The sequence below is a fragment of the Streptomyces sp. NPDC058665 genome, from assembly GCF_042714995.1.
GTDB lineage: Bacteria > Actinomycetota > Actinomycetes > Streptomycetales > Streptomycetaceae > Streptomyces.
Genome location: NZ_JBHXRX010000056.1, coordinates 1 through 53760, shown reverse-complemented (window position 1 = coordinate 53760; position 53760 = coordinate 1). Strand labels below are relative to the sequence as shown.

Here is a 53760-nt window from a genome sequence, read left to right as displayed (position 1 = left end):
CGTGACGGCCGTGGCGGCCCCGGGGCCCCGGTTAATTATGCCCCCGCGCCGGCGCGGCTCAGCGCCGCGCCCCCGGGCCCGCGTGGGGGGCCGCCGCCCGCCTTCGGCCGTCGCCCCCTCCCCTCTGACTAGCCCGTCACGGCTTGGGCGTGGCGTGCGGTGCGCACGTCACGTCGCGGCTGTCGAGTTTGCCGCTGAGCAGATACGACTCGACCCGGTCGTTCAGGCACGGGTTCGCCAGATTGGTGATGCCGTGCGAACCGGCGTCCCGCTCGGTGATCAGGCGTGAGCCCTTGAACCGCTTGTGCAGTTCGACCGCGCCCCCGTACGGGGTGGCGGCGTCGCGCGTGGACTGCGCGATCAGTACGGGCGGCAGCCCCCGGCCCGTGCGGACCTCGACCGGTGTCTGCTGCTCCACGCCCCAGGTGGCGCAGGGCAGGTTCATCCAGGCGTTGGCCCAGGTGAGGAACGGGTGGTCGCGGTGGAGCCGGGTGTTGTCCCGGTCCCAGGTGCGCCAGTCGGTGGGCCACTTGGCGTCGGCGCACTCGACGGCGGTGTAGACCGCGTTGCTGTTCTCCGCAGCCGCGTTGCCCACCGTGTCCGACAGGTCGGGCGCGACGGCGTCGACGAGCGCCTGGGTGTCTCCGGCCAGGTACTTGCTCCAGATGTCGGCGACCGGCACCCAGCTGGAGTCGTAGTACGGGGCGCTCTGGAAGAGGCCGATGAGTTCGGCCGGTCCTACGATGCCGCCGATCGGCTCCTTCTTGGCGGTGGCGCGAAGCTTCTCCCACTGCTTCTCGACCTTCGCGACGGTGTCGCCGATGTGGAACGCCGCGTCGTTCTCGGCGACCCACTTCTTCCAGTCGTCGAAGCGCATCTCGAAGGCGACGTCCTGGTCCAGGTTGGCCTGGTACCAGATCTTCTGCTTTGACGGGTTCACCACGCTGTCCAGCACCATGCGCCGTACATGGGACGGGAAGAGCGTGCCGTACACGGCGCCCAGGTAGGTGCCGTACGAGACGCCCACGTAGTTGAGCTTCCTGTCGCCGAGCGCGGCCCGCAGGACGTCCAGGTCACGCGCGGTGTTGGGCGTCGTCATGTGCGGCAGCATCCAGCCGCTGCGCTCCTTGCAGCCGTCCGCGTACTCGGCCGCGAGCTTGCGCTGGGCGCGCTTGTCGGCCTCGCTGCCGGGGACGGGGTCTGCCTTGGGAGCCTTGACGAACTCCTGCGGGTCGACGCACGAGATGGGCGTCGAGCGCCCGACCCCGCGCGGGTCGAAGCCGACGAAGTCGTACGCCTTCGCGGCATCCGCCCAGATCGCGTTCTTGGTCACGACGCGGCGCGGGAACGCCATGCCGGAACCGCCGGGGCCACCGGGGTTGTAGACGAGCGAGCCCTGACGCTCGCTCGCCGTGCCGGTGTTGCCGATCCGGTCGACGGCTATCCTGATCTGTTTGCCGTTCGGGCGGGCGTAGTCGAGCGGGACGCTCACGTAGCCGCACTGGATCGGCTTCTCCAGGGACCATTCGGCCGGGCAGTCCGCCCAGTCGATCCCCTTCTTCGCCGCGCGTGCGGCGGCCACCTCGGCACCGGCCGCCTGGGCGCTGCGTACCTTCTGTTCCTTGCTCTGCGCGGCCCTGCCACTGTCGGCACGGCCGTCGGCGCTCGCCGATGTGGCGGCGAGCGTGGTCGCTATGAGCGTGCCCGCGAGCAGAGTGCCGGCCGAGCCGAGCACCGCTGTGCGTCTCAAGTGGTACCTCCCCCTGTGTGACGCGCCGCACGCCGCGACGCTGTTCGTAGGGTTACCGAGGGGGATCCTTTCGTCTGTGGGGCAGTTGAGAACAGGCCAAACCGGCAATTCTTTGCCGAACCGATAGCCGGTGCCCCCAGTTCCGCTCAGCGGTACAGCTCCGCCAGTGCCTCGTCCAGGACCTGACGCAGGACCCGGGCGTCCGGGGCGAGCGCGGTCACGAGCGCTCCGGGACCGGCGAGCGGGGTGAGTACGGCGGTGTCGCCGAACAGTCGCGGGGCCACTGGCTTCTCCTCGAACTCCGGTCTCACCAGAAGGAGTTGGCCGACCGCCCGGTGGCCGCCGATGACCGCTCCGCCGTCCCAGCCGCCGGGTGCGCCGGGGCCGAGCGCGAGGTGCTGGTCCAGCAGCGGGCGGCCGGCGCGGTGCACGGTGAGCCGGGTGGTGACGGTGCCGGGCGCCTCGCCGTGCCGGCCGAGGATCAGTTCCTCGCGCAGTACCAGCCGGGCGGTGGGGGCGAGTTCGACGCGCGTGTGTGTCCGCAGGTCGCTGCCGGTGACCGAGATGAGCTGTTCGGGCAGCCAGTGCAGTACGGCGCCCTCGCCGACGGTGAGTCGTATGCCGTAGCCCGCGTGGTCGGCGGACCCGTCGCCGGTGCGGTGACCGGGCAGCGCGATCATGGCTGCCGCCGCGTCGACGGTGAGCGCGGCCCCGTCCCGTACGACCGCTTCGAGGGCGAGCCGGTCGCCGCCGAGCGGTGCGCTCATCGCGCCGACGACGGTGACGCGGGCGTGCTCGTGCGTGGCGACGGCCGCGCGCGTACGGCGCAGGGCGAGCGGTCCGTCGCTCTCCAGCACCGGCAGAGCGGTTCCGCCGCGGCCGTCGGGCGCGGCGGCGATCCGGGCGGTGGCCTGGACGCTCATGCGGTCCAGGCGGCGAAGCGCGCGCGCACCCACTCGGCGACCGGTGCCACCCCGTCGGGGCCGGTGAGCGAGGTGAACAGGACGGGAAGTTCTCCTCGTTGCTCCTTGGCGTCGGACGCCATGCGCCCGAGGTCGGAGCCGACGTACGGTGCGAGATCGGTCTTGTTGATCACCAGCAGGTCGGAGGTGGTGACGCCGGGGCCGCCCTTGCGCGGGATGTCGTCGCCGCCGGCGACGTCGATGACGAAGATCTGCGCGTCGACGAGCCCCTTGGAGAAGGTGGCGGTGAGATTGTCGCCGCCGGACTCGACCAGGATCAGATCGAGCGGTCCGACGGAGTCCTCCAGGTCCTCGACGGCTTCGAGGTTGGCTGAGATGTCGTCGCGGATCGCGGTGTGCGGGCAGGCGCCGGTCTCGACGGCCTGGATGCGCTCGGTCGGCAGCACGGCGTTGCGCAGCAGGAACGCCGCGTCCTCCCGGGTGTAGATGTCGTTGGTGACGACGGCGATGGACATCCGGTCGCGCAGCGCCCGGCAGAGGGCCGCGACGGTCGCGGTCTTGCCGGAGCCGACGGGCCCGCCGAGGCCGATACGCAGGGCGCGCCGGGAGCCGTCGGCGCGCACCGCCCCCGCTCCGTGGCTGTGCGGGTCGCGATACGGGTCGGTGTACGGGTCGGCGTGGTCGAGGTGCACGGTGCGGCTCCTTCGTGGTCCTGCGGCGGGGCACGGTGGCGTGTGCCGGTGGGGTGGTCGGGCGTTACGACGCGAAGAGACGCACCGGCCAGGCCGCGTGCGCCTCGGCGGTGATGTCCAGCAGCGGCGCTGAGGCTGCGGGCAGGGCGCCGGGCCCCTTCCGTACGGCGCGGTGCGCGGTGGCCACGGCGCGCCGCGCGGTCTCGTCGATGTCGGGTGCCAGCCGGGCGAGGACGGCGGTCGCGTCGAAGGGGTCCAGGCTCAGCAGCCGTACGGCTGCGGTGGCGGGGCCGCTGACCGTCTCGTACAGGACGCAGTGCGCGGCGTCCTCGGGTCCGAGGCCGGCCGACCGCGCGGCGAGCCCGAGGACGACCGGCTGGTGGGCGCCGCGCGGGCGGGCCGCGGCGAGGGCGTCGAGCTCCGGTCCCGGCCAGGTGGCGCGGGCGGCGCGCATCATCTGCCGGCCGAGCTTGCGGGCGGTGGCGCGCAGGGCGGGCGAGGGGGTGCGGGCGTCGGCGGCCTCGTCCAGGGCGAGGGGGTCGACGCCGAGTACGGCCGCTGCCGCCAGCGCGGCGGAGGTGAGTCCGGTGGTGTGCAGCCGGCCCCGGCAGAAGGCCGCCAGGTCGCGGGCGTCGGTGAGCCGAACCGCGCGGACGGCCGCCTCGGCGCCGCCCGAGTGGGCGTGGCCACCGGCCGGAAACCGTCCGTCGGCGAGGACGAGCAGCGCGGCGCGGCTCATCAGAAGAGGAAGTAGCGCTGGGCCATGGGCAGTTCGGCGGCGGGCGCGGGTTCGACCGCATCGCCGTCGATCGTCACCGTGAAGGTGTCGGGGTCGACCCGGACATCGGGCAGGGCGTCGTTCTGCCGCATGTCGGCCTTGCCGACGGAGCGGGTGTTCTCGATCGGCACGAACCGCTTGCCGAGACCGAGCCGTTCGGGAAGCGCGTCCTCGATCGCCGCCTGCGCGACGAAGTTGACGGAGTTGGACGCGGGGGCGGTGCCTGTCGCGCCGAACATGGGCCGGGGCAGGACGGGGCCGGGGGTGGGGATGGACGCGTTGGCGTCGCCCATCTGCGCGTACGCGATCTGCCCGCCCTTGATGACGAGTTGGGGCTTCACGCCGAAGAACGCGGGGTCCCACAGGACGAGGTCGGCGAGCTTCCCGGTCTCGACGGAGCCGATCTCGTGGCCGATTCCCTGGGCGAGCGCCGGGTTGACGGTGTACTTGGCGACGTACCGGCGGACCCGCTGGTTGTCGGCCCGGCCGTCGCCGGGCAGCGCGCCCCGGCGCTTCTTCATGACGTGCGCGGTCTGCCAGGTCCGCAGGATCACCTCGCCGATCCGGCCCATGGCCTGCGAGTCGGAGGAGATGATCGAGATCGCCCCGAGGTCGTGCAGGATGTCCTCGGCCGCGATGGTGGTGGGCCTGATCCGCGACTCGGCGAAGGCGAGGTCCTCGGGGACCGCCGGGTTGAGATGGTGGCAGACCATCAGCATGTCGAGGTGTTCGTCGATGGTGTTGACGGTGTGCGGGCGCGTCGGGTTGGTCGAGCTGGGCAGCACGTACGGCTCCGACACCACCGTGATGATGTCCGGCGCGTGGCCGCCGCCGGCGCCCTCGGAGTGGTACGCGTGCAGGGTCCGCCCGGCGACGGCGGCGAGGGTGTCGGCGACGAATCCGGCCTCGTTGAGCGTGTCGGTGTGGATGGCGAGCTGAACGCCCGTCTCCTCGCAGACACCGAGACAGGCGTCGATGACGGCCGGGGTCGCACCCCAGTCCTCGTGGATCTTGAACCCGAGTGCGCCGCCGCGCAGTTGGGAGCGCATGGCGTCGCGGGACATCGTGTTGCCCTTGCCGAGCAGTCCGATGTTGACGGGGTACGACTCCAGGGCGGCGAACATCCGCGCCAGGTGCCAGGGTCCCGGGGTGACGGTGGTGGCCTTCGTCCCCTCGGCGGGTCCGGTGCCGCCGCCGACGAGGGTGGTGATGCCGGAGGACAGCGCCTGGTCGATGAGGGTCGGCGAGATGAAGTGGACGTGGGCGTCGACGGCTCCGGCGGTGAGGATCTTGCCGTTGCCCGCGATGATCTCGGTCTCGGGTCCGATGACGAGGTCCGGGTGGACCCCGTCCATGGTGTCCGGGTTGCCCGCCTTGCCGATGCCGGTGATCCTGCCGTCCCGGATGCCGACGTCCGCCTTGACGACGCCCCAGTGGTCGATGATCACGGCGCCGGTGATCACGGTGTCCGGCGCGCCTTCGGCCCGGGTCGTACGCGACTGGCCCATCGACTCGCGGATCACCTTGCCGCCGCCGAACACGGCCTCGTCGCCCGCGAGTCCGGGGCCGCCCGAGCGGTCCTCCTCGATCTCGACGAGGAGATCGGTGTCGGCGAGCCGGATCCGGTCGCCGGTGGTGGGGCCGAAGAGGTCGGCGTAGACGGCTCTGCTCAGCTCAGGCATCGAGGGGTCCTCCTGCCTCGCCACGGAGGCCCGGTACGACACGCAGTCCGGCGATCGGGACGAGTTCGACGTCGACGGGGATGCCGGGTTCGAACCGTACGGACGTACCCGCGGCCACGTTCAGGCGCAGGCCGCGCGCCGCCGCGCGGTCGAACCGCAGGCCGGGGTTGGCCTCGGCGAAGTGGTAGTGGGAGCCGATCTGGACGGGCCGGTCGGCTGCGTTGAGCACGGTGAGGCGGGTGACGGGGCGGCCCTCGTTGAGGGGCACGGTGCCGTCCGCGTACAGGATCTCGCCGGGAATCATCGGCCGCGCTCCCCCGTCAGACGATCGGGTCGTGGACGGTGACGAGCTTCGTGCCGTCCGGGAAGGTGGCCTCCACCTGGACGTCGTGGAGCATCTCGGGGATGCCCTCCATGACGTCGTCGCGGGTGAGCACCTTGCGTCCGGACGCCATGAGTTCGGCGACGGTACGGCCGTCCCTGGCACCTTCGAGCAGGTGCGAGGTGATCAGGGCGACCGCCTCCGGATGGTTGAGACGCAGCCCGCGCGCCAGCCTCTTGGCGGCCACGTCGGCGGCCACATGGATGAGCAGCCGTTCCTGCTCGTGCGGGGTCAACTGCACGTTTCCACCTCACTGTCGCGGCCCGGTCCGGCGTGGAGCCTGGTGTCCGCCCGCACCGATTCAACACTCCGTTGAACACGGACAGGGGCCGCACAGCCGGACATCGCACGGTACGGCGGAAGTTTTTCCGGCAGGTTAACCGGGCTTTTGCCCGCCCATGGACATCAACCCGCGCAGGCCGTTCTGCAGGACCTCCACCGGGACCTCGCCGAACAGCGCCTGCTGGGCGGCGAATCCCTGCGCCGTGGCGATCATCGTCCGCGCGACATGCTCCGCCGGCACGTCGTCGCGCATCAGTCCCGCCGCCTGATACGCCTCGACGACCTTGACCCAGGCGGCGCGCACCGTGTCGTAGCCGGTCCGCAGCAGCGCCGCGAGCGACTCGTTGCGCAGGGTCTCCGTCCACACCTGGACGAGCAGACGGGGCGCCTGGACACCGGCGGCGGTGCCCAGGCTGAACTCCCCGCGCAGCACGCGGCCCATCACCTGGCCGACCAGTACGTCGGGCGGGTCGGGCGGACTCTGGCTCGCGGCCTCCTCGAACGCCTCCCTGACGGTGTCGAGCACCTCGGTGACGATGGCCCCGATCAGCTCCTCCTTGCTGCTGAAGTAGCGGTAGACGGCGCCGGCGGAGAGGTCGGCCTCGCGCAGCACGTCCTGCATCGACGTGGCGTGGAAGCCGTTGCGCGCGAAACAGCGCGCGGCGGCGTCGAGGATCTGACGCCTGCGGGCGTCCAGGTGCTGCTGCGATACACGGGCCATGCGATCAACGTAAAACGAACATTCCTTCTTGACAAGCTCCGGGCTCGCCGGTAACAGTGACAGGCATCCCCAAAACGAACGATCCTTCTTTTTAAATCCGTGGACCGATAGCGAGGACACCATGTCCGCCACTCCCACGCGCCGCATGATCGGCGTTGTGCTCCTGATCCCGCTGATCGCCGCACTGGCGCTCACGGCCTTCGCCTGGCCCGCCGCCCGCGTCGCGCCGCACGAGGTGCCGGTCGGTGTCGCTGGACCGGCCTCCGCGACCGAGCGGCTCCAGCAGGGGTTCGAGCGTGAGCCGGACGCCTTCGACGTGCACCGGTACGACGACGAGGCCGCGGCGCGTTCGGCGATCGAGAACCGGGACGTCTACGGAGCGGTGGTCGCCACCGAGCGGGGGCCCCATCTGCTGACGGCGTCGGCGGGGAGCCCGGTGATCGCCCAGCTGCTGCGGGAAGCCGTGACCGCGCGGGCGCCCGAGGGCACCGACGTACAGGTGACCGATGTCGTGGCCACCCCCGCCGGGGACCCGCGCGGCAGCGCGCTGGGAGCGAGCATGCTCCCGCTCGCCCTCGCGGGCGTCGCGACCGGCGCCCTGGTGAGCCTGCTCGCGCTGCGCGGCATCCGCGCGGTGGGCGCGCTCTTCGGCGCGGCGGCCCTGGCGGGCCTCACCGCCACCGTCCTGGCCCACAACTGGCTGGAGGTGATCGCCGGCAACTGGTGGGCGGAGGCAGGGGTGTTCGCCCTCGCCGTACTGGCCGTCGGCGGTGCGGTGGCGGGCCTCGCGGCGCTGCTCGGCCGGCCGGGCATCGGAGTCGGCGCGATGCTGATGGTGCTGGTCGGAAACCCGCTGTCCGGGGTGTCGAGCGCGCCCGAACTCCTGCCCGAGTCGGTCGGCGCGCTCGGCCAGTGGCTGCCGCCGGGCGCGAGCGGTTCACTGCTCCGCTCGGTCGCCTACTTCGACGGCAACGCGGCCTTCGCCCCGGCACTCACGCTCGCGATCTGGGCGGTACTGGGCCTGGCGGCGGTGGCGGTGGGAGCACGCCGGTCGGACGCGGCGCCCGGAAAGCCGGAGGCCCCGGCCCGCACGAAGGAGCCCGCCCCCGTCGGATGACCGTCCGCGCCGGCCAGCGGTCGGTCCCGCCCTGAGCCACACTCCGTACCGTTCCTGACCGTTCTTGTGGGTCGAACGACCGGCACACCCGGCGCCCGGTCCGGGCTAGCGTGCCTGTCGTACGGGACTGTGGCTTTTCAGTGCTGATTCTTCGCCACCGGAAGATGTCCGCATCTTTGTCCCATATCCACGAACAAGAGGGACGGAATGCAGCACACGAGGCGTAAGAGGATCGCGGCCGCGACGGCGATGGGCGCACTGACGGTGCTTCTCGCCACCGGATGCTCCTTCAGCATCGGTGAAACGGAGAAGAAGGACGAACCGACGGCCGGCTCGGGAGCGACCCCCGGCGAGGAGGACTCGGCCGAGGAGGAGACACCGGCCGAGGAGACGCCGGCCGGCGACGCCCCCGCGGCGCCCGGGAACACGGGCGTCAGCGAGGACGGGGCCGTCCACAAGGCCCGAGTCGCGCAGACGATCTCCGACAAGCTCACCGAGAACGCCGGCAAGCGCCCCGACAAGGTCACCTGCCCCGAGCACCTCCCGGCCCGGGTCGGCGCCACGATCCGCTGCGAGCTCAACGCCGGCAGCGACACACTCGGTGTCACCGTCACCGCCATCTCGGTCAACGGCAACCAGGTCAACTACACCTTCAAGGTCGACAACAGCGTCGAGTGAACCCGGTCCCTGTGCGCGGCGCCGCGCAGGGACCGATGCTCGGCAATCCCCCCCCCGCACCATCAGCACACCCTCCACGCAGCGCAGTTGACCGGACTCCCCCGGCTTCTCGCGATCACGCAGAAGGCGCGGCCCCATCGGGGCCGCGCCTTTTTGCCGCCGCTCACCGCACCGCCCGCGTCAGCCCGGCGGCTCGTGCTTCGCCACGATGCCGAAGTCCGCGCGTTCGCCCGGAGCGGACGTCACCGAGCGGATCGTGCTCACCGAGGCGATCACGCGCTCCTCCGCCGCCACGGCGTCGTCGAGCTTCAGGCTCTCCAGTCGTTCCAGGTCAGCGGCCGAAACGAGGGCGACGAGCGGCTTGCCGTGGCGCGTCACGACCACGCGCTCCTCGCCGTAGACGACCCGGTTGATCAGGTCGGCGAGTTCTGCCCGCGCTTGCGTCACCGGAATTTCGTAGGCCATGGTTGCCATCTTACGGCCTGTACGTCCTGTACATTTTTTACCGAGGCCACCGACGGACGAGAGCCGCGTCCGGCACGCGAGGAGAGGCACACCATGGACCGTCCTTCCGCCCGCTACGTCCTGCCGGAGTTCACCGAGCGGACCTCCGCCGGGACCCGCTCCCTCGATCCGTACTCCAAGCTCTTCGAAGGACGGATCATCTTCCTCGGCACCGCCCTGGACGACACCGCCGCGAACGATGTGATCGCCCAGCTGCTGCAACTCGAATACGCCGCGCCCGGCCAGGACATCGCGCTCTACATCAACTCCCCCGGAGGCTCGCTGAGCTCGATGTCCGCCGTCTACGACACGATGCAGGTCGTCGGCTGCGACGTGGCGACGACCTGTCTCGGCCAGGCGGCGTCCACCGCCGCGGTCCTGCTCGCCGCCGGAGCGCCGGGCAAGCGGATGGCGCTGCCCGGCGCGCGCGTCGTTCTCCAGCAGCCGGGGATCGAGGAGCCCGTACGCGGCCAGCCGTCCGATCTCGCCATCCACGCCGAGGAGTTGCTGCGGCTGCGCACCCTGATGGCCGAGACGCTGGTGCGGCACACCGGACAGAGCGCCGAGCGGATCGACACCGACATCGACCGGGACACGATCTTCGACGCGACGGGCGCCAAGGAGTACGGCCTGGTGGACCAGGTGACACAGGACCGCAGGTCGTCCCTGAGCTTCAACGCCCCCCGGTGAACCGCCGATGCTGCCACCGGAACTGCCGCCGCTGCCCGCGCTGACCCGCGCCGAGGGCGACTTCGTCGACAGCTACCTCCGGGTCGTCGACCTGGTCGGCCGGATCAACCCCTCGCGCGCCGACGACACGTACAGCGCGCTGCGCGCCGCACAGGCCCTGGTCTCCGGGGCCGCCGAACTGCGCGACGCGCTGACGCTGATGCACGCGAGAGGTGAGACGGAACTGCACACGCCGACCCTGGACCGTACGCTCCGGGTGCTCGACGGGGAGCGCAGGGCCGGACGGGTCACCATGCCGCCCGGCCCGGTGACTTGATACCGGCCCGCACCCCGCACCCCCGCCCCGCGACGGACTTCGGCCGCCGGCCTGCCCGTTCGGACGCGTCCGTACGGGATTTGGCCGCACGTTCGGCGTATCGGCCCGCCCGCGGCGATCGGACCGGCGACTTGCGACGGACGATCGGCCGTCCGGTCGTAACGCCTCGCTGCGCCGCAGGTACAGCGCGTGAGCTGTCATATGAGCCGTTCACCGAATCGGCCGTACCGACCCAAATGGTCCATAAGTGACGAGAGTCACATCCGGCCGTTTCAACGCGGATTCGCGCTGAGGCCGCGTCAAGATCCCTGGGACGACAAGCCCCCGCCACCTCGGCGGGGCGGTCCGGGTGGACGCCGAGTCCTGCCGCCGCTCCGGACGACTGGTCGACACGAGTGGATCGGCAGGAGTGGAGGACCCGAGCAGTTCGGGGCGGTCCGACCATGGACAGCTCCTCGGGGTGAAGCCGCACAGCGGCCGGACATCTTCGCCTGTCCGAACCCGACAGGTCATCCTTCACAGGCGGCTGACGAAGGGTTGCGCATGACCGCGCAGACGCATGTCCCGTCGCTGCTCTCCCGGGCCGGTACCGCATCGGTCCTCCTCGCCGCCGTCGGCGGCACGATGCTGGCGCCCGGCGCCGTGTCGGAAGCACACGCCCTGCCCGCCGCCGCGAAGGCGCTGGATGTGGCGGCCTCCAAGAAAGGCGCCCCGTACTCGTACGGGGCGACAGGTCCGCACCGGTTCGACTGCTCGGGGCTGACGCTCTTCTCGTACAAGAAGGCCGGCAAAGCGCTTCCCCGCACCGCGCAGCAGCAGTACAACCGCACGCACCACATCTCCGCCGCCGGGCGCAGACAGGGCGATCTGGTCTTCTTCCATTCAGGAGGGAGCGTCTACCACGTCGGGATCTACGCCGGCCACGGCAAGATCTGGCATTCGCCCAAGAGCGGTCAGGTGGTGCGGCTGGAGCGCATCTGGTCCAGGAGCGTCCTGTACGGCCGGGTCCGCTGACCCCCGGCGCACCGGGGACACCGCGGCCCGCTCAGCCCCGGGCGCGAACCGTCCACGGCAGGGCGATCCAGACCGTCTTGCCGCCGTCCGCGGTGGGTGTGACGGCCAGTCGGCCGCCGTGCTCGGCGGTCAGCGCCCGGATGATGACCATGCCGCGGCCGTTGTCCTGCTGGACCGCGGCGGGGAGCCGCTGCGGCCAGCGCGGGTGGCTGTCCGTGACGCCGACGCGCAGTTCCTCCTCGCGCCGCAGGGTGACGTCGATCGTGAAGGTCGGTGAGGTGCCGAGGGTGTGCTGCACGGCGTTGGTGGCCAGTTCCGAGATGATCAGGCGAACCGTTTCGGCGGTACCGGCATCGCTCGGCAGCCCCCACTCGGTGAGCACACGCGCGACGTATCTGCGTGCCTCGGACACCGAGGCCGGATCGCTCGGCAGGGTGACGGATGCTTCCTGATGGTCTGCCATGGCGACGCTGTCCCTTTCCCACCGGGACGCAGACCGACCTATGGCTGATGCCCGCGAGTACGTCCCCGGATTGCGCTGCGCGCCACACTGCCATCAACGCAACCCGGTGCACGGGCGATCCGCCGGGATACGCCCCTGTCTGTCGCTCTAAGCGGTGAACCCTGCTACGCGAAACCGTATTTACGCGCGCTCAAGTTCGGGGGCCCGGCGACCGACAGACGACGGGTGCTCGCCCAGACGAGTGCTCAGCCCGGACCGGTGCTCAGCCCGTCGGCGCCACGGCCCCGGCGGGCGCCGTCGCGATGATCGTCGCCAGGGCGCCGTCGACCTGAGCGTCCGTCAGGTCGGCGCGGGCCGTGAGCCTGATCCGGGAGATCCCGTCCGGCACGGACGGCGGCCGGAAGCAGCCCACCACCAGCCCTGCTGTGCGGCAGTCGGCGGCCCACCGGACGGCCGCGTCCGGAGACGGCGCACGGACGGAGACGACGGCCGCGTCCGGTCGTACGGCGGTGAGTCCCGCCCCCGTCAGCCCGCGGTGCAGCGCGTTCGCCACCGCGCGCGCCCGGACCGCCAGCGAGGGGTCCTCGCGCAGCAGCCGCAGGCTCGCGAGCGCGGCGCCCGCGGCGGCCGGGGCGAGACCGGTGTCGAAGATGAACGACCGTGCCGTGTTGACGAGTTGGCCGATCACCCGGGCCGGCCCGAGGACCGCGCCGCCCTGGCTGCCCAGCGACTTGGAGAGCGTGAGGGTGACGACCGTCCCCGGGTCGCCCGCCAGACCCGCCGCGTGGACGGCGCCACGGCCGCCGTCGCCGAGGACGCCGAGACCGTGCGCGTCGTCCACGAGGAGTGCGGCTCCCCGCGTACGGCAGACGTCGGCCAGCCGCGCGAGCGGCGCCGCGTCACCGTCCACCGAGAAGACCGAGTCGCTGACGGCCAGGGCCCGGGAGCCTTCGTACGTTTCGAGCGTCTTGGCCACCGCCTTGGGATCGGCGTGCGGTACGACGACGGTCTCGGCGCGAGAGAGACGGCAACCGTCCACGATCGAGGCGTGGTTGGCGGCGTCGGAGACGATGAGCGAGCCGCGCGCGGTCAGCGCGGTGAGGGCGGCGAGGTTCGCGGCGTATCCGGACGACAGGACGAGCGCGGCCTCGAAACCGCAGAAGTCGGCGAGCTCACGCTCCAGTTCGGCGTGCAGCGCGGTGCTTCCGGTGACCAGCCGCGAGCCGGTGGCGCCCGCGCCCCAGCGGCGCGCCGCGTCGGCCGCCGCGCCCGTCGTCACCGGGTGGTGGGTGAGCCCCAGGTAGTCGTTGCTCGCGAGATCCAGCAGGGCGGAGTCGGCGGGGCGGGGGCGCAGGGTACGGACCAGACCCGCCCGCTCACGGCGGCGCGCCTCGTCGTCGATCCAGCCGAACGGGTCCGACGGTGGCGTGGACAGCGTGCTCGGCATGCTCGGCGCGGGTGGCTCGGCTGGCACGGCGGGGGTCCTTTTGTAGGCAGCCCACAGACCCTAACCGTCGATCGCTCCGCTTCGGGTGTGGTCATACACACACCTGAATGCACCTGTCTTGTGGGATTCATCCTTGGCCCGGAGGCCCGCCGTAGGCCAGGATCGGCGCCATGGACCTGCTGAACACACTGGTGGAGAAGGGCCTTCGGCGAGAGCTGCCGTCGCGCGAAGAAGCGCTCGCCGTGCTGGCGACCTCCGACGACGAACTGCTCGAAGTGGTGGCCGCGGCCGGGAAGGTGCGCCGCCAGTGGTTCGGGCGGCGGGTCAAGCTCAACTATCTCGTCAACCTCAAGTCCGGGCTCTGTCCCGAGGACTGCTCGTACTGCTCGCAGCGGCTCGGGTCCAAGGCCGAGATCCTCAAGTACACCTGGCTGAAGCCCGACGAGGCGTCCAGGGCCGCCGCGGCGGGAGTGGCCGGCGGCGCGAAGCGGGTCTGTCTGGTGGCGAGCGGCCGGGGGCCGACGGACCGGGACGTCGACCGTGTCTCGCAGACCATCAGCGCGATCAAGGAAGAGAACGCCGACGTCGAGATCTGCGCCTGTCTCGGGCTGCTCTCGGACGGTCAGGCGGAGCGGCTGAAGGCGGCGGGCGCCGACGCGTACAACCACAACCTCAACACCTCCGAGTCGACGTACGGCGACATCACCACCACCCACACCTACGCGGACCGGGTGGAGACCGTGCGGCACGCGCAGGGCGCGGGCCTGTCGGCCTGTTCCGGGCTGATCGCGGGCATGGGCGAGAGCGACGCCGACCTGGTGGACGTGGTCTTCGGGCTGCGCGAGCTGGACCCCGACTCGGTCCCGGTCAACTTCCTCATCCCCGTCAAGGGCACACCGCTGGCCGGGGAGTGGAACCTGACCCCGCAGCGGGCGCTGCGCATTCTGGCGATGGTGCGGTTCGTCTGCCCCGACGTGGAGGTCCGGCTCGCGGGCGGGCGTGAGGTGCACCTGCGCACGATGCAGCCGCTCGCGCTGCACCTGGTCAACTCGATCTTCCTCGGCGACTACCTCACCACCGAGGGCCAGGAGGGCAAGGCGGACCTCGACATGATCGCGGACGCCGGGTTCGAGGTGGAGGGCACGGACACGACGACGCTGCCGGAACACCGCGGCGGCGGGTGCGCGAGCGCGTGCGGTCCGTCCGCGGACAAGGGTGACCCCGTGGCCGAGCCGGTCGGGGCGGGTGCCGGCTCGGCCCGTACGGACCTGGTGACCGTACGGCGGCGCGGTGCCGGTACCGATCTGGCGCCCAATGCCTGACACGCCCGCCCCGCCCGCGACGGCTCCGGGCGACCTCCTGGCGCTGGACCGGGCGCATGTCTGGCATCCGTACGGCCCGATGCCCGGCCGTACGGACCCGCTGGTCGTGGAGTCCGCCTCGGGCGTCCGGCTCCGGCTCGCCGAACCGGCGTACGGGCAGCGCGAGTTGGTCGACGGCATGTCGTCCTGGTGGTCGGCGATCCATGGCTACAACCACCCGGTCCTCAACGAGGCGGCGCACGGCCAGCTCGGCCGGATGAGCCATGTCATGTTCGGCGGGCTCACCCATGAGCCCGCCGTCCGGCTGGCGGCGCGACTGGTGGAGATCACCCCGGAACCGCTCCAGCACGTCTTCCTCGCCGACTCGGGATCCGTCTCGGTCGAGGTCGCCGTCAAGATGTGCCTCCAGTACTGGCGTTCGCTGGGCCGCCCGGCGAAGCGGCGACTGCTGACCTGGCGGGGCGGCTACCACGGCGACACCTGGCAGCCGATGTCGGTGTGCGACCCCGAGGGCGGAATGCACGGCCTCTGGTCGGGAGTGCTGCCGCGCCAGATCTTCGCCGACGCGCCGCCCGCCGGCTCCGGGGCGTACGACGACTCCGGGGCGTACGACGAGACGTACGCGGACCAGCTGCGCGCTCTCGTCGCGCGCCACGCCGACGAGCTGGCCGCCGTGATCGTGGAGCCGGTGGTGCAGGGCGCGGGCGGCATGCGCTTCCACTCCCCCGCGTACGTCCGGGTGCTGCGCGAGGCCTGTGACGAGTACGGCGTGCTGCTGATCCTCGACGAGATCGCGACGGGCTTCGGCCGAACCGGCGCTCTGTTCGCGGCGGAGCACGCGGGCGTCAGCCCCGATGTGATGTGTGTGGGCAAGGCGCTGACCGGCGGTTATCTCACCATGGCCGCGACGCTGTGCACGTCGGCGGTGGCGGACGGGATCTCGCGCGGCGAGGTGCCCGTCCTCGCGCACGGCCCCACGTTCATGGGCAATCCGCTGGCCTCGGCCGTGGCGTCCGCCTCGATCGACCTGCTGCTCGGCCAGGACTGGCAGGGCGAGGTCAAGCGGATCGAGGCGGGGCTGCGCGACGGCCTCGCCGAGGCGACGTCGCAGCCCGGGGTGAAGGATGTGCGGGTCCTCGGCGCGATCGGCGTCGTACAGCTGGACCACGAGGTGGACATGGCGGCGGCGACACGGGCGGCGGTACGTGAGGGTGTGTGGCTGCGGCCGTTCCGCGACCTCGTCTACACGATGCCGCCGTATGTGACGGACGACGACGACATCGTGCGGATCTGCCGCGCGGTGACGGCGGCGGCTCGGGAGGCCTGAGAGATGCCCGTACTGATCGTCTCGGGGACCGGGACGGAGATCGGCAAGACCGTCGTCACGGCGGCCGTCGCCGCCGTGGCCCTCGCCCAGGGGCGTACGGTCGCGGTGCTGAAGCCCGCGCAGACCGGTGTCGCACCCGGTGAGCCGGGTGACGTGGACGAGGTGATCCGCCTTGCGGGCGGCGTCACCACGGTCGAACTGGCCCGTTTCCCCGAGCCGTTGGCGCCCGCGACGGCGGCCAGACGCGCGGGCGCGCCACCCGTACGGCCCGAGGAGATCGCCGAGACCGCCGGGAAGCTGGCGACCGAACACGACTTGGTGCTGGTCGAGGGCGCGGGCGGGCTGCTCGTACGGTTCGACGACGAGGGCGGCACACTCGCGGACGCCGCCCGGCTGCTGGCCGCCCCGGTGCTGGTGGTGGCGCCCGCCGGGCTCGGCACGCTGAACATGACCGCGCTGACGGCCGAGGCGCTGGACGCTCGCGGGCTCATGGCGCTGGGTGTGGTGATCGGCAGCTGGCCGGCCGTGCCGGACCTGGCGGCGCGATGCAATCCGGCGGAGCTGCCGGGTGTCGCCGGTGCCCCTCTGCTCGGGGCGCTGCCGGACGGCGCGGGCGGGCTGGCGGCACGGCGGTTCCGCGCGAGCGCCGCCGGCTGGCTGGCTCCGGCGCTGGGCGGGGGCTGGGACGCGGCGCGGTTCGCGGCGGACGCGGCGGACGCGGCGGACGCGGCGCTTCCGGGCACCGGGGCCGCACGGTAACGAGTTGCGTCCCGTGAGCTGCTGAGCGGAGCCGTACAGGGAAGAATCATGGTGACGCCCTGTACGCCGGAGGAGATCCGCCCCATGCACCTACGCAACCGCAAGGCCCCCAAGGACTCCGTCCACCATCCGCTCTTCGCGCGCTTCTACGCGCGGGTGAGCGTCGCCGCCGAGACCAAGGGCCATATCGCCGCCCACCGCGCGGAACTGCTGAGCGGTCTGTCGGGACGGGTCGTGGAGGTCGGCGCGGGCAACGGGCTGAACTTCGCGCACTATCCGGACACGGTCTCGGAGGTCGTGGCGGTCGAACCGGAACGCAGCCTGCGGCAATTGGCGGTACGGGCCGCGATGCGGGCCAAGGTCTCGGTGGACGTACGGCCGGGCACGGCGGAGGCGCTGCCCGTCGAGGAGGAGGGTTTCGACGCGGCCGTCGCCTCGCTGGTGCTGTGCACCGTACGTGACGTACCGCAGGCGCTCGCCGAGATCCGCCGCGTCCTGCGCCCCGGCGGCGAGCTGCGGTTCTTCGAGCACGGGCTGGCCCGCGAGCGTGGTCTGGCGGTGGTGCAGCGGGTCCTGGACAGGACGGTGTGGCCGAGGCTCTTCGGCGGGTGCCACACGGCGCGCGACACCCTGGCGGCGATCCGCGACGCGGGTTTCGAGTTCGGCGCGCACCGCTCGCTGCGGGTGCCGGATCCCGGGCCGCGGACGCCGACGTCGCCGTGTGTGCTCGGTGTGGCGTACCGGCCGAGGGCGGACCTGGTCTGACGGCCTCGGGATCGGCTCCTTCAGAGGCTCCAGCCGCGCAGTTCCTCGGCGATGCGCCGTACGTCCGCCGTGCCGTCCTTGACCAGCCTGGCCAGATCCCTGACCTGCTCGGGCGAGGTGACGACCTTCAGGCCGCTCGCGACGAGATAGCCGTACGCGACGGCCGATGCGTACATGGCGTTGGACCGCTCCAGCGCGGGCACATGGAGCAGGCTCTGGAGGAGCGCCGCCGCGCGGGTGTGCGGATCGGTGTAGACGGGGGTGCCGAATATCTCCGCCTCGTGCCGGCTGACGGCGGCCACGAGGGCGCCCCAGTCGCTGACTTGGGGATCGCCGGGCATCTTGTGCTCGGCGACCATCAGCAGCCACGAGAGATCGATCCGCAGCGTCGGGTCGGCGTGCGACGGCAGTTCGGGGGAATCGGCGTTTTCCATTGAGGGCAGCTGTCTCGGTAGTGGGGCGGGCGTGGGGAGTTCCCGATGATCAGTATCCCCGACGTGGCTGAGGGGTGCGGATGAGCAGTGCGGTGATGTTGTCCTGCCCGCCCGCGTCCATGGCGTACCCGATCAGCGCCCGCGCGTCCTCAAGGAGGCTGAGATCGGCCGGTGTTGAGCGCCGGTGGCGGGTGAGCACGGCCCGCAGCCCGCCCGCGTCGGGCTGATGACGCGTCAGCCCGTCGGTGCACAACAGCAGCCGGCCCGGTCCTCCCGGCCGGTAGCTCCGTACCTGGGCGCCCGGTTCACCCGCGTCGGCCCCCAACCACGCCGTGAGGGCGTCGCGTTGGTCCGAGTCGTCCTCGGTCATCGCCAGGCACGTCCCCTCGTCGGGCAGCCAGTACGCACGGCTGTCGCCGATCCAGGCGCACCAGATGCCCTCGGGGCCGATGATGCCCGCGACGTACGTACAGGCCGGGGCCGCGTCCACGGAGGCGGCCAGCGCGCCGACGGCCCGGCCCGCACGGGCGGCGGACTCCGCCAGGACGGTCTCGGGCAGAGTCCCCTCGCGCAACCCCTTCGTCAGGTGCGCCGCGCCGACGGTGACGGCGACCTGTGCGGCGCGCTCCGCGCGGGGTGACATGGAGACGCCGTCGCACACGACGCCGATCGTCCACTCGCCGCTCCCGGTGACGGCCATCGCGTCCTGGTTGAGGCCACGCCTGCCGCGGTCGCTGACGCCGGCGGCGCCCGTACCGAGAGTGGTTTCGAGGTGGGCGCGGAAGGAGGGCTGGAGCTCACCGCAGTCCCAGCAGAAGCCGTCGGGCGCGACGGTCCCACCGCACGCGACGCAGTCCGGCGGCCCGGCCGGGCCGGTCATCGACCTCCGGCCGTGTCCGTGCCGAGCTCTTCCGTGAACACCGACTCGTACTGCTTCATGAAGTCGGCGGCGGACTCGACGAAGGTCTTCCCGACCTCGCCCATGTCCTGCCTGACGAGTTCCTCGATGTAGCGGTTCACGCTCATGCCGCGCCGTCCCGCCTGCCGCCGGGCGGCCTCCGCGGTGGTCTCGTCCACGCGTACGTTCAGCTGGGTCTTCGCCACCCCAACAAGCTAGCGCGCCAACGCTAGCGTCGGCAAGTGTGCCGATTTCCCGGGGCCGCGAGCCGATTACGCCATTAGGGTCACGACCGTACGCACGGTTACCCGTTCGATGTCGCACGCCCTTACGAGGAGACCTCATGACCAGGCCCTTCCGTTTCGGAGTGAACATGGTGACGCCCGCGTCGGGCGCCGACTGGAGCAAGCGCTGCGAGCGGGCCGAGGAGCTCGGGTACGACGTCATCCTGGTGCCCGACCATCTCGGCATGGTCGCCCCCTTCCCCGCCCTGGTGGCGGCGGCCGAGGCGACGGAGCGGCCCCGGCTCGGCACCTTCGTCCTCAACACCGGCTTCTGGAAACCGGCGCTGCTCGCCCGCGAGATCGCCACGACCGACGCACTCACCGATGGCCGGCTGGAGGTCGGACTCGGTGCCGGTTACGTCGCGGAGGAGCACGAGCGGGCCGGGCTCCCGTTCCCGTCACCCGGCGAACGGGTCGGCCATCTCGCCCGTACGGTCGAGGTGTTGGCGGACCTGCTGGGCGACGAGAGCCATGTGCCCCGGTCCACCCAGCGGCCCCGGCCGCCGCTGCTCATCGGCGGCAACGGTGACCGGGTCCTGCGGCTGGCCGCGGAGCACGCGGACATCGTCGCCTTCACCGGGGCGAAGGCGGAGACGGGCGCGATGACCGCGCTCTCGGCCGATGAGCTGGACGGACGCGTCGCCGCCTACCACGGTTTCGCCGCTGGCCGCGAGACCCCGGCCGAGCTGAACGTGCTGCTCCAGCTCGTGGCCGTGACGACGGACCGCGCGGCGGCGGTACGGCCCCTGCTGCCGTATCTGCCGGGCGCGACGGAGGAGGAACTGCTGAAGGTGCCGCTACTGGCCGTCGGCACGACGCGCGAGATCGCGGACCAGCTGCGGCACCAGCGCGAGCGGTACGGCTTCTCGTACCTCACGGTCCTCGACCCGTACATGGAGGCGCTCGGCCCGGTGATCGAGGAGCTGCGGGGCACCTGACGGCGCGCGGGGGCGGGGGCCGGCCGGCGGACTAGCATGGGCCGTTCGCTCAGGACATGATCATGGGACGGAGGTGACCCGATGACCGAAGTGCTCCTGCTTCTCGTGGCGGTGCTGCTCGCGCTCACCTGTGGGGCCTTCGTCGCCGCCGAGTTCTCCCTCACCACGGTCGAGCGCAGCGAACTCGAACAGGCGGTCGAGAACGGCGAGCGTGGCGCCGCGAGCGCGATGAAGGCCGTGCGCAGCCTCACCTTCCAGCTCTCCGGCGCCCAGCTGGGCATCACGGTGACCAATCTGGTCGTCGGTATGCTCGCCGAGCCGTCCGTGGCGAAGCTGATCCGCGGCCCCGTCGAGGCGATCGGCTTCTCGTCGTCCGTGGCGTCGTCGCTGGCCCTGGTCATCGGTACGGCCCTGTCGACCGTCGTCCTGATGGTCGTCGGCGAGCTCGTCCCCAAGAACTGGGCCATCTCCACACCGCTCGCGGTGGCCAAGGTGGTCGCCACGCCGCAACGGTTCTTCACCGCCGCCTTCCGCCCCTTCATCAGCCATCTCAACAACACCGCGAACCGCCTGGTGCGGCTGCTGGGCCTGGAGCCCACCGAGGAGCTGGCCTCCGCCCGGAGCCCGAAGGAACTGGTCGCCCTCGCGCGGCACTCCGCCAAGGAGGGCGCGCTGGAGGCGGACACCGCGGAGCTGTTCGTACGGACCCTCAATCTCGCCGAGCTGACCGCGGAGAACGTGATGACACCGCGCGTACAGGTCACCGCGCTCGACGTGCTCGCCACCGCCGAGGACGTCGCCAACGCCACCCGCGCCACGGGACTCTCCCGCTTCCCCGTCTACCGCGACAGCCTCGACACCGTCGTGGGGGTCGCCCACATCAAGGACGTGCTCAGGATCCCCGACGGGCGCCGCGCCCGTACGAGGGTGTCCCAGGTGCTGCGTGAGCCGCTGCTCGTACCGGAGTCGCTCACCGTGGACCGGCTGCTGGACCGGCTCTCGGGCAACCGCACCATGGCGGTCGTCATCGACGAGTACGGCGGCACCGCCGGTGTGGTGACCCTGGAGGACATCGTCGAGGAGGTCGTCGGCGAGGTGCGCGACGAGCACGACCCGCACGAGACGTCGGACCTGGCCCGCGCCGGGGAGGACGCCGACGGCCGCGAACTGTGGTCGGCCGACGGCGCCGCGCGCTTCGACCAGCTGTGGGACATCGGGCTGCGGGTGCCCGAAGGGCCGTACGAGACGCTGGCCGGGCTCGTCGCGACCGAACTCGGACGGATTCCCGTCGAGGGCGACCGCGTGGAGCTCGGCGGCTGGCGCATCGACGTGGTCGACGCGTCGGGGCGGCGCGCCGCCCGCGTCCTGCTGCACGCGCCGCTCCACCGGCCCGGCGACGACGACGAAGGGACCGAGGACCACGGCGGGAGGGCGGGACGGTGACCGCGATCCAGTTGCTCGTCGGCCTGCTGACCCTGGTCGTCAACGCCTTCTTCGTCGGGGCCGAGTTCGCCCTCATCTCCGTACGCCGCAGCCAGATCGAGCCGGTGGCCGAGGAGGGCGACCGGCGCGCGCGCAGTGTCCTGTGGGGCCTGCGGCACGTGTCGGCGATGCTCGCCGCCGCGCAGCTCGGCATCACCCTGTGCACGCTGGTGCTGGGCATCGTCGCCGAGCCGGCCATCGCGCATCTGCTGGAGCCCGTCTTCAACGCCGTGGGCGTGCCCGACGGGGTGGTGCACCCGATCTCGTTCGTCATCGCGCTCGCGCTGGCGACGTATCTGCACATGCTGCTCGGCGAGATGGTGCCCAAGAACATCGCCCTGGCCGAACCGGTGCGTACGGCGCTGGTCCTCGGCCCGGCGCTGGTGTGGCTGTCCCGCGTACTGCGTCCGGTGATCTTCACGGTCAACGCGTTCGCCAACGGGCTGCTGAGACTCCTGCGGGTGGAGACCAGGGACGAGGTGTCGGCGACGTTCTCCGACGACGAACTGGCCCGGATGGTCACCGACTCCGGCGACGCGGGACTCCTCGACGACCGCGCCGCCGAGCGGCTGCACGACGCGCTGGAGCTGGGACGCAGGCCGGTGCGGGACGTGGTCATGCCGCTGGAGCGGGTGGTGACGGCGGAGATGGGGACCACCCCCGTGGAGCTGGAGGAGCTCGCGGCCGAGACCAGATTCTCGCGTTTCCCGGTGGTGGACGACTCCCGGCGGATCCTCGGCTATCTGCATGTGAAGGACGCCCTGGACGCGATGCCGCGCGACGAACCGTTCCCGGTCTCCGGGCTGCGGGCGATCGCCCAGGTGCGCGCGGACACCCCGATGGACGACGTCCTGACGGCGATGCGCCGCAGCCGTACGCATCTGGCCGCCGTGCAGGACGAGGAGGGCCGGCTGGAGGGGCTGGTGACGATGGAGGACGTCCTGCGGGAGCTGGTCGGACGGCACAACCAGGGGAGCTGACGCCCGTACGGCGGCGCCCGGGGCGCGCGATACGATCGGCCGCGCCATGGAGAAGAACACCACGCACACCAGTTTCGTCGCCCTCGGGGACTCGTTCACCGAGGGCATGTCCGACCTCCAGCCGGACGGCTCGTACCGCGGCTGGGCCGATCTGCTGGCCGCCCGGCTCGCCGCCCGTACGCCAGGCTTCCGGTACGCGAACCTCGCCGTACGCGGCAAGCTCATCGGCCAGATCCTCGACGAGCAGGTGGACACGGCCGTCGCGATGCGCGCGGACATGGTGACGCTGGTCGGCGGGCTGAACGACACCCTGCGGCCCAAGTACGACGCGGGGCTGGTCCTCGGCCGGCTGGAGGAGGCGGTGGAGCGTCTGACGCCGGCCTGCGGACAGCTCGTGCTGATGCGCAGCCCCGCCCGCCGGGGCCCGGTGATGGAACGGTTCCGGCCCCGGTGGGAGAAGCTCTTCGACTTCATCGACGAACTGGGCGCGCGGCACGGCGCGCTGGTGGTCGACCTGTACGGGGCGCCGGTGCTCGGCGAGCAGCGCATGTGGGACGTGGACCGGCTGCATCTGACCGCCGACGGCCACCGCAGGGTCGCCGAGGCCGTGTGGCAGGCGCTGGGCGGCGAGGCGGCGGACGACTGGCGCGCGGAGTTGGCGCCCGCACTGCCCGAAGGCTGGCTGACGCGGCGCACGGGGGACGCGCGGTTCGCGCGGCAGTATCTGGGACCGTGGATCGGCCGGCGGCTGACGGGCCGGTCGTCGGGGGACGGCAGACCGCCGAAGCGACCGGAGCTGCTGCCGTACGAGCCGCTGCCCGGCGACGCGGGCGTACGGCACGAGCAGGCGTAGGGTCCCTCGCCCGGGGACGCGGCTCGGACCTGCGCAGACCGCAAAGTAGACTCCGTCCACGTGACTGCTGCGTCTGTGAAGCCCCGTATCCCCAATGTCCTCGCCGGCCGCTACGCCTCGGCGGAGCTCGCCGTGCTCTGGTCCCCCGAGCAGAAGGTGAGGCTGGAGCGGCAGCTGTGGCTGGCCGTGCTCCGGGCCCAGCGGGATCTCGGCGTCGAGGTGCCCGGGTCCGCTCTCGCCGACTACGAGCGGGTGATCGACCAGGTCGATCTGGCGTCGATCGCCGAGCGCGAGAAGGTCACCCGCCACGACGTGAAGGCGCGGATCGAGGAGTTCAACGCGCTCGCCGGTCATGAGCAGGTCCACAAGGGCATGACGTCGCGGGATCTGACGGAGAACGTCGAGCAGTTGCAGGTCCGGCTCTCGCTGGAGCTGATGCGCGACCGTACGGTCGCCGTGCTCGCGCGCCTGGGGAAGCTCGCCGGGGAGTACGCGGAACTGGTGATGGCGGGCCGCTCGCACAATGTCGCCGCCCAGGCGACCACTCTCGGCAAGCGCTTCGCGACGGCCGCCGACGAGCTGCTCGTCGCGTACGGCCGTCTTGAGGACCTGCTCGCCCGCTACCCGCTGCGCGGTATCAAGGGCCCGGTCGGCACGGCGCAGGACATGCTCGACCTGCTCGGCGGTGACACGGCGAAGCTCGCTGACCTGGAGGGCCGGATCGCGCGGCATCTGGGCTTCGGCCACGCCTTCACCTCGGTCGGCCAGGTGTACCCGCGCTCGCTGGACTACGACGTGGTGACCGCGCTGGTGCAACTGGCCGCCGGCCCCTCGTCGGTGGCGAAGACGATCCGGCTGATGGCCGGGCACGAGCTGGTCACCGAGGGCTTCAAGCCGGGCCAGGTCGGCTCGTCGGCGATGCCGCACAAGATGAACACCCGCTCCTGCGAGCGCGTCAACGGGCTGATGGTGATCCTGCGCGGCTACGCGTCGATGACGGGCGAGCTGGCGGGCGACCAGTGGAACGAGGGCGACGTGTCGTGCTCCGTCGTACGCCGGGTGGCACTGCCGGACGCGTTCTTCGCGTTCGACGGGCTGCTGGAGACGTTCCTGACGGTCCTCGACGAGTTCGGCGCGTTCCCGGCCGTCGTCGCCCGTGAGCTGGACCGCTATCTGCCGTTCCTCGCGACGACGAAGGTGCTGATGGCCGCCGTACGCGCGGGGGTGGGCCGGGAGGCCGCGCACGAGGTCATCAAGGAGCACGCCGTCGCATCGGCGCTGGCGATGCGCGAGCGGGGCGCGGAGCGCAACGAACTGCTGGACAAGCTCGCGGCCGACGAGCGGATCCCGCTGGACCGGGGGCAGTTGGACGCGCTGATGGCCGACAAGCTCTCGTTCACCGGTGCGGCAGGCGACCAGGTCGCCGCAGTGGCCGCGCGGATCGAGGAGATCGTGAAGCGCCACCCGGACGCCGCCGGATACACGCCCGGGTCGATCCTCTGAAGCCGGAAGAGCTGGCTGCCGCCCGCGACCGCGTCATCCCCGACGTGGCCGCGGCCGGTCTGGGCGTGCTCTTCTGCGGTATCAACCCCGGCCTGATGTCGGCGGCGACGGGCCACCACTTCGCCCGTCCCGGCAACCGCTTCTGGCCGGTACTGCACCTGTCGGGCTTCACCCCGCGTCGGCTGGCACCGTCCGAGCAGGACGAGCTGCTCGACTACGGCCTCGGCATCACCAACGTGGTGGCACGGGCGACGGCGCGGGCGGACGAGCTGACCGACGACGAGTTCCGCGAGGGCGGCCGGCGCCTGGTGGCGAAGACGGAGCGGCTGCGCCCCCGCTGGCTGGCGGTCGTCGGCATCACCGCGTACCGCACGGCCTTCGGTGACCGTCGCGCGGTGATCGGCCCGCAGACACGGACGATAGGCACGACCCGTATCTGGGCCCTGCCCAACCCGAGCGGCCTGAACGCGCACTGGACGGCGGAGACGATGGCTCGGGAGTTCAGCAGACTGCGCGTCGCGGCGGAGCTGCCTGACCGGGCGGGCGGGACCGGGCCGTCCGGCGGCTGAGGGCCCCTCGTAGAGCAGCCCGGTGGAACCTCGCGATACGCGCCAGGACGGCCTGTTTCGCGTCCGCGAAAGCCGCGTTCCGGCATGGTCCGGATGCCTTTCAGTCGTTCGTTAGCCGCCTCGGCGACCACCGAGTACCATCCGGCAGACACGCGCACGAGCTGGGAGGACATACCGTGGGGCGGCTGACCGGCGGGGACCCCTCCTTGTTGCGGCGGATCAACTCCGCCGTGGTCCTGCACGCCCTGCGAGGGGCCGACTTTCCCACCTTCACCGATCTCACCCGGATCACCGGTCTGTCGCGTCCGACGGTGGAAGGTGTCGTCGAAGGGCTGATGGAACTCGGTCTGGTCGTGGAGTCGGCGCCCGGCGAGGGTGAGGCCCGCAGACAGGGCCGGCCGGCGCGCAGGTTCCGGTTCCGGGCCGAGGCCGGGCATCTGCTGGGCATAGAGATCGGGCCCCACCGGGTCGCCGCGCTGCTGTCGGGTCTCGACGGCCGGATCATCGGCGCCAGTTCGCGCGAGGCCACCGAGACCGCGTCGGCGGACGAGCGGCTGGACCGGGTGCGGGTCGTCGTCGCGGATGTGCTGCGCCGCGCGGGGGTGGCGCGCAGTTCGCTGCGGGCCGTCGGGGTCGGCTCCCCCGGGATCGTGGAGGCCGACGGGACGGTACGGCTCGGGACGGCGCTGCCCGAGTGGACGGGCCTGGCGCTCGGCGAGCGGCTTCGGCGTTCGTTCCGCTGTCCGGTGCTGGTGGAGAACGACGCCAACGCGGCGGCCGTGGCCGAGCACTGGAAGGGCGCGGCCACCGAGTCGGACGACATCGTGTTCGTCCTGGCGGGTCTCAGCCCGGGGGCCGGCTCGCTGATCGGCGGCCGGCTGCACCGCGGCTTCGGTGGCGCGGCCGGTGAGATCGGGGCGCTGCATCTGCTTGGCCGCGACGTGACGCCGGAGAAGCTGCTGTCGACGACCGACGAGCCGCTGCATCCGCTCGACGAGCGGGCGGTGGCCCGGGTGTTCGCCCTGGCGAAGCAGGGGGACACCGGGGCGGAGCAGGCGATGGAGCGGTTCATCCAGCGGCTGGTGCACGACGTGGCCGCGCTGGTGCTGGCGCTCGACCCCGAGTTGGTGGTCATCGGCGGCTGGGCGGCCGGGCTCGACGGCGTACTCGACCCGCTGCGCGACGAGTTGTCCCGGTACTGTCTGCGCCCGCCGAAGGTGACCCTGTCGTTGCTCGGCGAGGCCGCGGTGGCAACCGGCGCGCTGCGCCTGGCACTTGACCATGCCGAGGAGGAACTCTTCGCCGTCGAGGGGACGGTGACGGCCCGCCGCTGAGACACGCGACGGGCCGTGGGTGGGGAGGAGCGCCCGGGTCAGGAGGCCTTGCGCTCGTCGGTGTGGTGGCTTATCTCCACGTCGCCGGTGTCCCCGAAGGTGAGCCGGCAGGTGTCCGCGCGGTAGGTCGCGACCGAGACCGCGGCGGTACGCCCTCCGGCGAGATAGCGGGTGGTCACGACGAGGACGGGCGCGCCGGGCAGCCGGTCGAGCTCCTTGGCGTCGTCCACCCGGGCCGAGCCCAGTTCCACGGCGCGGTCCTGGCCCTCCATGCCGAGCCGCTGAAGCTCACGCAGCACGCTGCGCGCGCGGGCGGGGCCCGAGGGAATGTCTATGGCGGGCAGTTCGGGCACCGACGCCGACGGCACGTACAACAGCTCCGCCGCCACGGTCTGTCCGCGCGTCACGCGCGTCCTGCGGACCGTGTGGACCTCGTCGGCCGTGTCCGACCCGAGCATCTTGGCCACGGCGGCGGGCGGTACGGCGGAGACCGAGTCGACGGGCTGCCACGCGTCCGGGTCGGCGCCCGGCCACTCCTGCTGGGTGGTCGACACGTCGACACCCATACGCGGCGGCGCGACGGTCGTGCCCACGCCGCGGCGGCGCTGCAACCGGCCTTCGAGTTCGAGCTGTTCGAGTGCCTGACGGAGCGTGGCGCGCGCGACGCCGAAGCGCGCGGCGAGATCACGCTCGTTGGGCAGGACCTCCCCGACCGAGAAGTCGGTGTCAAGCGCCTCGCCCAGCACGGTCTTGAGGTGCCAGTACTTCGGTTCCGGCACCGTTTCGAGCTGCGTGGTCCCCACCGTGATCCTCCGCAATCGCCGTGTCCCCGGCGGCTTTTCCATGCACTTGTTTATTAAAGGTTCCTGCACTAACTCTCCGAGAGTAGGACGGCCGACCGTCTTGGTCAAGACCAATCCTGCGGCCACTGCCCGACAGGATCGCACTGTGCCACAGATCGTTCACGCAGAGTTCGCAGCTTTGGCGTAAACCGACGGCATCAGCGGTCGCGAGGGCCGGGCGGGTTGTTCACCCGGGGTTCGTGTACCGGCCGTCGCCGGGCGCTACGTATGGCACGTCGCACCAGCAGCCCGCACCGACTCCGCCGCAGGAGGCACATCGATGACGAACAGCCCCCGGAATTCCGCCACGGACCGCCGCACCGTACTGCGCGGATCCCTCGGCGCCTCCGCCGCACTCGCCCTTCCGACGACTGCCGCCGCCGCCATGGCCGGGACCGTCGCGGGCGCCGCACCCGCCCAGGCGCTCTCCGGCCGGCCGAGCGCCGACTGGGGAGTCCAGGTGGGCGACGTCACCTCGTCCTCCGGTCTGGTGTGGGTCCGTTCCGACCGGCCGGCGCGGATGGTGGTGGAGACCTCGGCGACCGGGTCCTTCCGCAACGCCCGCACCTGGCACGGCCCGGTCATCGGAGCCGGCAGCGACTTCACGGGGACGACGCCGCTGCGCGGGCTGCCCGCCGGTGAGCAGGTGCACTACCGGGTGACGCTCGCCGACCCCGACAACCCGCGGCGTACGGGCGAGCCGGTGTACGGCACGTTCCGTACGGCTCCGGCGCGGCGCCGGCAGGGTGTGCGCTTCCTGTGGTCGGGCGACATCGCCGGCCAGGGCTGGGGCATCAACCCGGACATCGGCGGCTACACCGCGTACGAGGACATGCGCCGGCTCGACCCGGACTTCTTCCTGTGCAGCGGCGACACCGTCTACGCGGACGGGCCGCTGGAGCCGTCGGTGACGCTGCCGGACGGGCGGATCTGGCGCAACGTCGTCACCGAGGAGAAGTCGAAGGTCGCCGAGACGCTGAACGAGTACCGGGGGCAGTTCCGTTACAACCTGCTCGACCGGAACGTCCGCCGGTTCAACGCCCAGGTGCCGACGATCGTGCAGTGGGACGACCACGAGGTGCGCAACAACTGGTACCCGGGGCAGATCCTGGACGACGTCCGCTATCAGGAGAAGGACGTCGACGTGCTGGCGGCGCGCTCGTTCCAGGCGTTCGGCGAGTACTTCCCCGTGAGCACGCTCCACGCGCGCGGCGAGGACCGGCGGGTGCACCGGGCGGTGCGGTACGGGCCGCTGCTCGACGTGTTCGTACTGGACATGCGCTCGTTCCGGAACGCCAACTCCCCCGGCCGGCAGACCGACGACACCACGGGCATTCTCGGCGCCGAGCAACTCGAATGGCTGAAGCGCGAGTTGTCGCGTTCGCGCGCGGTGTGGAAGGTGATCGCCGCCGACATGCCGATCGGTCTCGTCGTACCGGACGGCACGGCGAACATCGAGGCCGTCGCGCAGGGTGACCCGGGCGCGCCGCTGGGGCGTGAGCTCCAGATCGCCGATCTGCTGCGGTTCGTCAAGCACCGCCGGATCACCGGCACGGTGTGGCTGACGGCGGACGTGCACTACACGTCGGCGCAGCACTACGAGCCGGAGAAGGCGGCCTTCAAGGACTTCGCGCCGTTCTGGGAGTTCGTGTCGGGCCCGCTGGCGGCCGGTGGTTTCCAGGCGAACGCGCTGGACTCGACCTTCGGGCCGAACCGCGTCTTCGTACAGGCCCCGGACCGGGCGAACGTCTCGCCGATGGAGTCGTCGCAGTACTTCGGCGAGGTCGACATCGACGGCGGCAGCGGTGAGTTGACGGTGCGGCTGCGGGCCCAGGGGAACAAGGTCCTGTTCAGCAAGGTCCTGAAGCCGGGCCGGGTCGGCCAGTAGGGCCGTCTGCGGCGGAAGCGCGGGTACCGAGAGGTGCCCGCGCGTCCGCGAGCAGGTAGCCTCACCGGTGTGGACAGGGGGACGGTCAACTCGCGCCATAAATCGGCCAAAAGTAGTTGATGAGGGAACAGAAGCATCTTTTACCCATCAGTCACAGTACGTTCGTGATCGCGCAACACCGTTGGGTCACAGTGAGTTCATGACCGATGTGACTCCATCGAAGAGTGCCCGCCGCCCCCACCACTGGCGCCGGGATCTCGTCGAACTGGCCGCCCTGTTCACGGCGGTCGCGGTCGCCGACGCTGTCGCGAACATGATCGCGCACGGGCCGGACGGACCCGTTCTGCTGGTCGCATCGGCGATCGCCCTGGTCGGTACGGCCGGATTCCACACCTGGTGGTCGAGACGCCACGGCGAACACAACCAGCACAGCCACGTCGCACCGGCCGAGACACCGTCGGCCGGCGCGTCACCGGCCGACGCCGACACCGCCACCACACTCTGGCGGATGCGCGCCACCGTACGCGACGCCCCCGGTTCACTGGCCGCGCTCTGCACGGTCCTCGCCCGCCGCCGGGTGGACATCCTGAACCTCCAGACCCACCCGCTGGCCGCCGGCACCGTGGACGAGTTCTTGCTGCGCGCGCCCGCCTCGCTGCCCGCGCGCCGGCTCACCGACGAGATCTCTCGCGCGGGCGGCAGCGACATCTGGATCGAGCGCGCCGACGCGCACGAGCTCGTCGACGCCCCCACCCGGGTGCTCGGCCTCGCCACCCGTACGGCCCTGGACGCCGCCGAACTGCCCCTCGCCCTACGCCAGTTGCTGGGCCGCTGCACGATCCACTCACTTCCCGCCCTCTCCCCCACCGGCCGCCCGACCGGCGAGTACGCCCCCGTCGACGGCATTCTGGACGGCACCACGATGCGGATGCGCGACCCGAACGGCGGCGTGATCAGCGTCGAGCGCCACCACCTTCCGTTCACCCCGACCGAGTTCGCCAGGGCCCGCGCCCTGGTCGAGCTCGACGCGCGCCTCGGCCCGCGCGTCCCGCGCGGCCGGGACGTCCTGACGCTGCCCGCGGGCAACGCGATCACCGTGCGCCGCGCCGACCAGAGCGACGTCGACGCCGCGTCGGCGATGCACGGGCGCTGCTCGGAGCACACCCTGGGCCTGCGCTACCACGGTCCAGTCGACGACGCCGACCGCTATCTCGACCATCTGCTGAGCCCCCGCCACGGGCGGACGCTCAAGGTCCAGACGGCGTCCGGCCGCCTCGTCGCGCTCGGCCATCTGCTGTGGGACGGCGACGAGACCGAGGTCGCGCTGATCGTGGAGGACGCCTGGCAGCGGCGCGGTATCGGCTCCGAACTGCTCGGCCGGCTCGTCGCGCTCGCCGTCGAGACGGGCTCCACCAGCGTGTACGCCGTCACGCAGGCGTCCAACACCGGCATGGTCGCCGCCATGCGCGGACTCGGTCTGCCGCTCGACTACCAGATAGAGGGCGGCACGCTGGTCGTCACCGCCCGCCTGAAGGGGACGGACGAGGCACCGTACGGGACGACGGCTCAGGAGACCGCCCTGCGCGACCAGGCGCGCTGAGCGCCTCGGTCAGATCCCGCCAGAGGTCCTCGACGTCCTCCAGGCCGACCGACATCCGCAGCAGGCGGTCGCTCACCCCGGCCGACCGCCGGTCTCCCTCCGCCACGATGCGGTGGCTGATGGAGGCCGGGTGCTGGATGAGCGAGTCCACGCTGCCCAGACTCACCGCCGGGGTGATCAGCCGGACGCCCGCGACCACCTCGTGCGGGTCGCTGTACACCTCGAAGGAGACCATCGCGCCGCCGACGGCCGGGTAGTGCACACGGGCTATGCGCGGGTCGGTGGCGAGTCTGCGGGCCAGATCGGCGGCGGTGGCCGAGGCGGCCCGTACCCGTACGGGCAGGGTGGACAGACCGCGCAGCAGCAGATAGCCGGCCATCGGGTGCAGGACACCGCCGGTCGCGAACCGCACCTGGCGCAGCCCCCGCGCGAACTCCTCGTCGCACGCCACCACACCGCCGAGGACATCGCCGTGGCCCCCGAGATACTTCGTCGCGCTGTGCAGCACGAGCCGCGCCCCGTGCTCGGCGGGCCGTTGCAGGACGGGCGTCGCGAACGTGTTGTCGACCAGCAGCGGAATCGAGCCGCAGTCGTGGGCGACGGCGGCGATGTCGACCTCCGCGAGGGTCGGGTTCGCGGGGGTCTCGACCATCACCAGACCGGTGTCCGGGCGGATCGCGTCGGCGATGCCCGCCGGGTCGGTCCAGGTGACCTCCGTACCGAGGAGCCCGGCGGTCAGCAGATGGTCGCTGCATCCGTACAGAGGACGCACCGCGACGACATGGCGCAGCCCCCCGCCCGACCGTACGAGGAGGACGGCCGTCAGCGCCGCCATACCGCTGGCGAAGGCCACCGCGCTCTCGGTGCCCTCCAGCCGTGCGAGCGCCGACTCGAACCTGGCGGTCGTCGGGTTGTCCAGGCGCGCGTAGACGGGCGGTCCCTCGGGCCGGGCGCCGGTGGCGGCGAACTCGTCTATTCGCGCGGCCTCGTCACGGGTGTCGTACGAGGGGTAGGTCGTGGAGAGATCGATCGGCGCGGCGTGCACTCCGCGCCGTGCGAGGTCCTCGCGCCCGGCGTGCACGGCCTCGGTCGCGAGCGCGCGGGGAAGGGTCCGGGGGGACGTTCCGGCAAGGGGGACGGCTACGGGGTCGGCCGTGCCGTCGGCGTCCATATCCATGGGGTCCATGGACACACTCTGAACATCCGGCGGGAATCACCGGGAATTCTCCGTGCTACGTTCGCCGGATGAGCGAGTCGGTCGTACTTGACCCGGTCGATCTGCACATTCTTCGGCTGTTGCAGAACGACGCACGGACCACCTACCGGGAGATCGCCGCCGAGGTCGGAGTGGCCGCGTCGACCTGTCTGGACCGGGTGGCGCGGCTGCGGCGGTCGGGGGTGATCCTGGGACACCAACTGCGCCTCGATCCGGCCAAACTCGGCCGCGGGCTCCAGGCGCTGCTGTCCGTGCAGGTCCGGCCGCACCGCCGTGAGCTGATCAAACCGTTCGTGGAACGGATTCGCGGCCTGCCCGAGTCCCGCGCGCTCTTCCATCTGACGGGGCCCGACGACTATCTGGTCCATGTGGCGGTGGCGGACACCGCCGATCTCCAGCGGCTCGTGGTGGACGAGTTCACCTCACGGCCCGAAGTGGCCCGGGTGGAGACGCGATTGGTCTTCCAGCAATGGGACTGTGGTCCCCTTATGCCCCCTTCATCAGCCAATCCGCCGGCGACGCGGTCCTGAAGTGGGGTGACGCGCGGTCCTCGCTCGGAGAGGATGTGGCCCATGCCAGACACTTCCAGCAGCGCGCTGCCCCGCCAGGTCGCCGACGCCTATGTCGACGCACTCATCGAACTCGATCCGATCACCGGTACCTTCCTGGGCGTCGCGGCGAGTTCGAGCCGCCTTCCCGATTACTCACCGGCCGGAGCGCGGGCGCTCGCCGAACTCGCGCGCGAGACCCTCGCCGAACTCGACATCGCAACGAAGCTGCCCGGGGCCGACAGCGACCAGGAACGCCGCTGTGCCAGGCTGCTCCGGGAACGGCTGACCGCCGAACTCGCCGTCCACGACGCCGATGAGCACCTGCGCGCCGTCAGCAACATCCACTCCCCGGCCCATCACATCCGCGAGATCTTCACCGTGACGCCGACCGGGACGGAGGAGGACTGGGCGGCTGTGGCCCAGCGCCTGCGCGCCGTACCGGCCGCGCTGGACGGGTTCCGGGAGTCGCTGGCCCTCGGCCTGGAGCGGAAGCTGCTGGGCGGGCCCCGGCCTACCGCGACGTTCATCGGCCAGCTCACGGAGTGGGCGGGCGACGGCCGGGGCTGGTTCGAGGAGTTCGCGTCGGCCGGGCCCGACTCGCTGCGTACGGAGCTGGACGCCGCGGCGGTCGCCGCCACCGGCGCCGTCGCCGAACTGCGCGACTGGATGCGCGATGTGTACGCGCCCGCCGTCGAGTCCGCGCCCGACACCGTGGGCCGTGAGCGCTACGCCCGCTGGTCGCGGTATTTCAACGGCACGGACCTCGACCTCGACGAGGCGTACGCCTACGGCTGGTCCGAATACCACCGGCTGTACGCGGAGATGACCACCGAGGCCGCCAAGATCCTGCCCGGCGCGTCCCCCTGGGAGGCGCTGGCCCATCTCGACGAGCACGGGAAGCACATCGAGGGGGTGGAGGAGGTACGCGAGTGGCTCCAGTCCCTGATGGACGAGGCCATCGAGGCGCTGGACGGCACGCACTTCGAACTCGCCGACCGGGTACGGAAGGTGGAGTCCCGCATCGCCCCGCCCGGTGGTGCGGCGGCGCCGTACTACACGGGCCCCTCGGAGGACTTCTCCCGTCCCGGCACCACCTGGCTGCCGACGATGGGTGAGACGCGGTTCCCGGTGTACGACCTGGTCTCGACCTGGTACCACGAGGGCGTCCCCGGCCATCACCTCCAGATCGCGCAGTGGACCCATGTCGCCGACCAGCTCTCCCGCTACCAGGCGTCCGTGGGCGGTGTCAGCGCGAACGCCGAGGGCTGGGCGCTGTACGCGGAGCGGCTGATGGACGAGCTGGGCTTCCTGCCGGACGCGGAGCGCAGGCTCGGCTATCTCGACGCGCAGATGATGCGTGCCTGCCGGGTCATCGTGGACATCGGCATGCATCTGGAGCTGGAGATCCCGGAGGACTCGCCGTTCCACCCCGGTGAGCGCTGGACGCCCGCTCTGGCCCAGGAGTTCTTCGGTATGCACAGCGGCAGGCCCGCGGAGTTCGTGGAGAGCGAGCTGACCCGCTATCTGTCGATGCCCGCCCAGGCGATCGGCTACAAGCTGGGTGAGCGGGCGTGGCTGCTGGGCCGCGCGAACGCGCGCGAGCGGCACGGTGACGCGTTCGACGCGAAGGCGTGGCACATGGCGGCGCTGTCGCAGGGGTCGCTGGGGCTGGACGATCTGGTGGACGAGCTGTCCAAGCTGTGAGCTGTGGCGCCCGGCGTCACGGCGCCGGGCGCCCCCCCGTACCTAAGGCCTGTCTTCCGGGAGCGGTCGTGGCAGGTCCGCGGGGCGCTCCCGCGGCCAGGCTCCGCCGGGTACGGGCTTGAAGTGCTCGCCGCTCAGCAGGAAGCCGCCCTCCGAGTTGATGACCTGGCCCGTGATCCACGCCGCCTCGTCCGTGGCGAGCCAGGCGATCAGCCGCGCCGGGTCGTCGGGCATCCCCCACCGTCCGGCCGGGAACATCCCGGCGATCCGGTCGTACGCCTCGCCGGTGAGGTAATCCGTGTCCACGGGGCCGGGGTTGACCGTGTTGACCGTGATCCCGGCGTGGCCGAGCGACGCGGCCAGAGTGTGGGTCGCCGAGGCGAGGGCCCCCTTGGACAGGCTGTAGGCGATCTCCCCCGGCATGCCGCCCCGCAGGTTCTGCCCGGAGGTCATCATCACGACGCGGCTGCCGTGCCGGATCCGTACCGGATGGGCGACGCGCGCCTTGGCGTACTCCTGGACGAGTTGGATGACTGAGCGGGTGTTGGTCGCCCAGTGGGCGTCGAGCATGGCCGCGTCGATCTCCCAGAGGGTGCCGTCCGAGCCGCTGCGGGCGTGGTTGGCCACCAGGATGTCGACCACTCCGCCGAGCGCCTCACGCGCCGCCCCGAAGACCTTCGCGGGACCCTCGGGGTCGGACAGGTCACCGGGCCCGTGCTCCACGACCGCGCCCGGATACCCGAGGGCTTCTCGCACCCCGGCGGCGACGCCTTCGGGACCGTCCGGGTCCGCTCCCCAGGGCTTCGTCCCGTCGTGCGGCACATGGTGGTGGAGGTAGACGCTCGCGCCGTACGCGGCGAGCCGCCGTGCGACGGCGTACCCGATGCCGGAGCGACGGCTCGCGCCCGTGACAAGGGCGGTACGGCCCCGCAGGGGCATGTGCTCACGGCGGAGTGATTCGGCGGCGGGGTGGGGAAGTTGAGGCATGGTCACCCATCATGGTCGGCCGCCGGGGCGCTGTCATACGGATTCCGGCGGGGCTGCGGGACACCGGGGTACCGCGCCTGACCTAGGGTCTGTCGTTTGGATCTTGCCGTACTCAGCCGTCCGTACCACCCGTACGGAGACTGACCGTCGAGCCCCGCCGTGACTTCGTCACCTCCAGCTGCGTGGGGATCCGGCGGCGGAGGTCGGCGACATGGCTGACTATCCCGACGCTCCGGTCGCGTTCGCGCAGCGAGTCCAGCACGTCCAGGACCTCGTCCAGCGTCTGGTCGTCCAGGCTGCCGAAGCCCTCGTCGATGAAGAGGGTGTCCAGGCGCGCGCCGCCCGCCTCGTCGGTGACGACGTCGGCGAGGCCCAGCGCGAGGGCGAGGGAGACGAAGAACGTCTCACCGCCCGAGAGCGTCGCCGTGTCCCGCGCGCTGCCCGTCCAGGAGTCGACCACATGGAGTCCGAGTCCCGACCGCTTCCCGCCACCGCCTCTCGCGTCGGAGTGGACCAGGGTGTAGCGGCCCGAGGACATGCGCAGCAGCCGCGCGGTGGCCGCCGCGGCGACCTGTTCGAGCCGGGCGGCCAGGACGTACGACTCCAAGCGCATCTTGCGGTCGTTGTCGGTGGACGTGCCGGCGGTGAGCGCGGCGAGGCGGGCCACCCGCTCGTACTCCGTACGGAGGGGGCCGAGGCGCCGTACCTCCTCCTCGGCCCGCCGGGACAGCTCGGTCAACTGGGCGCTCCGCCCGCGGGCTTCGTCGAGCGCCGACGACGCGGCGCGCAGCGCCGATTCGGCCGCCTCGCAGGACAGCAGCGCCGCGTCGAGCCCGGCGGGCGGTCGCTCGGCGGCGTCGCGCGCGTCGGACTCCGCGAGCCGGTCGGCGACGGTGGCCGCCTCGGCCTGCCAGTCGTCCATCCGGTGGGTCAGGCCGCGTTGCTCCGCCTCGGACAGCAGCGCCGCCGCTGCCTCGCGCGGGGTGTCGAACCCGGCCCGGAAGGCGGCGTCCGCGAGCCGGTCGTCGCCGTCCTTGAGGCGCTGGGCCGTGGTGTCGAAGTCCCTTACGGCGTCGGCCGCTTCGGCGAGCAGCCGTGCTCTTTCCGCCAGCCGGCCGGCGTGCGCGGCGACGCTGCCGGCGTCGCCCCGGGCGCGGACCAGTTCCGATTCGAGGACGGTCTGTTCGCGGTCGAGCGCTTCGCGCCGTGAGGTACGGGCCGCGACGCGGTTCTCGGCCGACTGCTGTGCGGTGAGCCGGTCCTCGCGCTCGCGTTCGGCGCGGGCGAGCGCCTCGCGGGCCGCGTGCGTGCCGGCGGCGACGCGGTGCGCCTCGGTGTGTTCGCGGCCCAGGCGCTCGGTGAGCGCGGCCAGTTCGGCGACGGTGGATCCGCCGGCCGTGGAGCGGGCCGCCGCGAACTCCTCTCGTACGGAGGCGTGTTCGCGCTCGGCCGCGGCGACCGCCGCCTCGGCGCTTCGGGACGCGGCGAACGCGGCGTCCTCCGCCGCCTGGTCGACCTGGCCGGCGTCGGGGCGGGCGGGTGCCGGATGGTCGGCGGAGCCGCAGACCGCGCACGGTTCGCCCGGCACGAGACCGGCGGCGAGTTCGGCTGCGATGCCGCGCAGCCGGCGCTCGCGCAGGTCGAGCCAGGTCTCCTTGGCGTCGTTCGCGCGCTCGCGGGCGCTGTTGAGGAGGCTCTGGGACGCGGCGGCCCGTGTTTCGAGCGCGTCGCGCGCGCGGGCGGCGTCGAGCTGTCCGCGCGCCGGTTCGAGTTGTCCCGCGAGCTGTTCGGCGCGGGTGGCGGCCTCCTGGGCCGTCTCGACACGTTCCTGGTGGCTCCGGCGAGTGGCGTCCCAGCCGGCGAGCCAGCCCCCGGACTCCGCCAGCAGCTCGTCGTCGGCGCGGGCCTGGCGGTCCAGCTCGGCGCGCTCGCGGCTGATCTCGGCGCTGCGCCGCTCCGCGCCCCGGGCGGCGTCGACGCGGCCCAGCTCCTCGATCATCTTCCGCTCCAGCGCGGAGAGATGGTCGGCGCCGGTGTCGGTGAGTTCGGCGGGGAGGCCGGCGCGCGCCCGGCCGAGGGCGGCGGCGGCCGTACGGTGCGCGCGCTCGGCGTCCTCGCGCAGGGCGAGCGCGGGGGCCACCCGGTCGGCCTTGCGGGCCCGTTCGAGTCGGGCGCACGCCGCCTCGTACTGAGGGCGGCGGGCTTCGAGGGCCTCGGCGCGTCGCTGTCCGTCGGCGAACCTCTGTTGCAGCCTGGCCAGTTCACGTGTCGATTCGAGCAGCCTGCGCGCCGCCGCCTGCCTGCTCTCGGCGCCCGCGAGGGCCGAATCCGCGATGTCTCCGCGCTCGTAGGCCGTGGAGCGGGCGACGGCCGCCCATTCCAGGACGGCGGGGGCGAGGCCCGGATCGCCGGGTTGCTGTGCGGGCAGCGGCTGTTCGACGGCCGCGCCGGACGCCTGGGCGATGCGCTGCGCGACGCCGAGCAGCCGCTCGTCCCCGGCCCTTACCTGCTGTTCGGCGCCCCTGCGCAGCTCGGCGAGCCGGTCCTCCACAGCGGCGAACCGGCGGGTGTCGAAGAGACGGCCGAGCAGCTTGCCCCGCGCCTCGGCGTCGGCGCGCAGGAAGCGCGCGAAGTCGCCCTGGGGCAGGAGGACGACCTGGCAGAACTGCTCCCGGCTCATGCCGAGCAGTTGGCCGATCTCCTCGCCGATCTCCTGGTGGGAGCGGCTCAGCGCGCGCCAGCCGCTGTTCGCGGCGTCGTTGCCCGTGCCGGTGCCCGGGGTGTCGTACTCCCTGAGCAGGCTCTGCGCCTTCTCCGTGGTGACGCCAGTGCCGCGCTTCTTGGGGCGTGTCTGCGCGGGGCGGCGGGTGATCTCCAACCGCCGTCCGCCGAGGGTCAGTTCGAGCTGAACCTCGGTGCAGGTGCCCGCCGGGGCGTGGTCGCTGCGCAGAGAGGCGTCCTTGGCGGCGCCGCCCTTGAGCTGGCGCGCGCCCGGCACGGCGTCGTACAGCGCGTAGCAGACGGCGTCGAGCACGGAGGTCTTCCCCGCGCCGGTCGCGCCGTGCAGCAAGAAGATCCCCGCGGCGCAGAGCGTGTCGAAATCGACCTCCTGGGTGTCGGCGAAGGGGCCGAAGGCGGTGATGCTCAGCCGGTGGAGTCTCATCCGGTCACCTCGCGTACGGCGTTCTCGACCCGTACGTGGTCGAAGGCGCCGCGCAGCACGGTCCGTTCCCGGTCGTCGGGCCCGGCGCCGCCGCGTACGTGCGCCACGAAGTCCTCGGCGATCTCCTGGTCGCTGCGGCCTTCGAGACGCCGCGCGTAGGACGCGACGACGTCCTCTTCGCCCCGGTCGGGGTCGAAGACGAGGCTGAGGGTGTGCGGGAAGCGTTCCACGAGGCGTGCCATGGGCTCAGCGGGACGCACGGGGTCGGTGAGGGTCGCCTCGATCCAGGCCTGTTCATGGCGAGTGAGCGCCGGGTCGTCGAGGAGGCCGGCGAGGGGGCCGCGGAGGCGGGCGAGGGGGCGGGGCACGGGGCAGTCGATCCGTTCGGCGTCGATCTCACCGGCGGGGCCGAGGTCCACGAGCCACATGGTCTTGCGGTGGTCGGTCTCGGAGAAGGAGTACGCGAGGGGTGAACCTGAGTAGCGGACGCGCTCGGTGAGGGTCTGTGAGCCGTGCAGATGGCCGAGGGCCACGTAGTCCACGCCGTCGAACGTGCCGGCGGGCACGGCGGACACTCCGCCGACGGTGATGTCGCGCTCGCTGTCGCTGGCGGCGCCGCCTGCCACGAAGGCATGCGCGAGGACGACGGAGCGGGTGCCCTGCGGGCGGGCGGCGAGGTCGGCCCGTACACGGTCGAGCGCCGCCGCGAGGACCGCCTCGTGTCCGGCCTTGGCCGCCTTGAACTCCTCGCGGACCAGGGCCGGTTCGAGATACGGCAGTCCGTAGAAGGCCACGTCGCCGTGGGCGTCGGGGAGTACGACGGGGGTGGCGCAGCGGGCCGGGTCGGTGCGCAGATGGATACCCGCGTGGTCGATGAGTCCGGCGCCGACGCCGAGGCGGCGGGCCGAGTCATGGTTCCCGGAGATCATCACCGTCGGCACCCGCGCCTCGGCGAGCCGGTGCAGGGCGCGGTCGAAGAGCTCGACGGCGGAGAGCGGCGGCACCGCCCGGTCGTACACGTCGCCCGCCACGAGGACCGCGTCGACCTCCCGCGTCAGCGCGGTCGCCACGAGATGGTCGAGGAACGCCGCCTGTGCGTCGAGAAGGCTGACCCGGTGGAAGGACCGTCCCAGGTGCCAGTCCGACGTGTGCAGGAATCTCATGATCCTTGAGAGTAACGGTGGGGTCGGACATCACGGGTGGCTTCAGGCATCACACGTCGCCGTACGCCTCACCGCCCAGCGCCAGAAGGGCGGTTCCGGCGGTGGTGTCGGCGAGCCAGGTCCGGAAGTCCTCGACGTCGGCGTCGGGCAGCCCTATCCCTATGGTCACTATCTCCGCGTACCGCACGTCGCGTACGGCGCGGCCGGTGGCCCGGAGTTCGTTCTCCAGTTTTCCGGCCCGGTGGTGGTCGACGATGATCGTGGCCAGCCGGTAGCGCCGGCGGGTCACGGTGCCGACGGCGTCGAGGGCTTCGCCGACGGCGCCCCCGTACGCGCGGATCAGCCCTCCGGCGCCGAGCTTGACGCCTCCGTAGTAGCGGGTGACGACGGCGGCCACGTAACGCACGTCCCTGCGCATCAGCATCTGCAGCATGGGCGCACCGGCCGTGCCGCCCGGCTCCCCGTCGTCGCTCGCCCTCTGTACGGAGGCGTCGGCGCCGATCACGTAGGCGAAGCAGTTGTGTGTGGCGGTGGGATGCTCACGGCGTACGCCGGCGACGAAGTCCTGCGCCTCCGCCTCGGTGGTCGCGGGCGCGAGCGCGCAGATGAAGCGCGACCGGTTGACCTCGGTCTCATGGATACCCCGTCGGGCGACGGTCCGGTACTGCTCATGCATCGAGCCACCCTAGGCTCTCCGGCCCCGGTCCGGGTACGGCGGGGGAATTGCGGGGCCGTGCTCCCGGTTGTCTCGTGCATGTATGCAGACGATGAGACGATCCGCAGGATCCTGACCTCCACGGGCGACACGTGGGCGGTGGTGGGCCTCTCGGGCAACCAGTCACGGGCGGCGTACGGCGTGGCGGCGGTGCTCAAGCGCTTCGGCAAACGCGTGATCCCGGTCCACCCCAAGGCGGAACCGGTCCACGGCGAGAAGGGCTACGCGTCTCTGGCGGAGATCCCGTTCCCGGTCGACGTGGTGGACGTGTTCGTCAACAGCGAACTGGCGGGCCCGGTGGCGGACGAGGCGGTCACGATCGGCGCGAAGGCGGTCTGGTTCCAACTGGGAGTGATCGACGACGCGGCATACACCCGCACCCGCGAGGCGGGCCTCGACATGGTGATGGACCGCTGCCCGGCGATCGAGATCCCTCTGCTCTGAGCGGCCCGGGTGACGCCCGCACCTCCACACTTCTACGACGCGGAGCTCGTTGTGTCGTCGACCGTGGGGTCCAGGACCTGGCTGTTCACCTGGTCGTTGGTCATCGCACCGGTCCAGATCCGCAGCTGTTCGAGGGCGCCGGGTAGGTAGTGGCCGGTGGCACCACCTCGCGTGCCACGGCCTGCGGCAAGTTCACCGCTACCCTGTTGGACAGCGTCGAAGCCGGGGGAGGTGGAGCTGGCGATGTAGGTCGATCCGACGTAGAGGTGCAGTGTTCCCAGCCCCTCCCGTGTCTGGGACGGGTCCCCTGGGTCAGTGATCTCGAAGGGGTCCTGAGCGTCGAAGACCCCCGTCACGTCTGTCCAGGTGTCGACCTCGGCCAGATCCACGGCCGGAGTGATGGCGGCGTGCTTCGTCACCTTGCCCGAGGAGTCGGTGGCGGTGCGGGTGAATTGCCACTGATACGTGTCTTCCACCGGCTTGATGGCCCACAGGGCCCACGACGACTGATCGCCGCTGCGCTGTCCAGCCACCTGCGCCTGGTACCCGACCGGTTTGGCCGCCAGTTTCTGCCCATCCAGCTTGACCCGCGCCGAGACGGTGAAGGAGCCCGACTCGTCCACCACCGGGCCTTGGACCGAGGCGTAACCAGAAGTGCCGTCCAGGGTCAGGGCATTGTCGTCGCCGTCGAGGACGGCGCCCGTCGCGGACAACCGCATCGCCGGATGCGGGTAGGGAGAGACTTCGGCGATAGTGGTGCCGCTGGCTGAGGTCGCATCCCACCGCGCCACCAGCTCGTTGGCCGGTTGACCGTCGTAATGAAGGCGCGCCTCATGGAGGATTTCATCCGCGGTTAGGGCCCGCCGCCACACGGCTGACTCGTCGATACGTCCACGGAAGAAGAATCCACCCTCACCGCGGATGACAGAACGCCCGAACTGCAGCCCACCGAGGGCGCTCCACGGTTTGTAGGTAGCGCCCTGAGCTGCTGCCACAGCGGCCGGCTTCACCGCAGCACCCTGGGGGCGTCCGTTGACATACAACTGCAGCGTGTCGTTGGCCGGATCGGTGTCCGCATGAGTGTCGAAGACTCCGGAGAGATGAGTCCAGACCCGGAGCGGCGGATTGATGGCGTCGGCGTTGAACGTAATGATCACCGGTGTCGCCGAGTCAGCGACCGTATGGCTGAACACCCAGCCCTTCGAGGCGGACGAGTAGTACAGGGCGAACGCCTGCGCCTGGGAACCCGGTGTCGTCATCACCATGCGGCTGGTCGACGCGTCGGTCAGGTAGGCCCAGGTGGAGAACGTCAGGGAGTCCGCGGTGTTGACGGCAGCCGTGCTGGTGGAGGCGTACGCCTGCTGATTGGCGGGGACGGCACTGTCCAGCCACAAGGACTGGTCGGCCTCACCGCGCCGGGCCATCGTCGACCAGCCCGCGCCCGCCGTAAGCAGGTTGGCGTCATGACGGGGACCTACGGTCGCGGTGTCCTTGGCCACCGTCACCCCGGAACCCGCTACACCGTCATCGAAGCGCCAGCGACCCACCTCGCCTTCTGGCAACGCGGTGCGCCGCGAAACGTCCTCGGCCGGCTCACCGGAAGCGGCAGCCCGCTCCGAAGCGCTTGACGCCGACGCCTCCGCGGCGGACGCCGGGGCGGCGGCCGGAAGAGCCACGACAGCACCGCCCACAAGCGACGAGACCACAGCAGTGGTCACCAACCGACGCCATCTGCGACGGCCTTGACCACGTCGGCCATACCCAGCCTCACCCATTTCCCCCACCCCAGCTTCACAGAAGACTCACGGACGCCAGGACCCTAGATGATCACCTATTCACTCCGTCAAGCGTGACCCACATCAGCTCGCGACCCGCAGCGCCCTCCTCGGGAACGCACTGTCACCACACGGAGATTGGAGACATCAACAAGGCGCAATTCGCCGGCATTCAAACCCCCGAGAACAAGAACAACTCATCGAGATCGGAAGAATCCGCAGGAAACGAGAGCCGGAGAATTCACAACGTCAAGAAAAGATAAAAACTGGATATGTGGTGGGTCGTCAGGCAGTAGTGGTGATGCCCAGGCCGTCGATGACCACCACGCCCGGCGGCGTGGCGAACGCCTTCCCCGGGACGATCAGCTTGCCTCGACGACGTCCACTGCCGATCAGGACCCACTCGGTATCCACCACCGCGGCGTCCACGAGGAGGGTCCAGGCGGTGGGGAGGCCGATCGGGGTGATGCCGCCGTATTCCATGCCCGTCTCGCCCGTCGCGGTGTCCATCGGGGCGAACGAGGCCTTGCGGGCGCCCAGTTGCTTGCGTACGACTCCGTTGACATCGACGCGCGTCCGGGACAGGACCAGACAGGCGGCGAGCGTGGACTCGCCGCCGCGCTTGCCCGCGACGACGACGCAGTTGGCCGACCGGTCGAGCAGATCGGCGCCGTGGTGCTCCACGAAGGCGGCGGTGTCCGCGATCTCCGGGTCGGTGTCCACGTAGAGCAGCTGGTCAGCTGGTACATCGCCCTGCCAGGCCCGTACGGCGGCGGCGACGGGCTCCGCGAGCAGGCCGAGGCAGTCGGGGGCAGGTCGGGCGTTGGTGAAGTCTCCGATGGGGGCGCGCATGGGCGTCAAGCTAACAGGCGGGCCGGCGCCGTTCAGCGCGCGGGCGGAATGGAGACCGCCATGGTCATCTCGACCGTCACCGCACCGTCGTTGCGGTAGGTGTGCGGCACGTTCGCCTCGAAGACCGCGGACGATCCCTCGGCGACCGGATGCGATACGCCGTCCACCACAAGGGTCAGTTCGCCCGCGGTGACATGCAGCAATTCCGTCGTGCCCTCCGGGTGCGGGTCGGAGTCACTGTGTTCGCCCGGCATCAGCTTCCAGGACCACAGTTCGAGCGGCCCCCGGGACTCCGTCCCGACCAGCAGCACGGTGGCGCTGCCCGCGTCGGTGGACCACATACGGACTGCCTGGTTGGCGGGTACGACCCTGACCTGCGGGCCCTGCTCGTAGTCGAGGAGCGTGGTGATGCTGATGCCGAGCGCGTCGGCGAGCTTCACCGTCGTGCCGACGCTGGGGTTGGTGCGGGCCTGCTCGATCTGGATGATCATGCCCCGGCTGACGCCCGACCGGGCCGCCAGCGCGTCGAGGGTGAAGGCTCTCTCGCCGCGCCACCGTTTGAGATTGCGGGCGAGTGACTGGGTCAGCTGATCGAGGTCCGACACATTCCGTCCAATATATTCAATGGAAGAGTGCAATGGACTGCACTACGGTGTGGTGCACCAACCGTTCACCACACTGTACTGGCGAGGTTCGCTTCATGACCGCACTGTTCGCGCTGGCCACGTGCCTGCTCTGGGGTCTGGCCGACTTCGGCGGTGGGCTGCTCGCCCGGCGCGTACCCGCCCTGACCGTGGTCGTGGTCTCGCAGTCCATAGCCGCCGTGGTCCTCGGTGCGATCGTCCTCGCGACGGGCGCCTGGACCGAGGCCGGGCCGCTGCTCTGGTACGCGGTCGCCGCCGGGGTCGTCGGCCCCGTCGCCATGCTCGCCTTCTACAAGGCCCTCGCGCTCGGCCCGATGGGCGTCGTGTCGCCGCTCGCCTCGGTCGGCGTGGTCGTACCCGTGGGCGTGGGGCTCGTCGCCGGCGAGCGGCCCGGCCTGCTCCAGGCGGCCGGGATCGGTGTGGCCGTCGTGGGCATCGTGCTGGCCGGCGGGCCCGAGCTGCGCGGAGCGGCGGTCCGGCGCCGGGCCGTCGCGCTGACGCTGGTCGCCGCGTTCGGCTTCGGCGCGGTGATGGCGCTGATCTCGGAGGCGTCGACAACGGTCACCGGCCTGTTCCTGGCGCTCTTCGTGCAGCGCGTCACCAACGTGGGCGTGGGCGGGGCCGCGCTGTACGTGTCGGTACGGCGGGGCGCCCCCGCCCTGCCCGAGGACGGCGGGAGCCGGGTGATCCGGACGGCCCTGCCCGCGCTGGCGTTCGTCGGCCTCGCGGACGTGGCCGCCAACGGGACGTACTCGGTCGCGGCGCAGAACGGTCCCGTGACCGTCGCGGCCGTCCTGGCCTCCCTGTATCCGGTGATCACCGCCCTGGCCGCGCGCGGTGTCCTGAAGGAGAGGCTGCGCGCGATCCAGGCGACGGGGGCCGGGCTCGCGCTCGTCGGCACCGTCCTGCTGGCGGCCGGCTGACCCGTCCGTACGACGCCCGCGTACAACGGGAGCGCGTCCGTCAGGACCGGTCAGGATCCAGCTCGGACAGCGCCAGCAGTTGCTCCGGAGTGACACCCTCCGGGATCGGCACAGGCGCGGGCGTACGCAAGGGCGGCTGCCAGCCCCGCTCCTCGTCCCAGCTCCGTACGACCCGCGCCGGCGCCCCCGCCACCACGCAGTGGTCGGGCACCTCACCCCGTACGACCGCTCCCGCCGCGACCACCACGTTGCGCCCCAGCCTGGCCCCCGGAAGAATCACCGCGCCGGTGCCCAGCCAGCAGCCCGGCCCCACCGAGACCGGTTCCGTGCGGGGCCACTGCTTGCCGACGGGCACCCGCGGATCGTCGTAACTGTGGTTGGTCGACGTGATGTAGACGTACGGGCCGCAGTAGGTGTCCGAGCCTATGGTCACCGCCGTGTCGGCGATGACATGGCTGCCACGGCCGAGGACGACACCGTCGCCGAACCGCAGGATCGGCTCCGCGCCCAGGTCGAGGCCGGGCATCATCCCCGCGGTCAGGGTGACGTGTTCACCTATGACGCAGTGGTCGCCCAGCTCGATCCACGCCTCACCGAAGACGGTGCCCTGCGGGAAGGCGAGCCGGGTCCCGGTACCGATCCGGCGGAAGCGCAGCCTGCCCGGATGCTCCGCGCTGACCGCGCCCGCCTCCTGGACCCACCGCCAGCCGCGCTGGACCGCGCGCGAGACAAGCCGACGGCGCCAGGCGCTCAGCGAGGAGAACGGGTTTCGGCTCTTGGACACCCGCCCACGGTATCGGCGGGGTGGGGGCGGGTCGGCGCCCCCCCGCTGTGACGTTCACCCCACGGCTCCGCTGCCCCTCCCCGCGCGTTCCCCCCGAGCGCCCCCTCGCGCGCATATCACCACGACTCGGCTTCCACCAGGGCGAGTTCGCGGAGTATTCCCTCTATTGGTGTTCGCCGCCCGGGGGTGGTCCTTCCACCGTGTACAACAAGTGTGAACGCCACGCATAGCCCGGAAAATCACTGTTACAGTCATCACCGTTCCAGTCCGTGACTGGCGCCTCCCACCATGGCCGACGTGCGCCGATCGGCTGGTCTGTTCCCCCTCCCGCACTCGAATACCGAGGGAACCGCGGAATGTCAGTGCCCGTCACACCGAGCCCCCATCGCATAGCCGAAACGCGCCGCCTGTCGCTCGCCGGGCCGCCCGCCCTGCTGCTCCTGGCCGCAGTGGCGGCCGGAGGCGCCGCCGCGACCGCCCCGGCAGGCGCACGCGGTTGGGCGGTGACGACGCTCGTCGTCGCCTGGGTGGTCCTCGCCTCCGTCGTCGTCGGCGCCGTGCTGACGCTGCGCCGACACCGCCGCGGATCGGCGAAGGCCGGCGCCGAGATCCAGGCGCTCCACGCACAACTGGCGAGGAACAGCGCCGAGTCGGCCCATCTGGTGAACGTCACACTCCCCACCGTGGTCAAACGGCTCCACGAGGGGGCGAGCGCCGAGGAGACGCTCGCCGCCGTTCCTCCGCCGTCCGACCCTCAACTCCAGCGATTCCTGCGGGCATTCGCCGACGAGGTGGCGCTCGGCGAGCACCGCGCCGCCGCCGCGATCGCCGACCACGAGACGGCGGTGACCGAGCTCGGCCTGATCGCCGACGATCTGGACCTCCTGTCGACGGTGACGTTGCCCACCGCGCTCGGCGGCCTGCGCCAGGGCCGGGGCGCCGACGCCGTACTGGCCGATCTGAAGCGGCCGTCCGATCCCCGGCTCCGGGTCCTGACCGACACGGTCGTACGGGACTTCGCCATCAGCGAGCGGCGCGGCTCGGCCGCCCAGGCGGCCAGCGCCAAGGCCCTGAGCCGGGTGCAGGCCAAGGCCGTAAGCATGCTCGCCGACCTGCGCGAGATGCAGGAACGTCACGGCGAGGAGGTCTTCGGTGATCTCCTGAAGCTCGATCACAACACCTCGCAGCTCGGCCTGATGACCGACCGGCTCGCGCTGCTGATGGGCGGCCGGGCGAGCCGCGCCTGGAACAAGCCGATCGGCATGGAGAGCATCCTGCGCGGCGCCGTCGGCCGGATCGCGGCGTATCAGCGCGTACGGCTCCACTGTTCGAGCACCGCGGCCGTCGCCGGATTCGCCGCCGAGGGCGTGATGCATCTGCTGGCCGAACTGATGGACAACGCCGCGAACTTCTCCCCGCCGATCGACGAGGTCCATGTCTACGTCGAGGAGCGCTCCGCGGGCATCGTGGTGACCATCGAGGACAGCGGCCTGAAGATGGCCGACGCCGCGATGCGGCGCGCCGAGGAGTCGGTGTCGGGACGCGCCAACGACCTCGCGTCCCTCCAGGGCACCCGCCTGGGCCTGGCCGTCGTGGGACGACTCGCGGCCAAGTACCACCTGAGCGTCAACTTCCGCCCCTCCTCACGTGGCGGCACCGGCGTCGTCGTGCTCTTCCCGCCGCAGATCCTCGCCCAGCGGCCGAGCGCCGCGTCCGACCCGCGGGGCCGGCACGCCGCGCCCGTCCCGGCGGTCACGGTCACCGAGCCGACCGTCACACCCCCGTCGGTGCCGCTGCCCACGGTGCTGCCGTCGCCCACCCCGCCGCCCGGCGGCCCCAGGGTGGCGACGCCGGGCGGACTGCCCGTACGGCCCCCCGGACGCACCATGGCGGCGGCCGACCGCGACAGGACATCCACGGGCGACACCGGACGTCCTCGGAAGGGCGCGGCGCCCGGGGCCACGCCGCCCGGCCGCGACGCCGGATCACAGTTCGGCGCCTTCCACCGCTCCCAGCTTCCTGTGAACGACGCCTCCGAGGAGCCTGAGCCGAAGGCCGGCGACACCTCCTGACGGTGCTTTTCGTCCCGTACGGCGCCGGAGGTACGGGAACAGCCGGCGCCCACCCCTGTCAGCGAACGTGAACGACGTGAGATTGGAGGCACGGGCCGGTGATCCGCCCCCCGGCGGATCCCGCCCCACGCAACCCATGCCAACGACCGACAACAGCCTGACCTGGCTCCTGGAGAACCTGCTGGAGCGCACTCCGGGCACCCGGCACGCATTGGTGCTCTCCCGCGACGGGCTCAAGCTCTGCTGGAGCCGCCACCTCACGCTCGACCAGGCCGACCAGCTCGCGGCGATCTGCTCCGGCATCCAGGCGCTCGCACAGGGCGCCTCTGTCGAGTTCGGCAACGGCGCCGGCGGCGTACGCCACTCGATGACAGAGTTCCACGGCGGTCTGCTCTTCATCGTGTCGGCCGGCGACGGCGCGCATCTCGCCGTCGTCGCCGAGGACGGCGCGGACCCGGGCGGGGTGGGCCACCAGATGACGGAGCTGGTCGACCAGATCGGCGAGCATCTGAGGGCCGAACCCCGGAGCCCGGTGTCCCCCGAGGCCGCCCCGTCATGACCCGCAAGCCCGTCGACACCGGGGATCCCGACCGGCTGTACACGGTCACCGGTGGCCGCAGCCGTGCCGATCACGACGCGTTCGACCTGGTCACACTGATCGTCAGCGAGTGTGCGCCGACCCAGGGAACGCAGTCGGAGCACCGGGCGATTCTCGAACTGTGCCAGCACCCGACGGCGGTCGTGGAGATCTCGGCCGAGCTGAGACTGCCGGTGACCGTCGTACGGATCCTGCTCGGCGACCTCCAGGCGACGGGCCGGATCACCGCCCGCCATCCGCGCGCGGCGCGGTCCGCCTCCGCCCTTCCCGACCCGGCCCTTCTGAAGGAGGTGCTCCATGGACTCCGTAACCTCTGAGCTGCCCGCCCGAACCCCGCTGTCCGACGCCGCCGAGACCGGACTGAAGATCGTGATCGTGGGTGGTTTCGGGGTCGGCAAGACGACCCTCGTCCGGTCGGTGAGTGAGATCCGTCCGCTCAACACCGAGGAGCTGATGACACAGGCCGGCATCGGTGTCGACGAGACCGACGGACTCACCACGAAGACCACGACGACGGTCGCCTTCGATTTCGGCCGGATCAGCCTCAGCGACCAGATGGTGCTCTATCTGTTCGGCGCACCCGGCCAGGAGCGGTTCTGGTTCCTGTGGGACCGGCTCTTCTCGGGCACCCTGGGCGCGGTCGTCCTGGTCGACACCCGGCGGATGAGCGACTCCTGGTACGCGATCGACCGGCTGGAGCATCACAAGACGCCGTTCGTGGTCGCGGTCAACCGTTTCGACAACGACGTCTCCGCGTTCTCGCTGGACGAGATCCGGCAGGCGCTGTCGTTGCCCGAGCACGTCCCGCTGATCGACTGCGACGCGCGGGTCCGCTCGTCCGGCAAGAACGTCCTGATCGCCCTCGTCGACCACCTCTACGAGCTGGCGATGGAACGGGAGTTGACGCCATGACCGATCCACATACCCTCGATACCGAGGCCCTTGACGTACCGGGCGCGCCCCCGCAGGCACAGCCGCCGCCCGGCTGCCCCGCCGCACATCCCGATTCGGTGCCGCTGAGCGGTCTCGAATACCAGCAGACTCCGTCGCAGCTGTACCGCAGCCTGCGCCGTGATCACGGCCCGGTCGCCCCCGTCCTGCTGGACGGTGGCGTCCCGGCGTGGCTGGTCCTCGGCTACTCCGAGGTCAGCTATGTCACCAGCCATGACGAACTGTTCGCCAGAGACTCGCGCCGCTGGAACCAGTGGGCGGCGATCCCCGCCGACTGGCCTCTGCTGCCGTTCGTCGGCTACCAGCCGTCCGTGCTGTTCACCGAGGGCACCGAGCACCAGCGGCGGGCCGGCGTCATCACCGAGGCCCTCGAAGCGGTCGACCAGTTCGAACTCGCTCACGACTGCCGGCAGATCGCCGAGCAGTTGATCGACGCGTTCGCGGGCACCGGGAACGCCGAACTGATGGCCGCCTACGCCCACGCGCTCCCGATGCGGGCGGCCGTCCAGATGTGCGGCATGCCCGCGGGCAGCGCCGACACCGAGGAGCTCGTACGCGATCTTCGTGTGTCGCTGGACGCGTCGGAGGGCGACGACCCGGTCTCGGCGTACGTACGGGTACAGGAACGGATCCAGCGGTTGGTGCGGGACAAGCGGGACCGGCCGGGCTCCGACGTCACCTCACGGATGCTGGGGCATCCTGCGGGTCTGACGGACGAGGAGATCGTGCAGGATCTGATCTCCGTGATCGCGGCGGCGCAGCAGCCGACGGCCAACTGGATCTGCAACACGCTGCGTCTGCTGCTGACCGACGACCGGTTCGCGCTCAACGTGTCGGGCGGGCGGCTGAGTGTCGGGCAGGCACTCAACGAGGTGCTGTGGCTGGACACTCCGACTCAGAATTTCATCGGCCGGTGGGCGGTCCGCGACACGCAGTTGGGCGGCCGGCACATCAGGGCCGGCGACTGTCTGGTCCTGGGGCTCGCGGCGGCCAACACCGATCCGCAGATCTGGCCGGAGGGTCATATCGGCGCCGAGAACTCGGCGCATCTGTCCTTCGGCAACGGCGAGCACCGGTGTCCGTATCCGGCGCCTCTGCTGGCCGACGTCATCGCCCGTACAGCGGTCGAGACGCTGCTGGAGCGGCTGCCGGATGTCGTACTGGCGGTGGAGCCGGGCGAGTTGAGGTGGCGTCCGTCGATCTGGATGCGCGGTCTGACGGCGCTGCCGGTGGAGTTCACGCCGGTCGCGCGGTGAGCGTCGGCGCCGGTCCCGTTCGCCGGACGGGCGCCGCTGGGCTCTTCCGGCGAACGCGCGGTGAGGTCAGCTCTCGGCAGGGGTGAACTCCACCGGCAGTGACCTCGGGCCCCGTGTGAACACCCCCTGCTCCACGGGGTCGAACCCCTCCGCCAGCCGCAATCCGGGCATGGCGTCGAGCAGTTGCCCCACTCCTGCCCGTACCTCGGCCTTGGCCAGCAGCGCGCCGACGCAGAAGTGCCGCCCGAGCGCGAACGCCAAGTGGTCGGCGGCGGCCGAGAACGCGGTCGTCGTGGTCAGGTCGTCCCGGAAGATGTTGAAGGTGTCCGGCTCGGTGTAGCGGTCACCGTCCCTGTTGGCGGCGCCTATGAGGCAGGTGACAGTGGCGCCGGCGGGTATGGTGCCGCCGCTGAGCGTGACCTCCTCGGCGGTCTGCCGCATGATCATTTGCACCGGCGGTGTATACCGCAGAGTCTCGGCGAACGCCCGGTCTATCAGGCTCCGGTCCTCCTGTACGGCGGCGAGCTGTTCCGGGTGAGCGAGTAGATTCGCGAAGATCGAGGCGATGGCCTTGTCGGTGGTCTCGCCGCCCGCCGCGAGCAGCAGGCTGCAGAACGCCTTGATGTCCTCGTCGCTCATCCGCACTCCGTCGACCTCGGCGGCGCACAGCGTGGACAGCAGGTCGTCGCCCAGCTTCTCCCTGCGGGCCTGGATGATCGGGATCATGTACTCGGCGAACTCGATCCGGGTCCGTTCACCCGCGGCGGCCACCTCGGGATCGCCGGCGAGATTGCCGAGGAAGGCGATGACGGTGGTGTACCAACCGTGGAACCGCGCGTGGTCGGCCTGGTCGAGCCCCAGCATCTCGGCGATGACATTGACGGGGAAGCGGGTGGCGAAGGCGTCCACCAGGTCGACGCTTCCGGTGTGCCGGAAGGTGTCGATGAGCCGGCGGGCGTTGTTCTCGATGACCGGCAGGAACTTCTCCTCCAGGTCGCTGCCCCGGAAGGCGGGGGCGACGAGGGCGCGGCGTACGGCGTGCTCGCGGCCGCTCAGCTGGAGGATCGTCTTCCCGTGCACGGGCTCGATCTGCCAGTGGTAGTTCTCGGTGGTGAACGCCGACGCCTTGTCCTTGAAGGCCCGTTCCACGTCCTCGTACCGCGATATGAGGTAGCTGTTGGTGGCCTCGTGCCAGATCAGCGGCGCGCTCTCGCGCATCTGGCGGTAGGCGGGGTACGGATCCTCCGCGAACTCCGCCGATAGAATGTCGGGGACCTGCTGTGCGGTGGGCATGGAGCTCCCTCGGTCAAAACGACGGCAACATTCAACTTGCACCAGGTTATTGATCGCCTGTCGGTTCGGACAAGGCACGTCCTGGCCGAAGGCGGAGGAGACGGCATGACGGAGCGGCCACTGATCGCGGGTGTGGGCGGCACGGAGCCCGAGATCGATCCGACGGCGTTCGTGGCGCCGACGGCCGTGGTGCTGGGCGAGGTCACCATGGCGCCCGGTTCGAGCGTCTGGTACCACACGGTGCTGCGGGCCGACGGAGGCCCGATCGTCATCGGGGCCGACACCAACATCCAGGACAACTGCACGGTGCATGTCGACATCGGCTCCCCCGTCACACTCGGCGCGCGTGTCTCGGTGGGTCACAACGCGGTCCTGCACGGCTGCACCGTGGAGGACGACGTACTGGTCGGCATGGGCGCGGCCGTGCTCAACGGGGCGTACATCGGGGCCGGTTCACTGGTCGCGGCCCAGGCGCTCGTCCCGAAGGGCATGCGCGTACCGCCGGGTTCGCTGGTGGCCGGGGTGCCCGCGAAGGTGAAGCGGGAGCTGACCGACGAGGAACGCGAGGGCATCAAGCTCAACGCGGCGGTCTATCTGGACCTGGCCGAGCGCCATCGGGCGGCGCACGAGGGCTGACCGCCCGGCCGTCGGCCGTCGGTCGGCGGTGGCCGTCAGTCGGTCGGCGGCCGTCAGTCGGTGGCGGGTACGGGCTCCGGGTCGAGCGTGCCCGGCGCGTCCTTGGCCGAGGGCTGCGCGGCGGCCTGCGCCGAGGCCTTCTTGGCCCGGTTCTTGATGACGAGCATCGAGGTGATGCCGATGAGTACGGCGAGTACGAGGCCCAGCCAGGAGAAGCGCTTCAGCCACGCCTCGGCGACGACACCCACCGAGTAGATGACGGCGGTCGTGCCACCGGCCCAGAGGATCCCGCCCAGGACGTTGGCGATGAGGAACTTCCAGTACGGCATGCGCAGCACACCCGCGAGCGGCCCTGCGAAGATCCGCAGCAGTGCGACGAAGCGGCCGAAGAAGACGGCCCACATGCCCCACTTCTGGAACGACCGCTCGGCCAGGGCGATCTGCGGCTCGCCGAAGTGGCTCGGGAACTTCCTCCCCAGCCACGCGAGCAGGGGACGGCCGCCCCTGCGGCCGATGGCGTAGCCGATCGAGTCACCGATGATCGCGCCGGCGGTCGCGCACGCGCCGAGGATGTACGGGTTGATGTCACCGTGCTGCGAGGCCAGCAGCGCCGAGCTGACGAGGACGATCTCGCCCGGCAGCGGGATGCCGAGGCTTTCGAGCCCGATCACGACGCCGACCAGGATGTAGACGCTGATCGCGGGTACGGTCTCCAGCCACTCCTGGACGTGCAAGACCGGTTCCTTCCGTGTCGGATGTGCCGCTGCGGGATGAGCGCGGGCGGAATGTGCCGCTGCCCGGCGAGCGCCTGGAAGG

General features: G+C 71.4%; 54 protein-coding genes and 1 riboswitch. Of the genes, 28 read left to right on the top strand and 26 right to left on the bottom strand.

Going from position 1 to position 53760, the window contains the following annotated elements; all coding sequences use genetic code 11:
- Positions 1 to 136: 136 nt before the first annotated feature.
- The 8 genes from ACFWV8_RS29430 to ACFWV8_RS29395 all read right to left on the bottom strand — a co-directional run bounded on the left by ACFWV8_RS29430 (position 137) and on the right by ACFWV8_RS29395 (position 7210).
- Entirely contained in the window at positions 137 to 1750 is a 1614-nt protein-coding gene (locus ACFWV8_RS29430) for an alpha/beta hydrolase (RefSeq protein ID WP_384210505.1), read from the bottom strand.
- A 146-nt stretch (positions 1751 to 1896) separates the two neighbouring features.
- Positions 1897 to 2673 (bottom strand): urease accessory protein UreD, encoded by a 777-nt coding sequence (locus ACFWV8_RS29425; RefSeq protein ID WP_384210502.1) that lies wholly within the window; start codon positions 2671 to 2673, stop codon positions 1897 to 1899.
- On the bottom strand, positions 2670 to 3365 hold the full coding sequence (ureG, locus tag ACFWV8_RS29420) for an urease accessory protein UreG (protein ID WP_384210499.1): 696 nt from the start codon (positions 3363 to 3365) through the stop codon (positions 2670 to 2672). Before ureG ends, ACFWV8_RS29425 begins: the two co-directional genes overlap by 4 nt.
- A gap of 64 nt (positions 3366 to 3429) precedes the next feature.
- Positions 3430 to 4104 carry an urease accessory protein UreF gene (locus ACFWV8_RS29415; RefSeq protein ID WP_384210496.1) on the bottom strand — a complete coding sequence of 225 codons (675 nt, stop codon included), beginning with the start codon at positions 4102 to 4104 and terminating at the stop codon, positions 3430 to 3432.
- The gene (locus ACFWV8_RS29410; RefSeq protein WP_384210493.1) at positions 4104 to 5825 is read right to left on the bottom strand and encodes an urease subunit alpha; all 1722 of its coding nucleotides are present in this window, start codon (positions 5823 to 5825) and stop codon (positions 4104 to 4106) included. The genes ACFWV8_RS29415 and ACFWV8_RS29410 overlap by 1 nt, the downstream gene beginning before the upstream one ends.
- Positions 5818 to 6129, bottom strand: a complete 312-nt coding sequence (locus tag ACFWV8_RS29405; RefSeq protein ID WP_384210490.1) for an urease subunit beta — start codon at positions 6127 to 6129, stop codon at positions 5818 to 5820. The genes ACFWV8_RS29410 and ACFWV8_RS29405 overlap by 8 nt, the downstream gene beginning before the upstream one ends.
- Before the next feature lie 16 nt (positions 6130 to 6145).
- Positions 6146 to 6448, bottom strand: coding sequence for an urease subunit gamma (locus tag ACFWV8_RS29400; protein ID WP_329390821.1), 303 nt, complete (start codon positions 6446 to 6448; stop codon positions 6146 to 6148).
- Between the two features lie 135 nt (positions 6449 to 6583).
- Positions 6584 to 7210, bottom strand: coding sequence for a TetR/AcrR family transcriptional regulator (locus ACFWV8_RS29395; RefSeq protein WP_384210486.1), 627 nt, complete (start codon positions 7208 to 7210; stop codon positions 6584 to 6586).
- 121 nt (positions 7211 to 7331) lie between these two features.
- Here ACFWV8_RS29395 and ACFWV8_RS29390 point away from each other — a divergent pair, with 121 nt between their 5' ends.
- Positions 7332 to 8327, top strand: a complete 996-nt coding sequence (locus ACFWV8_RS29390) for an ABC transporter permease (protein ID WP_384210483.1) — start codon at positions 7332 to 7334, stop codon at positions 8325 to 8327.
- Between the two features lie 207 nt (positions 8328 to 8534).
- On the top strand, positions 8535 to 9005 hold the full coding sequence (locus tag ACFWV8_RS29385) for a DUF4333 domain-containing protein (RefSeq protein ID WP_384210480.1): 471 nt from the start codon (positions 8535 to 8537) through the stop codon (positions 9003 to 9005).
- Between the two features lie 180 nt (positions 9006 to 9185).
- Here the strand turns inward: ACFWV8_RS29385 and ACFWV8_RS29380 are convergent, their stop codons facing one another.
- Positions 9186 to 9470: a type II toxin-antitoxin system Phd/YefM family antitoxin gene (locus ACFWV8_RS29380; RefSeq protein ID WP_384210477.1), complete on the bottom strand. Its 285-nt coding sequence runs from the start codon at positions 9468 to 9470 to the stop codon at positions 9186 to 9188.
- Between the two features lie 93 nt (positions 9471 to 9563).
- Between ACFWV8_RS29380 and ACFWV8_RS29375 the strand changes: the two genes are divergently transcribed.
- From ACFWV8_RS29375 to ACFWV8_RS29365, 3 genes are all read left to right on the top strand, one after another.
- Complete coding sequence (locus ACFWV8_RS29375; RefSeq protein WP_384210473.1) at positions 9564 to 10199, top strand: ATP-dependent Clp protease proteolytic subunit; 636 nt, start codon at positions 9564 to 9566, stop codon at positions 10197 to 10199.
- Positions 10200 to 10206: 7 nt separating this feature from the next.
- Complete coding sequence (locus tag ACFWV8_RS29370) at positions 10207 to 10515, top strand: hypothetical protein (protein ID WP_329390807.1); 309 nt, start codon at positions 10207 to 10209, stop codon at positions 10513 to 10515.
- 357 nt (positions 10516 to 10872) lie between these two features.
- A riboswitch (cyclic di-AMP (ydaO/yuaA leader) is annotated at positions 10873 to 11055 on the top strand.
- 3 nt (positions 11056 to 11058) lie between these two features.
- Entirely contained in the window at positions 11059 to 11529 is a 471-nt protein-coding gene (locus ACFWV8_RS29365; protein WP_384210468.1) for a C40 family peptidase, read from the top strand.
- Between the two features lie 31 nt (positions 11530 to 11560).
- Here ACFWV8_RS29365 and ACFWV8_RS29360 read toward each other — a convergent pair whose 3' ends face one another.
- Positions 11561 to 11992, bottom strand: a complete 432-nt coding sequence (locus ACFWV8_RS29360) for an ATP-binding protein (RefSeq protein ID WP_384210461.1) — start codon at positions 11990 to 11992, stop codon at positions 11561 to 11563.
- A gap of 262 nt (positions 11993 to 12254) precedes the next feature.
- Positions 12255 to 13439 (bottom strand): 8-amino-7-oxononanoate synthase, encoded by a 1185-nt coding sequence (locus ACFWV8_RS29355; RefSeq protein ID WP_384210522.1) that lies wholly within the window; start codon positions 13437 to 13439, stop codon positions 12255 to 12257.
- 170 nt (positions 13440 to 13609) lie between these two features.
- Between ACFWV8_RS29355 and bioB the strand changes: the two genes are divergently transcribed.
- The 4 genes from bioB to ACFWV8_RS29335 all read left to right on the top strand — a co-directional run bounded on the left by bioB (position 13610) and on the right by ACFWV8_RS29335 (position 17612).
- Positions 13610 to 14761, top strand: a complete 1152-nt coding sequence (gene bioB / locus ACFWV8_RS29350) for a biotin synthase BioB (RefSeq protein ID WP_384210454.1) — start codon at positions 13610 to 13612, stop codon at positions 14759 to 14761.
- Complete coding sequence (locus tag ACFWV8_RS29345; RefSeq protein ID WP_384210447.1) at positions 14754 to 16088, top strand: adenosylmethionine--8-amino-7-oxononanoate transaminase; 1335 nt, start codon at positions 14754 to 14756, stop codon at positions 16086 to 16088. The genes bioB and ACFWV8_RS29345 overlap by 8 nt, the downstream gene beginning before the upstream one ends.
- A gap of 3 nt (positions 16089 to 16091) precedes the next feature.
- The gene (gene bioD / locus ACFWV8_RS29340) at positions 16092 to 16847 is read left to right on the top strand and encodes a dethiobiotin synthase (RefSeq protein ID WP_384210444.1); all 756 of its coding nucleotides are present in this window, start codon (positions 16092 to 16094) and stop codon (positions 16845 to 16847) included.
- 84 nt (positions 16848 to 16931) lie between these two features.
- Positions 16932 to 17612: a class I SAM-dependent methyltransferase gene (locus ACFWV8_RS29335; RefSeq protein WP_384210441.1), complete on the top strand. Its 681-nt coding sequence runs from the start codon at positions 16932 to 16934 to the stop codon at positions 17610 to 17612.
- A gap of 20 nt (positions 17613 to 17632) precedes the next feature.
- On the opposite strand, the gene ACFWV8_RS29330 is transcribed toward ACFWV8_RS29335, so the two are convergent.
- Genes ACFWV8_RS29330 through ACFWV8_RS29320 form a run of 3 tightly spaced genes read right to left on the bottom strand, consistent with a single transcriptional unit; the run spans position 17633 to position 19150 of the window.
- Entirely contained in the window at positions 17633 to 18046 is a 414-nt protein-coding gene (locus ACFWV8_RS29330; protein WP_384210438.1) for a fic family toxin-antitoxin system, toxin component, read from the bottom strand.
- A 49-nt stretch (positions 18047 to 18095) separates the two neighbouring features.
- On the bottom strand, positions 18096 to 18926 hold the full coding sequence (locus tag ACFWV8_RS29325; RefSeq protein ID WP_384210435.1) for a PP2C family protein-serine/threonine phosphatase: 831 nt from the start codon (positions 18924 to 18926) through the stop codon (positions 18096 to 18098).
- Positions 18923 to 19150 carry an antitoxin gene (locus ACFWV8_RS29320; RefSeq protein ID WP_329390787.1) on the bottom strand — a complete coding sequence of 76 codons (228 nt, stop codon included), beginning with the start codon at positions 19148 to 19150 and terminating at the stop codon, positions 18923 to 18925. Before ACFWV8_RS29320 ends, ACFWV8_RS29325 begins: the two co-directional genes overlap by 4 nt.
- Positions 19151 to 19287: 137 nt before the next feature.
- On the opposite strand from ACFWV8_RS29320, the gene ACFWV8_RS29315 reads away from it, so the two are divergent.
- The 7 genes from ACFWV8_RS29315 (at position 19288) to ACFWV8_RS29285 (ending at position 26887) form a co-directional block, all read left to right on the top strand.
- The gene (locus ACFWV8_RS29315; protein WP_384210432.1) at positions 19288 to 20166 is read left to right on the top strand and encodes an LLM class F420-dependent oxidoreductase; all 879 of its coding nucleotides are present in this window, start codon (positions 19288 to 19290) and stop codon (positions 20164 to 20166) included.
- Between the two features lie 81 nt (positions 20167 to 20247).
- Positions 20248 to 21609 (top strand): hemolysin family protein, encoded by a 1362-nt coding sequence (locus tag ACFWV8_RS29310; RefSeq protein WP_384210429.1) that lies wholly within the window; start codon positions 20248 to 20250, stop codon positions 21607 to 21609.
- Positions 21606 to 22628 carry a hemolysin family protein gene (locus ACFWV8_RS29305; RefSeq protein WP_384210426.1) on the top strand — a complete coding sequence of 341 codons (1023 nt, stop codon included), beginning with the start codon at positions 21606 to 21608 and terminating at the stop codon, positions 22626 to 22628. The genes ACFWV8_RS29310 and ACFWV8_RS29305 overlap by 4 nt, the downstream gene beginning before the upstream one ends.
- 46 nt (positions 22629 to 22674) lie before the next feature.
- On the top strand, positions 22675 to 23481 hold the full coding sequence (locus ACFWV8_RS29300; protein WP_384210424.1) for an SGNH/GDSL hydrolase family protein: 807 nt from the start codon (positions 22675 to 22677) through the stop codon (positions 23479 to 23481).
- 60 nt (positions 23482 to 23541) lie between these two features.
- Positions 23542 to 24984, top strand: a complete 1443-nt coding sequence (gene purB / locus ACFWV8_RS29295; RefSeq protein ID WP_384210421.1) for an adenylosuccinate lyase — start codon at positions 23542 to 23544, stop codon at positions 24982 to 24984.
- Positions 24981 to 25553 (top strand): G/U mismatch-specific DNA glycosylase, encoded by a 573-nt coding sequence (gene mug / locus ACFWV8_RS29290; RefSeq protein ID WP_384210519.1) that lies wholly within the window; start codon positions 24981 to 24983, stop codon positions 25551 to 25553. Before purB ends, mug begins: the two co-directional genes overlap by 4 nt.
- A 176-nt stretch (positions 25554 to 25729) precedes the next feature.
- Complete coding sequence (locus ACFWV8_RS29285) at positions 25730 to 26887, top strand: ROK family transcriptional regulator (protein WP_384210418.1); 1158 nt, start codon at positions 25730 to 25732, stop codon at positions 26885 to 26887.
- Between the two features lie 38 nt (positions 26888 to 26925).
- Here ACFWV8_RS29285 and ACFWV8_RS29280 read toward each other — a convergent pair whose 3' ends face one another.
- Positions 26926 to 27690 (bottom strand): GntR family transcriptional regulator, encoded by a 765-nt coding sequence (locus tag ACFWV8_RS29280; RefSeq protein ID WP_384210416.1) that lies wholly within the window; start codon positions 27688 to 27690, stop codon positions 26926 to 26928.
- A gap of 319 nt (positions 27691 to 28009) precedes the next feature.
- On the opposite strand from ACFWV8_RS29280, the gene ACFWV8_RS29275 reads away from it, so the two are divergent.
- Together ACFWV8_RS29275 and ACFWV8_RS29270 are read left to right on the top strand one after the other, a co-directional pair.
- Positions 28010 to 29617, top strand: coding sequence for an alkaline phosphatase D family protein (locus tag ACFWV8_RS29275; RefSeq protein ID WP_384210413.1), 1608 nt, complete (start codon positions 28010 to 28012; stop codon positions 29615 to 29617).
- 208 nt (positions 29618 to 29825) lie between these two features.
- Positions 29826 to 31217, top strand: coding sequence for a GNAT family N-acetyltransferase (locus ACFWV8_RS29270; RefSeq protein ID WP_384210516.1), 1392 nt, complete (start codon positions 29826 to 29828; stop codon positions 31215 to 31217).
- Here the strand turns inward: ACFWV8_RS29270 and ACFWV8_RS29265 are convergent.
- Positions 31135 to 32394, bottom strand: a complete 1260-nt coding sequence (locus tag ACFWV8_RS29265) for a trans-sulfuration enzyme family protein (protein ID WP_384210513.1) — start codon at positions 32392 to 32394, stop codon at positions 31135 to 31137. The genes ACFWV8_RS29270 and ACFWV8_RS29265 overlap by 83 nt on opposite strands.
- Positions 32395 to 32462: 68 nt before the next feature.
- Here ACFWV8_RS29265 and ACFWV8_RS29260 point away from each other — a divergent pair, with 68 nt between their 5' ends.
- Together ACFWV8_RS29260 and ACFWV8_RS29255 are read left to right on the top strand one after the other, a co-directional pair.
- Positions 32463 to 32963 (top strand): Lrp/AsnC family transcriptional regulator, encoded by a 501-nt coding sequence (locus ACFWV8_RS29260; protein ID WP_329390741.1) that lies wholly within the window; start codon positions 32463 to 32465, stop codon positions 32961 to 32963.
- 42 nt (positions 32964 to 33005) lie between these two features.
- Complete coding sequence (locus ACFWV8_RS29255; protein WP_384210410.1) at positions 33006 to 34688, top strand: DUF885 domain-containing protein; 1683 nt, start codon at positions 33006 to 33008, stop codon at positions 34686 to 34688.
- Positions 34689 to 34730: 42 nt separating this feature from the next.
- Here the strand turns inward: ACFWV8_RS29255 and ACFWV8_RS29250 are convergent, their stop codons facing one another.
- The 4 genes from ACFWV8_RS29250 to ACFWV8_RS29235 all read right to left on the bottom strand — a co-directional run bounded on the left by ACFWV8_RS29250 (position 34731) and on the right by ACFWV8_RS29235 (position 40677).
- Positions 34731 to 35675, bottom strand: coding sequence for an SDR family oxidoreductase (locus ACFWV8_RS29250; RefSeq protein ID WP_384210407.1), 945 nt, complete (start codon positions 35673 to 35675; stop codon positions 34731 to 34733).
- A 112-nt stretch (positions 35676 to 35787) separates the two neighbouring features.
- Complete coding sequence (locus ACFWV8_RS29245) at positions 35788 to 38838, bottom strand: AAA family ATPase (RefSeq protein WP_384210404.1); 3051 nt, start codon at positions 38836 to 38838, stop codon at positions 35788 to 35790.
- Positions 38835 to 40001, bottom strand: a complete 1167-nt coding sequence (locus ACFWV8_RS29240) for an exonuclease SbcCD subunit D (RefSeq protein WP_384210401.1) — start codon at positions 39999 to 40001, stop codon at positions 38835 to 38837. The genes ACFWV8_RS29245 and ACFWV8_RS29240 overlap by 4 nt, the downstream gene beginning before the upstream one ends.
- Positions 40002 to 40050: 49 nt before the next feature.
- Positions 40051 to 40677 (bottom strand): YigZ family protein, encoded by a 627-nt coding sequence (locus ACFWV8_RS29235; RefSeq protein ID WP_384210398.1) that lies wholly within the window; start codon positions 40675 to 40677, stop codon positions 40051 to 40053.
- 78 nt (positions 40678 to 40755) lie between these two features.
- On the opposite strand from ACFWV8_RS29235, the gene ACFWV8_RS29230 reads away from it, so the two are divergent.
- Complete coding sequence (locus tag ACFWV8_RS29230) at positions 40756 to 41160, top strand: CoA-binding protein (RefSeq protein ID WP_384210395.1); 405 nt, start codon at positions 40756 to 40758, stop codon at positions 41158 to 41160.
- A gap of 32 nt (positions 41161 to 41192) precedes the next feature.
- On the opposite strand, the gene ACFWV8_RS29225 is transcribed toward ACFWV8_RS29230, so the two are convergent.
- The 3 genes from ACFWV8_RS29225 to ACFWV8_RS29215 form a co-directional block, all read right to left on the bottom strand.
- Positions 41193 to 42878: a LamG domain-containing protein gene (locus ACFWV8_RS29225; protein WP_384210392.1), complete on the bottom strand. Its 1686-nt coding sequence runs from the start codon at positions 42876 to 42878 to the stop codon at positions 41193 to 41195.
- A gap of 342 nt (positions 42879 to 43220) precedes the next feature.
- Positions 43221 to 43787 carry a YbaK/EbsC family protein gene (locus tag ACFWV8_RS29220; protein WP_384210389.1) on the bottom strand — a complete coding sequence of 189 codons (567 nt, stop codon included), beginning with the start codon at positions 43785 to 43787 and terminating at the stop codon, positions 43221 to 43223.
- A gap of 32 nt (positions 43788 to 43819) precedes the next feature.
- Positions 43820 to 44392, bottom strand: a complete 573-nt coding sequence (locus ACFWV8_RS29215; protein WP_384210385.1) for a helix-turn-helix domain-containing protein — start codon at positions 44390 to 44392, stop codon at positions 43820 to 43822.
- A gap of 95 nt (positions 44393 to 44487) precedes the next feature.
- On the opposite strand from ACFWV8_RS29215, the gene ACFWV8_RS29210 reads away from it, so the two are divergent.
- Entirely contained in the window at positions 44488 to 45354 is an 867-nt protein-coding gene (locus ACFWV8_RS29210) for an EamA family transporter (RefSeq protein ID WP_384210382.1), read from the top strand.
- Between the two features lie 40 nt (positions 45355 to 45394).
- On the opposite strand, the gene ACFWV8_RS29205 is transcribed toward ACFWV8_RS29210, so the two are convergent.
- Positions 45395 to 46138: an acyltransferase gene (locus ACFWV8_RS29205; protein WP_384210374.1), complete on the bottom strand. Its 744-nt coding sequence runs from the start codon at positions 46136 to 46138 to the stop codon at positions 45395 to 45397.
- 356 nt (positions 46139 to 46494) lie between these two features.
- On the opposite strand from ACFWV8_RS29205, the gene ACFWV8_RS29200 reads away from it, so the two are divergent.
- The 5 genes from ACFWV8_RS29200 to ACFWV8_RS29180 all read left to right on the top strand — a co-directional run bounded on the left by ACFWV8_RS29200 (position 46495) and on the right by ACFWV8_RS29180 (position 51015).
- A complete protein-coding gene (locus tag ACFWV8_RS29200; RefSeq protein ID WP_384210369.1) occupies positions 46495 to 48210 on the top strand; it encodes a sensor histidine kinase in 1716 nt (571 codons plus the stop codon).
- A gap of 136 nt (positions 48211 to 48346) precedes the next feature.
- Positions 48347 to 48769 (top strand): roadblock/LC7 domain-containing protein, encoded by a 423-nt coding sequence (locus tag ACFWV8_RS29195; RefSeq protein ID WP_384210362.1) that lies wholly within the window; start codon positions 48347 to 48349, stop codon positions 48767 to 48769.
- A complete protein-coding gene (locus ACFWV8_RS29190) occupies positions 48766 to 49125 on the top strand; it encodes a DUF742 domain-containing protein (RefSeq protein ID WP_329390717.1) in 360 nt (119 codons plus the stop codon). Before ACFWV8_RS29195 ends, ACFWV8_RS29190 begins: the two co-directional genes overlap by 4 nt.
- Complete coding sequence (locus tag ACFWV8_RS29185) at positions 49106 to 49720, top strand: ATP/GTP-binding protein (RefSeq protein WP_329390715.1); 615 nt, start codon at positions 49106 to 49108, stop codon at positions 49718 to 49720. The genes ACFWV8_RS29190 and ACFWV8_RS29185 overlap by 20 nt, the downstream gene beginning before the upstream one ends.
- Positions 49717 to 51015 (top strand): cytochrome P450, encoded by a 1299-nt coding sequence (locus ACFWV8_RS29180; protein ID WP_384210348.1) that lies wholly within the window; start codon positions 49717 to 49719, stop codon positions 51013 to 51015. The genes ACFWV8_RS29185 and ACFWV8_RS29180 overlap by 4 nt, the downstream gene beginning before the upstream one ends.
- A 66-nt stretch (positions 51016 to 51081) precedes the next feature.
- On the opposite strand, the gene ACFWV8_RS29175 is transcribed toward ACFWV8_RS29180, so the two are convergent.
- Complete coding sequence (locus ACFWV8_RS29175) at positions 51082 to 52308, bottom strand: cytochrome P450 (RefSeq protein ID WP_384210341.1); 1227 nt, start codon at positions 52306 to 52308, stop codon at positions 51082 to 51084.
- A gap of 105 nt (positions 52309 to 52413) precedes the next feature.
- Here ACFWV8_RS29175 and ACFWV8_RS29170 point away from each other — a divergent pair, with 105 nt between their 5' ends.
- Entirely contained in the window at positions 52414 to 52944 is a 531-nt protein-coding gene (locus ACFWV8_RS29170; RefSeq protein WP_384210334.1) for a gamma carbonic anhydrase family protein, read from the top strand.
- 53 nt (positions 52945 to 52997) lie between these two features.
- Here ACFWV8_RS29170 and ACFWV8_RS29165 read toward each other — a convergent pair whose 3' ends face one another.
- Complete coding sequence (locus tag ACFWV8_RS29165) at positions 52998 to 53678, bottom strand: DedA family protein (RefSeq protein ID WP_384210328.1); 681 nt, start codon at positions 53676 to 53678, stop codon at positions 52998 to 53000.
- Between the last annotated feature and the right edge of the window lie 82 nt (positions 53679 to 53760).

Bases quoted from the DNA above. Each gene is read 5' to 3' on its own strand.
- ACFWV8_RS29360 (WP_384210461.1), bottom strand. From the start codon at position 11,992: ATGGCAGACCATCAGGAAGCATCCGTCACCCTGCCGAGCGATCCGGCC.
- ACFWV8_RS29170 (WP_384210334.1), top strand. From the start codon at position 52,414: ATGACGGAGCGGCCACTGATCGCGGGTGTGGGCGGCACGGAGCCCGAG.
- ACFWV8_RS29375 (WP_384210473.1), top strand. From the start codon at position 9,564: ATGGACCGTCCTTCCGCCCGCTACGTCCTGCCGGAGTTCACCGAGCGG.
- ACFWV8_RS29210 (WP_384210382.1), top strand. From the start codon at position 44,488: ATGACCGCACTGTTCGCGCTGGCCACGTGCCTGCTCTGGGGTCTGGCC.
- ACFWV8_RS29245 (WP_384210404.1), bottom strand. From the start codon at position 38,838: ATGAGACTCCACCGGCTGAGCATCACCGCCTTCGGCCCCTTCGCCGAC.
- bioB (WP_384210454.1), top strand. From the start codon at position 13,610: ATGGACCTGCTGAACACACTGGTGGAGAAGGGCCTTCGGCGAGAGCTG.
- ACFWV8_RS29230 (WP_384210395.1), top strand. From the start codon at position 40,756: ATGTATGCAGACGATGAGACGATCCGCAGGATCCTGACCTCCACGGGC.
- ACFWV8_RS29405 (WP_384210490.1), bottom strand. From the start codon at position 6,129: ATGATTCCCGGCGAGATCCTGTACGCGGACGGCACCGTGCCCCTCAAC.
- ACFWV8_RS29415 (WP_384210496.1), bottom strand. From the start codon at position 4,104: ATGAGCCGCGCCGCGCTGCTCGTCCTCGCCGACGGACGGTTTCCGGCC.
- ACFWV8_RS29195 (WP_384210362.1), top strand. From the start codon at position 48,347: ATGCCAACGACCGACAACAGCCTGACCTGGCTCCTGGAGAACCTGCTG.
- ACFWV8_RS29180 (WP_384210348.1), top strand. From the start codon at position 49,717: ATGACCGATCCACATACCCTCGATACCGAGGCCCTTGACGTACCGGGC.
- ACFWV8_RS29380 (WP_384210477.1), bottom strand. From the start codon at position 9,470: ATGGCCTACGAAATTCCGGTGACGCAAGCGCGGGCAGAACTCGCCGAC.
- ACFWV8_RS29425 (WP_384210502.1), bottom strand. From the start codon at position 2,673: ATGAGCGTCCAGGCCACCGCCCGGATCGCCGCCGCGCCCGACGGCCGC.
- ACFWV8_RS29255 (WP_384210410.1), top strand. From the start codon at position 33,006: ATGCCAGACACTTCCAGCAGCGCGCTGCCCCGCCAGGTCGCCGACGCC.
- ACFWV8_RS29390 (WP_384210483.1), top strand. From the start codon at position 7,332: ATGTCCGCCACTCCCACGCGCCGCATGATCGGCGTTGTGCTCCTGATC.
- ACFWV8_RS29370 (WP_329390807.1), top strand. From the start codon at position 10,207: ATGCTGCCACCGGAACTGCCGCCGCTGCCCGCGCTGACCCGCGCCGAG.
- ACFWV8_RS29330 (WP_384210438.1), bottom strand. From the start codon at position 18,046: ATGGAAAACGCCGATTCCCCCGAACTGCCGTCGCACGCCGACCCGACG.
- ACFWV8_RS29410 (WP_384210493.1), bottom strand. From the start codon at position 5,825: ATGCCTGAGCTGAGCAGAGCCGTCTACGCCGACCTCTTCGGCCCCACC.
- ACFWV8_RS29260 (WP_329390741.1), top strand. From the start codon at position 32,463: ATGAGCGAGTCGGTCGTACTTGACCCGGTCGATCTGCACATTCTTCGG.
- ACFWV8_RS29315 (WP_384210432.1), top strand. From the start codon at position 19,288: ATGACCAGGCCCTTCCGTTTCGGAGTGAACATGGTGACGCCCGCGTCG.
- ACFWV8_RS29300 (WP_384210424.1), top strand. From the start codon at position 22,675: ATGGAGAAGAACACCACGCACACCAGTTTCGTCGCCCTCGGGGACTCG.
- ACFWV8_RS29310 (WP_384210429.1), top strand. From the start codon at position 20,248: ATGACCGAAGTGCTCCTGCTTCTCGTGGCGGTGCTGCTCGCGCTCACC.
- ACFWV8_RS29265 (WP_384210513.1), bottom strand. From the start codon at position 32,394: ATGGATATGGACGCCGACGGCACGGCCGACCCCGTAGCCGTCCCCCTT.
- ACFWV8_RS29335 (WP_384210441.1), top strand. From the start codon at position 16,932: ATGCACCTACGCAACCGCAAGGCCCCCAAGGACTCCGTCCACCATCCG.
- bioD (WP_384210444.1), top strand. From the start codon at position 16,092: ATGCCCGTACTGATCGTCTCGGGGACCGGGACGGAGATCGGCAAGACC.
- ACFWV8_RS29325 (WP_384210435.1), bottom strand. From the start codon at position 18,926: ATGACCGGCCCGGCCGGGCCGCCGGACTGCGTCGCGTGCGGTGGGACC.
- ACFWV8_RS29190 (WP_329390717.1), top strand. From the start codon at position 48,766: ATGACCCGCAAGCCCGTCGACACCGGGGATCCCGACCGGCTGTACACG.
- ACFWV8_RS29355 (WP_384210522.1), bottom strand. From the start codon at position 13,439: ATGCCGAGCACGCTGTCCACGCCACCGTCGGACCCGTTCGGCTGGATC.
- ACFWV8_RS29200 (WP_384210369.1), top strand. From the start codon at position 46,495: ATGTCAGTGCCCGTCACACCGAGCCCCCATCGCATAGCCGAAACGCGC.
- ACFWV8_RS29220 (WP_384210389.1), bottom strand. From the start codon at position 43,787: ATGCGCGCCCCCATCGGAGACTTCACCAACGCCCGACCTGCCCCCGAC.
- ACFWV8_RS29235 (WP_384210398.1), bottom strand. From the start codon at position 40,677: ATGCATGAGCAGTACCGGACCGTCGCCCGACGGGGTATCCATGAGACC.
- ACFWV8_RS29345 (WP_384210447.1), top strand. From the start codon at position 14,754: ATGCCTGACACGCCCGCCCCGCCCGCGACGGCTCCGGGCGACCTCCTG.
- ACFWV8_RS29185 (WP_329390715.1), top strand. From the start codon at position 49,106: ATGGACTCCGTAACCTCTGAGCTGCCCGCCCGAACCCCGCTGTCCGAC.
- ACFWV8_RS29240 (WP_384210401.1), bottom strand. From the start codon at position 40,001: ATGAGATTCCTGCACACGTCGGACTGGCACCTGGGACGGTCCTTCCAC.
- ACFWV8_RS29395 (WP_384210486.1), bottom strand. From the start codon at position 7,210: ATGGCCCGTGTATCGCAGCAGCACCTGGACGCCCGCAGGCGTCAGATC.
- ACFWV8_RS29365 (WP_384210468.1), top strand. From the start codon at position 11,059: ATGACCGCGCAGACGCATGTCCCGTCGCTGCTCTCCCGGGCCGGTACC.
- ACFWV8_RS29250 (WP_384210407.1), bottom strand. From the start codon at position 35,675: ATGCCTCAACTTCCCCACCCCGCCGCCGAATCACTCCGCCGTGAGCAC.
- ACFWV8_RS29385 (WP_384210480.1), top strand. From the start codon at position 8,535: ATGCAGCACACGAGGCGTAAGAGGATCGCGGCCGCGACGGCGATGGGC.
- ACFWV8_RS29275 (WP_384210413.1), top strand. From the start codon at position 28,010: ATGACGAACAGCCCCCGGAATTCCGCCACGGACCGCCGCACCGTACTG.
- ACFWV8_RS29175 (WP_384210341.1), bottom strand. From the start codon at position 52,308: ATGCCCACCGCACAGCAGGTCCCCGACATTCTATCGGCGGAGTTCGCG.